This is a genomic window from Rhodococcus sp. IEGM 1381 (assembly GCF_030056795.1).
Classification (GTDB): Bacteria; Actinomycetota; Actinomycetes; order Mycobacteriales; family Mycobacteriaceae; genus Rhodococcoides.
Genome location: NZ_JASHKQ010000009.1, coordinates 114,749 through 172,419 on the forward strand (window position 1 = coordinate 114,749; position 57,671 = coordinate 172,419).

At 65.6% G+C, this 57,671-nt stretch carries 51 protein-coding genes (2 of these 51 running past the window's edge); 16 read left to right on the top strand and 35 right to left on the bottom strand.

All coding sequences use genetic code 11. From position 1 onward, the window contains the following. Positions 1-149, top strand: partial view of a malto-oligosyltrehalose synthase gene (gene treY / locus QM797_RS18875; protein WP_283277191.1) — the 3' portion only. 2,227 nt of this gene lie to the left of the window's left edge; 149 of the gene's 2,376 nt are visible here — the last part of the coding sequence; the start codon falls outside the window, past its left edge; the stop codon is at positions 147-149. A 26-nt stretch (positions 150-175) separates the two neighbouring features. Next, positions 176-1,921, top strand: coding sequence for a malto-oligosyltrehalose trehalohydrolase (treZ, locus tag QM797_RS18880; RefSeq protein WP_283277244.1), 1,746 nt, complete (start codon positions 176-178; stop codon positions 1,919-1,921). Here the strand turns inward: treZ and QM797_RS18885 are convergent. Further along, the gene (locus tag QM797_RS18885) at positions 1,894-3,441 is read right to left on the bottom strand and encodes an MFS transporter (RefSeq protein WP_283277245.1); all 1,548 of its coding nucleotides are present in this window, start codon (positions 3,439-3,441) and stop codon (positions 1,894-1,896) included. The genes treZ and QM797_RS18885 overlap by 28 nt on opposite strands. A 135-nt stretch (positions 3,442-3,576) precedes the next feature. Between QM797_RS18885 and QM797_RS18890 the strand changes: the two genes are divergently transcribed. Next, complete coding sequence (locus tag QM797_RS18890; RefSeq protein WP_283277192.1) at positions 3,577-4,101, top strand: TetR/AcrR family transcriptional regulator; 525 nt, start codon at positions 3,577-3,579, stop codon at positions 4,099-4,101. A gap of 1 nt (position 4,102) precedes the next feature. Here the strand turns inward: QM797_RS18890 and ilvA are convergent, their stop codons facing one another. Together ilvA and QM797_RS18900 are read right to left on the bottom strand one after the other, a co-directional pair. Then, positions 4,103-5,458, bottom strand: a complete 1,356-nt coding sequence (gene ilvA, locus QM797_RS18895) for a threonine ammonia-lyase IlvA (protein WP_283277193.1) — start codon at positions 5,456-5,458, stop codon at positions 4,103-4,105. Between the two features lie 70 nt (positions 5,459-5,528). Next, the gene (locus QM797_RS18900) at positions 5,529-5,963 is read right to left on the bottom strand and encodes a nitroreductase family deazaflavin-dependent oxidoreductase (protein ID WP_283277194.1); all 435 of its coding nucleotides are present in this window, start codon (positions 5,961-5,963) and stop codon (positions 5,529-5,531) included. A 165-nt stretch (positions 5,964-6,128) separates the two neighbouring features. Here QM797_RS18900 and QM797_RS18905 point away from each other — a divergent pair, with 165 nt between their 5' ends. Further along, positions 6,129-6,398: a hypothetical protein gene (locus QM797_RS18905; protein ID WP_283277195.1), complete on the top strand. Its 270-nt coding sequence runs from the start codon at positions 6,129-6,131 to the stop codon at positions 6,396-6,398. Here the strand turns inward: QM797_RS18905 and dnaE are convergent. From dnaE to lspA, 4 genes are all read right to left on the bottom strand, one after another. Further along, on the bottom strand, positions 6,369-9,905 hold the full coding sequence (gene dnaE, locus QM797_RS18910; RefSeq protein ID WP_283277196.1) for a DNA polymerase III subunit alpha: 3,537 nt from the start codon (positions 9,903-9,905) through the stop codon (positions 6,369-6,371). The genes QM797_RS18905 and dnaE overlap by 30 nt on opposite strands. A gap of 147 nt (positions 9,906-10,052) precedes the next feature. Further along, on the bottom strand, positions 10,053-10,712 hold the full coding sequence (locus tag QM797_RS18915) for a hypothetical protein (RefSeq protein ID WP_283277197.1): 660 nt from the start codon (positions 10,710-10,712) through the stop codon (positions 10,053-10,055). Then, positions 10,712-11,638 carry an RluA family pseudouridine synthase gene (locus QM797_RS18920; RefSeq protein ID WP_037177495.1) on the bottom strand — a complete coding sequence of 309 codons (927 nt, stop codon included), beginning with the start codon at positions 11,636-11,638 and terminating at the stop codon, positions 10,712-10,714. Before QM797_RS18920 ends, QM797_RS18915 begins: the two co-directional genes overlap by 1 nt. After that, positions 11,635-12,285 (bottom strand): signal peptidase II, encoded by a 651-nt coding sequence (gene lspA / locus QM797_RS18925; protein ID WP_502942364.1) that lies wholly within the window; start codon positions 12,283-12,285, stop codon positions 11,635-11,637. The genes QM797_RS18920 and lspA overlap by 4 nt, the downstream gene beginning before the upstream one ends. Before the next feature lie 70 nt (positions 12,286-12,355). Between lspA and QM797_RS18930 the strand changes: the two genes are divergently transcribed. Together QM797_RS18930 and QM797_RS18935 are read left to right on the top strand one after the other, a co-directional pair. Beyond that, positions 12,356-13,327: a hypothetical protein gene (locus QM797_RS18930; RefSeq protein WP_283277198.1), complete on the top strand. Its 972-nt coding sequence runs from the start codon at positions 12,356-12,358 to the stop codon at positions 13,325-13,327. Continuing rightward, positions 13,324-14,067 (top strand): hypothetical protein, encoded by a 744-nt coding sequence (locus QM797_RS18935; RefSeq protein WP_283277199.1) that lies wholly within the window; start codon positions 13,324-13,326, stop codon positions 14,065-14,067. The genes QM797_RS18930 and QM797_RS18935 overlap by 4 nt, the downstream gene beginning before the upstream one ends. A 96-nt stretch (positions 14,068-14,163) precedes the next feature. Here QM797_RS18935 and QM797_RS18940 read toward each other — a convergent pair whose 3' ends face one another. From QM797_RS18940 to QM797_RS19060, 25 genes are all read right to left on the bottom strand, one after another. Further along, entirely contained in the window at positions 14,164-14,652 is a 489-nt protein-coding gene (locus QM797_RS18940; protein WP_283277247.1) for a WKL family lipoprotein, read from the bottom strand. A gap of 199 nt (positions 14,653-14,851) precedes the next feature. After that, positions 14,852-16,162, bottom strand: coding sequence for a DNA polymerase IV (locus tag QM797_RS18945; protein ID WP_502942365.1), 1,311 nt, complete (start codon positions 16,160-16,162; stop codon positions 14,852-14,854). 59 nt (positions 16,163-16,221) lie between these two features. Further along, positions 16,222-16,884, bottom strand: coding sequence for a peptide deformylase (locus QM797_RS18950; protein ID WP_283277201.1), 663 nt, complete (start codon positions 16,882-16,884; stop codon positions 16,222-16,224). A gap of 26 nt (positions 16,885-16,910) precedes the next feature. Continuing rightward, positions 16,911-20,048, bottom strand: a complete 3,138-nt coding sequence (gene ileS / locus QM797_RS18955) for an isoleucine--tRNA ligase (protein WP_283277202.1) — start codon at positions 20,046-20,048, stop codon at positions 16,911-16,913. A gap of 285 nt (positions 20,049-20,333) precedes the next feature. Further along, complete coding sequence (locus QM797_RS18960) at positions 20,334-20,510, bottom strand: hypothetical protein (RefSeq protein WP_032379034.1); 177 nt, start codon at positions 20,508-20,510, stop codon at positions 20,334-20,336. 80 nt (positions 20,511-20,590) lie between these two features. Continuing rightward, the gene (wag31, locus tag QM797_RS18965) at positions 20,591-21,442 is read right to left on the bottom strand and encodes a DivIVA-like cell division protein Wag31 (protein ID WP_283277203.1); all 852 of its coding nucleotides are present in this window, start codon (positions 21,440-21,442) and stop codon (positions 20,591-20,593) included. A 159-nt stretch (positions 21,443-21,601) separates the two neighbouring features. Continuing rightward, positions 21,602-21,889, bottom strand: a complete 288-nt coding sequence (locus tag QM797_RS18970) for a YggT family protein (RefSeq protein ID WP_283277204.1) — start codon at positions 21,887-21,889, stop codon at positions 21,602-21,604. 82 nt (positions 21,890-21,971) lie between these two features. After that, a complete protein-coding gene (locus QM797_RS18975; RefSeq protein ID WP_283277205.1) occupies positions 21,972-22,619 on the bottom strand; it encodes a cell division protein SepF in 648 nt (215 codons plus the stop codon). 82 nt (positions 22,620-22,701) lie between these two features. Beyond that, positions 22,702-23,460 carry a YggS family pyridoxal phosphate-dependent enzyme gene (locus tag QM797_RS18980; RefSeq protein ID WP_283277206.1) on the bottom strand — a complete coding sequence of 253 codons (759 nt, stop codon included), beginning with the start codon at positions 23,458-23,460 and terminating at the stop codon, positions 22,702-22,704. 19 nt (positions 23,461-23,479) lie between these two features. Beyond that, positions 23,480-24,247: a peptidoglycan editing factor PgeF gene (gene pgeF, locus QM797_RS18985; protein WP_283277207.1), complete on the bottom strand. Its 768-nt coding sequence runs from the start codon at positions 24,245-24,247 to the stop codon at positions 23,480-23,482. Further along, positions 24,244-25,539, bottom strand: coding sequence for a cell division protein FtsZ (ftsZ, locus tag QM797_RS18990; RefSeq protein WP_283277208.1), 1,296 nt, complete (start codon positions 25,537-25,539; stop codon positions 24,244-24,246). Before ftsZ ends, pgeF begins: the two co-directional genes overlap by 4 nt. Positions 25,540-25,711: 172 nt before the next feature. Beyond that, positions 25,712-26,431 (bottom strand): cell division protein FtsQ/DivIB, encoded by a 720-nt coding sequence (locus QM797_RS18995; protein WP_283277209.1) that lies wholly within the window; start codon positions 26,429-26,431, stop codon positions 25,712-25,714. 71 nt (positions 26,432-26,502) lie between these two features. Next, positions 26,503-28,008 (bottom strand): UDP-N-acetylmuramate--L-alanine ligase, encoded by a 1,506-nt coding sequence (murC, locus tag QM797_RS19000; RefSeq protein WP_283277248.1) that lies wholly within the window; start codon positions 28,006-28,008, stop codon positions 26,503-26,505. 66 nt (positions 28,009-28,074) lie between these two features. Next, complete coding sequence (gene murG / locus QM797_RS19005; protein WP_283277210.1) at positions 28,075-29,217, bottom strand: undecaprenyldiphospho-muramoylpentapeptide beta-N-acetylglucosaminyltransferase; 1,143 nt, start codon at positions 29,215-29,217, stop codon at positions 28,075-28,077. Continuing rightward, positions 29,214-30,830, bottom strand: coding sequence for a putative lipid II flippase FtsW (gene ftsW, locus QM797_RS19010; protein ID WP_283277211.1), 1,617 nt, complete (start codon positions 30,828-30,830; stop codon positions 29,214-29,216). Before ftsW ends, murG begins: the two co-directional genes overlap by 4 nt. Then, a complete protein-coding gene (murD, locus tag QM797_RS19015; protein WP_283277212.1) occupies positions 30,827-32,287 on the bottom strand; it encodes a UDP-N-acetylmuramoyl-L-alanine--D-glutamate ligase in 1,461 nt (486 codons plus the stop codon). Before murD ends, ftsW begins: the two co-directional genes overlap by 4 nt. 3 nt (positions 32,288-32,290) lie before the next feature. Beyond that, positions 32,291-33,376 (bottom strand): phospho-N-acetylmuramoyl-pentapeptide-transferase, encoded by a 1,086-nt coding sequence (gene mraY, locus QM797_RS19020; protein ID WP_283277213.1) that lies wholly within the window; start codon positions 33,374-33,376, stop codon positions 32,291-32,293. Beyond that, positions 33,373-34,878, bottom strand: a complete 1,506-nt coding sequence (locus QM797_RS19025; RefSeq protein WP_283277214.1) for a UDP-N-acetylmuramoyl-tripeptide--D-alanyl-D-alanine ligase — start codon at positions 34,876-34,878, stop codon at positions 33,373-33,375. The genes mraY and QM797_RS19025 overlap by 4 nt, the downstream gene beginning before the upstream one ends. Beyond that, on the bottom strand, positions 34,875-36,476 hold the full coding sequence (locus tag QM797_RS19030; RefSeq protein ID WP_283277215.1) for a UDP-N-acetylmuramoyl-L-alanyl-D-glutamate--2,6-diaminopimelate ligase: 1,602 nt from the start codon (positions 36,474-36,476) through the stop codon (positions 34,875-34,877). The genes QM797_RS19025 and QM797_RS19030 overlap by 4 nt, the downstream gene beginning before the upstream one ends. A gap of 159 nt (positions 36,477-36,635) precedes the next feature. Continuing rightward, the gene (locus QM797_RS19035) at positions 36,636-38,492 is read right to left on the bottom strand and encodes a peptidoglycan D,D-transpeptidase FtsI family protein (RefSeq protein WP_283277216.1); all 1,857 of its coding nucleotides are present in this window, start codon (positions 38,490-38,492) and stop codon (positions 36,636-36,638) included. Beyond that, positions 38,489-39,343 (bottom strand): cell division protein FtsL, encoded by an 855-nt coding sequence (ftsL, locus tag QM797_RS19040; protein ID WP_283277217.1) that lies wholly within the window; start codon positions 39,341-39,343, stop codon positions 38,489-38,491. The genes QM797_RS19035 and ftsL overlap by 4 nt, the downstream gene beginning before the upstream one ends. Continuing rightward, positions 39,340-40,371 carry a 16S rRNA (cytosine(1402)-N(4))-methyltransferase RsmH gene (rsmH, locus tag QM797_RS19045; protein WP_283277218.1) on the bottom strand — a complete coding sequence of 344 codons (1,032 nt, stop codon included), beginning with the start codon at positions 40,369-40,371 and terminating at the stop codon, positions 39,340-39,342. Before rsmH ends, ftsL begins: the two co-directional genes overlap by 4 nt. 219 nt (positions 40,372-40,590) lie before the next feature. Further along, entirely contained in the window at positions 40,591-41,022 is a 432-nt protein-coding gene (gene mraZ, locus QM797_RS19050) for a division/cell wall cluster transcriptional repressor MraZ (RefSeq protein ID WP_027497352.1), read from the bottom strand. A gap of 518 nt (positions 41,023-41,540) precedes the next feature. Further along, on the bottom strand, positions 41,541-41,978 hold the full coding sequence (locus QM797_RS19055; RefSeq protein WP_283277219.1) for an SCO2097 family morphological protein: 438 nt from the start codon (positions 41,976-41,978) through the stop codon (positions 41,541-41,543). Between the two features lie 227 nt (positions 41,979-42,205). Beyond that, positions 42,206-42,661, bottom strand: a complete 456-nt coding sequence (locus tag QM797_RS19060; RefSeq protein WP_283277220.1) for an SAV_6107 family HEPN domain-containing protein — start codon at positions 42,659-42,661, stop codon at positions 42,206-42,208. Positions 42,662-42,858: 197 nt separating this feature from the next. On the opposite strand from QM797_RS19060, the gene QM797_RS19065 reads away from it, so the two are divergent. The 5 genes from QM797_RS19065 to QM797_RS19085 are packed head-to-tail and all read left to right on the top strand — an operon-like array spanning position 42,859 to position 47,973. Continuing rightward, positions 42,859-43,476, top strand: a complete 618-nt coding sequence (locus tag QM797_RS19065) for a GNAT family N-acetyltransferase (RefSeq protein ID WP_283277221.1) — start codon at positions 42,859-42,861, stop codon at positions 43,474-43,476. A gap of 5 nt (positions 43,477-43,481) precedes the next feature. After that, entirely contained in the window at positions 43,482-45,089 is a 1,608-nt protein-coding gene (locus QM797_RS19070; RefSeq protein WP_283277222.1) for a phytoene desaturase family protein, read from the top strand. Beyond that, positions 45,086-45,949 carry a carotenoid biosynthesis protein gene (locus QM797_RS19075; protein ID WP_283277223.1) on the top strand — a complete coding sequence of 288 codons (864 nt, stop codon included), beginning with the start codon at positions 45,086-45,088 and terminating at the stop codon, positions 45,947-45,949. The genes QM797_RS19070 and QM797_RS19075 overlap by 4 nt, the downstream gene beginning before the upstream one ends. A gap of 27 nt (positions 45,950-45,976) precedes the next feature. Continuing rightward, positions 45,977-46,732, top strand: a complete 756-nt coding sequence (locus QM797_RS19080; protein WP_283277224.1) for an LppM family (lipo)protein — start codon at positions 45,977-45,979, stop codon at positions 46,730-46,732. Beyond that, positions 46,729-47,973 carry a glycosyltransferase family 2 protein gene (locus QM797_RS19085; RefSeq protein WP_283277225.1) on the top strand — a complete coding sequence of 415 codons (1,245 nt, stop codon included), beginning with the start codon at positions 46,729-46,731 and terminating at the stop codon, positions 47,971-47,973. The genes QM797_RS19080 and QM797_RS19085 overlap by 4 nt, the downstream gene beginning before the upstream one ends. Here the strand turns inward: QM797_RS19085 and metF are convergent. Continuing rightward, entirely contained in the window at positions 47,903-48,829 is a 927-nt protein-coding gene (gene metF / locus QM797_RS19090; protein WP_283277249.1) for a methylenetetrahydrofolate reductase [NAD(P)H], read from the bottom strand. The genes QM797_RS19085 and metF overlap by 71 nt on opposite strands. Before the next feature lie 198 nt (positions 48,830-49,027). Here metF and QM797_RS19095 point away from each other — a divergent pair, with 198 nt between their 5' ends. The 4 genes from QM797_RS19095 (at position 49,028) to QM797_RS19110 (ending at position 54,514) form a co-directional block, all read left to right on the top strand. Beyond that, positions 49,028-50,137 (top strand): polyprenyl synthetase family protein, encoded by a 1,110-nt coding sequence (locus QM797_RS19095; RefSeq protein WP_283277226.1) that lies wholly within the window; start codon positions 49,028-49,030, stop codon positions 50,135-50,137. 11 nt (positions 50,138-50,148) lie between these two features. Beyond that, positions 50,149-51,732 carry a phytoene desaturase family protein gene (gene crtI / locus QM797_RS19100; RefSeq protein ID WP_283277227.1) on the top strand — a complete coding sequence of 528 codons (1,584 nt, stop codon included), beginning with the start codon at positions 50,149-50,151 and terminating at the stop codon, positions 51,730-51,732. A gap of 162 nt (positions 51,733-51,894) precedes the next feature. Further along, positions 51,895-53,538, top strand: coding sequence for an alpha-(1->6)-mannopyranosyltransferase A (locus QM797_RS19105; RefSeq protein ID WP_283277228.1), 1,644 nt, complete (start codon positions 51,895-51,897; stop codon positions 53,536-53,538). 10 nt (positions 53,539-53,548) lie between these two features. Then, entirely contained in the window at positions 53,549-54,514 is a 966-nt protein-coding gene (locus QM797_RS19110; RefSeq protein ID WP_283277229.1) for a phytoene/squalene synthase family protein, read from the top strand. Positions 54,515-54,528: 14 nt separating this feature from the next. Here QM797_RS19110 and QM797_RS19115 read toward each other — a convergent pair whose 3' ends face one another. Further along, a complete protein-coding gene (locus QM797_RS19115) occupies positions 54,529-54,900 on the bottom strand; it encodes an Rv2175c family DNA-binding protein (RefSeq protein WP_032379055.1) in 372 nt (123 codons plus the stop codon). A gap of 185 nt (positions 54,901-55,085) precedes the next feature. On the opposite strand from QM797_RS19115, the gene pknB reads away from it, so the two are divergent. Beyond that, on the top strand, positions 55,086-57,068 hold the full coding sequence (pknB, locus tag QM797_RS19120; protein ID WP_283277250.1) for a Stk1 family PASTA domain-containing Ser/Thr kinase: 1,983 nt from the start codon (positions 55,086-55,088) through the stop codon (positions 57,066-57,068). Between the two features lie 19 nt (positions 57,069-57,087). Here the strand turns inward: pknB and QM797_RS19125 are convergent, their stop codons facing one another. After that, positions 57,088-57,671, bottom strand: partial view of a class II 3-deoxy-7-phosphoheptulonate synthase gene (locus QM797_RS19125; RefSeq protein WP_283277230.1) — the 3' end only. It continues 802 nt past the right edge of the window; only the last 584 of its 1,386 coding nucleotides appear in the window; its start codon lies beyond the right edge, outside the window; it ends in the stop codon at positions 57,088-57,090.

A 57,671-nucleotide genomic window follows, 5' to 3' on the forward strand; every position in this document is an offset into this window, starting at 1 on the left:
GCGAGACATCGGTGACGCTGCCCGACGGCCGATGGCGCGATCGAATCACCGACTCCGAACACACGGGCACCGTCTCGGTGGCCGAGGTGTTCGCCTCACTCCCGGTTGCACTCCTGGTGCGCGACAACGAAGAAGCGGTGACACAGTGACATCGACAGCAGTGACATCGACGGCAGTGACCACTTCGGCAACAAGACGACGATTCCAGGTGTGGGCACCGACCCCGGAGAACGTCCGCCTGCAACTCGACGACACGGTTCATCCGATGCAGCGCTCCTCGGACGGGTGGTGGCACGCCGACGTCGACGCCGCACCGGACTCTCGATACGGCTACCTACTCGACGACGCAGACAAGGCGCTGCCCGATCCGCGATCGCCGCGGCAGCCCGACGGTGTGCACGAGCTGTCCCAGGTCTTCGACGTCGATCCCACGCTGTGGACCGATGCGGCGTGGACCGGCCGTCAACTGCCCGGTTCGTCGATCTACGAGCTGCACATCGGCACGTTCACCGACGAGGGCACGTTCGACGCGGCCGTCACCAAGCTCGATCACCTCGTCGATCTCGGCGTCTCGTTCGTCGAGATCATGCCCGTCAACGGATTCAACGGCGTGCACAACTGGGGATACGACGGCGTGCTCTGGTACACCGTGCACGAGGCGTACGGCGGCCCGGAAGGGTTGCAGCGCTTGGTCGACGCCTGCCACGGCCGCGGCATCGGCGTCGTCCTCGATGTGGTGTACAACCACCTCGGCCCGTCCGGTAACTATCTCGAACGCTTCGGCCCCTACATGACCGAAGGGGCCAACAGCTGGGGTCAGGCAATCAACTATGCCGATGCAGACTCGGGCGAGGTGCGGCGATACGCCCTGGACAACGCTCTGCGTTGGTTCTCCGAGTTCCACATCGACGCGTTGCGCCTTGATGCAGTACACGCGATAGTCGACCACACCGCGGTGCATCTGCTCGAGCAGCTCTCGATCGAAACCCGCACCCTGTCAGCGCATCTCGGTCGTCCACTGACCCTGATCGCCGAGAGCGACCTCAACGATCCTTCGCTGATCACGGCGCGGTCGGGTGGCGGCTACGGACTCGACGCGCAATGGGACGACGACATTCACCACGCGATCCATGCGGCCGTCTCCGGTGAGCGCCAGGGCTACTACGGCGACTTCGGTTCCCTCCAGGGTTTGGCGAACACACTGCGGCAGGGGTTCTTTCATGCCGGAACGTATTCGAGCTTCCGCGGTCGGATCCATGGCCGCCCGTTGGATACGCGCCGAATCCCGGCCAGTTCGCTGGTGACCTACACCACCACTCACGATCAGGTAGGCAACCGCGCGATCGGCGACCGACCAGGTTTCTACCTCTCCCCCGGCCAGCTCGCGATCAAGGCTGCTCTGGTGTTGACCTCGCCCTGCACACCGATGTTGTTCATGGGAGAGGAGTGGGGAGCGTCCACGCCGTTCCAGTTCTTCACCTCGCACCCCGAGCCCGAGCTCGGCAAGGCCACCGCCGAGGGACGCAAGGCGGAATTCGCCGAACACGGCTGGGACAAGAGCGATATCCCGGACCCACAGGATCCCGAGACCTTCACGCGGTCGAAGCTGAACTGGTCGGAACTAGGCGACGGCGACCATGCGCGAGTGTTGGCCCTCTACCGCGACCTGTTGAGGCTGCGCCGCGACCGGACCGAACTGACCGACCCCTGGCTGGACCACGTGAAGGTGGACTACGACGAGGACGCGAAATGGATCGTCGTTCGCCGCAGCCGGCTCAGCGTGGTGTGCAACCTGTCCGAATCCGCTGTGACCGTGCCGGTCGGCGGCTCACCACTGCTCGAGTGGGAGCCGACGACCTCGAACCAGACCGGCTCTGCCACAACGGTTCCCGGTCACTCCGTCGTCGTACTGGAATCCTGACGCCTGCGTAGATTGACCAGGACGAACACGGCGGTGATCGCCAGCACCACCGCGGTGGCGACGGCCGCGACATGCATGCCCGAGACGAACGCAGCATGCGCGGAGTCCAGCAGAACCGTCGCCACCGAGTCCGGCAGCTCACGGGCTACGGCATCCGCACCGCCGAGAGTCTCGCCTGCCCTGGCTCCCGGCTCGGGGGTCAGCTGCGTGACGTCGATGCCGCGACGGAAGATCGCCATGACAACGGTGCCGAGTAGTGCGACGCCCAGTGCGATACCCAGTTCGTATGCGGTTTCCGAGACTGCCGAGGCAGCTCCCGCCCGTTCGGGTTCGACAGCACTGACCACCAGCTCGGAGGTCAGTGTCAGCGCGACACCGACACCGGCCCCCACGAGGACGAACCCGGCGATGAACAGTGCCGGGCCGCTGTCGGTTGCGAGGCCGACCAGGATCCCGGCGCCCGAGGCGGCGACGAACATTGCGACACCGAGAACCGTTCCGGCACTGAAGTACCGAACCAGGACCGCAACCAACAGTGAGGTGACGATGCTGGCGGCGGTACCGGGCAGCAGCAGCAGACCCGCCTCGAGCGGGCTGTTGCCGAGCACGAGCTGCAGATACTGCGAACCGAAGAACAGCACCCCGGCGAGGGCGAACACCGACAGGAAGTTCGTCGCGACGCCCGTCGAGAACGCCCGGTTGGCAAACAGTCTCAGGTCGATCATCGGTGCCGCGAGGGTGCGCTGACGGCGGACGAAGACGAACCCGGCAATGACGCCGACCACCGCGGACAGCAGGTAGATCACGCCGAAGCCGTGTGCCGCAGTCTCTTTCACCGCAAACACCAGCGGCACGATGGCGAGCATCGACAGCGCAGAACTCGTCAAGTCGAACCGGCCCGGGTTCGGGTCCTTCGACTCGGGAATCACCAACGGTCCGAGCGCGATCAGCGCGAGCATCACGGGGATGTTGATGAGAAATACCGATCCCCACCAGAAGTGCTCGAGCAGCCAACCGCCCACGAGCGGACCGGCAGCGGCACCGCCACCGGCCATCGCGCCCCACACCCCGATCGCGGCGACGCGTTGACGCGGGTTCAGGAAGATGGTGCGAATCAAGCCCAGGGTCGCGGGCATCAGCGTCGCACCGGAAATGCCCTGCAACACCCGGGCCGCGATCAGCATCTCCGCGCTGGTCGACACGGCCGCGACGAGTGAAGCGATGCCGAAGCCCGCAGCACCGATCAGCAGTAATCGGCGACGGCCGATTCGGTCGCCGAGCGTGCCCATGGTGATGAGCAGGCCGGCCAGCACGAACGAGTAGACGTCGATGATCCACAGCAACTGGTTGCTGCTCGGTGCCAGGTCCGAACTGATGAAGGGCAACGCCAGGTCGAGGACGGTGCCGTCGACAGCGATGAGCAAGACGGCGAACGCCAGTACCACCAACCCGAGCCAGTCTCGCGGGGTCGCCCGGTGCTCGGATCCCCCGGCTACCTCGGGCACCGAACCGGTGCGCATGTCACTCACTGCTTCTCCTACGTTCTGCATCCGGTGCGCCGGCGATACCGGTCCGAAACGCCTGCGGGCACCAACCGTCCAGCCGGTACAGTGATCGAGAGTACCGCCAACCGTCCAGCCGGTAAAGTGAGTTTCATGTCATCGGACACGCGGGACCGAATTCTCGACGCACTGGAATCGATGCTGATCGAGCACGGCATGACCAAGGTGACCCTCGACAGTGTCGCCGCCGCCGCAGGCGTCTCCAAAGGTGGACTTCTGTACCACTTCAAGACCAAGGATGCCCTGGTGGCGGCTATGGTGCGGCGACTCGGATCCGAGGCCGACCGCCAGCGCGCGGACGCGGCCGCGGGTGGCACGTCGGTGGCCGAGTGGTATCTGCAGCCCCCGGATTCGATCTCGGAAAAGGAGATCGCTCTCTATCGATCGACACTCGCCGCGTTGCGCAGCGTCGACGGCAATTCCGACGAGGTTCAGGAGGCCGTCGTCGACATGATGCGACTGTGGGACGAGGGCCTGCGCACCGAAATCGACGATCCAGTGCAGGCCGAGATCATCCGGCTCGTCGGCGACGGAATCTACCTCGGTGCCGTGCTCGACCTGCCGGCAGTGGACCCCGAACTGCACAAGCGCGTCGTCGACCGCCTGCTCGGTCGCTGACTCAGGTCAAGTAGCGGTACACCGGCGAACCCGGCTCCAGCTGCTCTACCTGCAGGTGCGAGGACCGCATACGTTCGAGGAGGGAAGAAAGGCCGTCCGCTGCGCCGAGTTGAATGCCGACGAGCGCGGCACCCGTCTCCCGGTTGTTGCGCTTGACGTACTCGAACAAGGTGATGTCGTCCTCGGGCCCGAGCACCTCGTCGAGAAAGCGACGTAGTGCGCCGGGCTCCTGCGGAAAGTCCACGAGAAAGTAGTGCTTGAGGCCCAGGTGAACGAGCGATCGCTCCAGAATTTCGCCGTACCGAGAGACGTCGTTGTTGCCGCCGGACACCAAGCACACGACTGTGCTTCCCGGCGCAATGTCGAGATGCTCGAGCGCCGCAACAGCCAGCGCGCCTGCAGGCTCGGCGATGACGCCCTCGTTCTGGTAGAGCTCGAGCATTGCGGTACAGACCGCGCCCTCGTCGATCTGGGTGATCAGGAATGCACCGGGGCCGGAACTGTCGAACACGGGCGCGGTGATCAGCGGCAACGAAGCATGGGACACCACCGTGGCACCGAGCGACTGCAACGCTGCGTACGGCACGTCGCCGATGCGGCGGACGGCAGCCCCGTCGACGAACGGATCGATCTCGGAGAGTGTCACCGGACCGCCGGCGATCAGCGCGGCGGTCATGGACGCCGCGCCGGACGGTTCGACACCCACCAGTGACGTCTGCGGTGCGCGCTCACGGAGGTAGCTGGAGATGCCCGCGATGCATCCGCCTCCGCCGACGGGCATCACGACGACGTCGGGTGCCCCGCCGAGTTGATCGATCATCTCGGCTGCAATGGTGCCCTGCCCGGCCACGGTTCGCGGATCGTCGAACGGCGGCACCATCGTGGCACCGGTGCGGGCGACATCTGCGGCCGCGGCAGCTGCCGCGGCATCGAACGTATCGCCGATGACGATGAGCTCCACGAAGTCACCGCCGTGCACTCGGATTCGGTCGCGTTTCTGTTTGGGGGTGTTCGCCGGAACGTAGATGCGACCGTGCACCTGCATCGAGCGACACGCGAACGCCACTCCCTGAGCATGGTTGCCCGCGCTCGCGGTGACCACACCGACATCCCGCTCGGCGTCGGTCAGCTGGTCCATCAAGTTGTAGGCGCCACGAATTTTGTACGACCGCACGATCTGCAGGTCTTCGCGCTTGAGGTAGACCTTTGCGCCGGTCTCCGCCGACAACCGCTCGCACAACTGCAGAGGTGTTGCGGCCACCACCGACGAAATTCGCACCGCAGCGGCATCGATATCGGCAGCGGTGACGGCTACCGACGATGGGAGCTGGGAGGCGAGATCAGGGGATGAAGACACCAGCACATGCTGCCACCAGAGTGGAACGGTCAACTACTCGGGACCGTTCCACTCTCCTGACGGCTAGTGTTCAGACGCGCGCGAGGACGAACACCGGGATCTCGCGATCGGTCTTCTTCTGGTAGTCCGCGTAATCGGGGTAGGCCTCGACCGAGCGTTCCCACCACACGGCTTTCTCGTCGCCGGTCACCTCACGAGCGACGTAGTCGTGCTTCTCGGTTCCGTCCTGCAACTCGACGAGCCCCTCGGCTTTGACGTTGTGGTACCAGACGGGGTGCTTGGGCGCTCCGCCCAGCGAGGCCACGATGGCGTACTCGCCGTCGTGTTCGACTCTCATCAATGGCGACTTGCGCAGCTTGCCGCTCTTGTTCCCCTTGGTGGTCAGCAGCACGACCGGCATCCCGTTCATCGTCGTGCCTTCGGTCCCACCGGAGTTCTCGTACCGCTCGGCCTGCTCACGGGCCCAGTCGGATGAACTCGGTTCGTATTCTCCTGTCAATGGCATGACTTTCAGTGAACACCTCTCGTGCGCGTGACGCCACGAGATCGGGCACATTGCCTGGTCCGGATGGCAAGTTCGGTGGCCCGAATCTTTCGATGGGTATAGTCTGAACTTCGCCCGCCGGACAGCCGAATAATCACCACACCGGGCGCAGCAGAGGAGAACGCGATGACCGTCACGAGCACCCGGGTGAGCCATCGACCCACCGCTGCCCTGCACAGCGTCGATGTCGCAGGCATCGCGTGGCCGGTCTACAAACTCGAGGCCCTCGCGCTGGGATCATTCGTGTTCGTCGCGACGCTCGTCATCGCCGGCTCGCTGCACGCAGCGGTACTCGCCGGTGCCGCAATTGCCGTCGCGGCCTGGTGGACGCTGCGCCTCACCGAGCTACACCCGACCGCGCCTGCGTCACCCCGTCAAGCAGCCGGGTCCCAGTAGCGCCTTCAGGTCTCCCATCAACGCCGATGTCGGCGTGACGCGCAGGCTGTCGTCCAGCTTCATCGTGGTGATCTTGTCGCCGCTGACCAACCGAAGGTGCACATCCGAAGTTCCCGGGTGGCTGGACAGAACTCGTTTGAGAGCGCCGACCTTGTCCGCCGTGCACAGCCGCGTCGGCAGACTGACCGCGAGCGGCTTGTCGATCCCCACCATGGACAGATCGGGTACCGCCAGATCGTTGGCGATGAGTGAGACTCGATCGTCCCGCACCGACACCCGACCCTTGACGAGTACCACCGAGTCCTCGGTGACATCGGCACCGAACACCGAGTACGCCTGCGGGAAGAACAGCACTTCGATACCACCGGCCAGATCCTCGAGCTGAGCCGACGCCCACGTCAGACCGTTCTTGTTGATCCGCCGGTTGACCGAGGCGAGAATTCCGCCGACGGTGACCTGAGTGCCGTCCTTGATGTCACCTTCGAGAATGGTCGGGATGTTGCAGTCGGACTTCGCGGCCAGCATGTGCTCCACGCCCAGTAGCGGGTGGCCGGAGACGTACAGGCCGAGCATCTCGCGCTCGAGGGCGAGCCGGTGCTTGGATTCCCACTCCTCGTCCGGCACCCGAACGTTGAACACTGCAGAGATGGACTCGTCGGCGTCCTCGCCGCCGAACAGGTCGAATTGACCTATCGCCTCGGCCTTCTTGGTGCCCATCACCGCGTCGATCGCGTCGGCGTGAATGAGCATCAGGCCCTTGCGCGGATGGTCGAGCGAGTCGAAAGCGCCTGCCTTGATGAGGGATTCGGTGACCTTCTTGCTGCAGGCAATTGCGTCGATCTTGCCCAGGTAGTCCGAGAAATCGGTGTACTTCGACTTCTCCGATCGCGCCCTGATGATCGAGGCGACCACGTTGGTGCCCACGTTGCGCACCGCACCGAGGCCGAATCGGATGTCCTTGCCGACCGACGCGAAGTTCAGCTCGGATTCGTTGACGTCAGGCGGTAGCACGGTGATGCCGAGCTTGCGGCAGTCGGCGAGATAGATCGCGGCCTTGTCCTTGTCGTCGCCGACGCTGGTGAGCAGGCCGGCCATGTACTCGGCCGGGTAGTTCGCTTTGAGATAGGCAGTCCAGTACGACACCAGGCCGTAGCCCGCCGAGTGCGACTTGTTGAACGCGTAGCCGGCGAACGGCAGCACGGTGTCCCACAGCGCCTTGATGGCGGCCTCGGAGAATCCGTTGTCCAACATGCCCTGTCGGAACCCGGCGTACGCCTTCTCGAGCTCGGAGAGCTTCTTCTTACCCATGGCGCGACGCAGCAGGTCGGCTTGGCCGAGGGTGTACCCGGCGACCTTCTGCGCCAGCTGCATGATCTGCTCCTGGTAGACCACCAGGCCGTACGTTTGACCGAGAATCACCTTGAGTGGCTCTTCGAGCTCGGGGTGAATCGGCTTGACCTCTTGCCTACCGTTCTTGCGGTCGGCGTAATCGTTGTGGGAGTTCATGCCCATCGGACCGGGGCGGTACAGAGCGAGGACGGCGACGATGTCCTCGAAGCCGGTGGGCTGCATGCGGCGAAGCAGGTCTCGCATGGCGCTGCCGTCGAGCTGGAACACGCCGAGTGTGTCTCCTCGGGACAGCAGATCGAACGTCGCCGGATCGTCGAGTGGCAGTGCGTCGAGGTCGATCTCGATCCCGCGGTTGGCCTTGATGTTGTCGATCGCGTCACCGATGACGGTGAGGTTGCGCAGACCGAGGAAGTCCATCTTGAGCAGGCCGATGGCCTCGCACGACGGGTAATCCCAGCCGGTGATGATCGCGCCGTCCTGGGCGCGCTTCCACACCGGAATGGCGTCGGTGAGCGGCTCCGAGGACATGATGACCGCGCAGGCGTGCACGCCTGCGTTACGGATCAGGCCTTCGAGGCCCTTGGCCGTCTTGTAGATCGTCGCGACGTCGGGGTTGGAATCGATGAGCGCACGGACTTCGACCGCTTCCTTGTAGCGCTCGTGCGACGGATCGGTGATGCCCGCTACCGAGATGTCCTTGGCCATGATGGGCGGCGGCAGCGCCTTGGTGATCTGATCGGCGATGCCGAACCCCGGCTGACCGAACTGCACCCTCGCAGAGTCCTTGATGGCCGCCTTGGTCTTGATGGTGCCGAAGGTGATGACCTGAGCAACGCGATCGCTGCCCCACTTCTCGGTGGCGTAGCGGACCATTTCACCGCGGCGACGATCGTCGAAGTCGATATCGATATCGGGCATCGACACGCGCTCGGGATTGAGGAATCGCTCGAACAGCAGGCCGTGCGGCAGCGGGTCGATGTTGGTGATGCCCATGGCGTAGGCGACCAACGATCCGGCCGCAGATCCTCGGCCGGGTCCGACCCGGATCCCGACGGCCTTGGCATGGTTGATCAGGTCACCGACCACGAGGAAGTAGGCCGGGAAGCCCATTTCGAGGATGACCTTGATCTCGTACTCGGCCCGCGCGAGGTAGTCCTCGGCCGGGCCGTCCGGGAATCGACGATCGAGACCGGTCATGACCTCATGGCGCAGCCACGTGCCCTGAGTGTGGCCCTCGGGAACCGGAAAGATGGGCATCCGGTCTCGGTGCGCCCACACCTCGTCGTACGGCTGGACTCGCTCGGCGATGAGCAGCGTGCTGTCGCAGGCACCGGGTACCTGGTCGTCCCACAGTGCACGCATCTCTGCGGCCGATTTGAGGTAGTAACCGTCACCGTCGAATTTGAAGCGGGTGGGGTCACTCAGAGTTTTACCGGTCTGAATGCACAGCAGCGCCTCGTGATTCTCGGCAGCGTCCTTCGTGACGTAGTGGCAATCGTTGGTAGCGAGCGGCGGGATGGAGAGTTTCTTACCGATGTCGAGCAGACCCTCGCGGACGCGTCGCTCAATGGATAAGCCGTGATCCATCAGTTCGAGGAAGAAATTGTCCGGTCCCCAGATCTCCTGCCACTTGGCCGCAGCTTCGAGTGCCTCGCGTTCCTGACCGAGACGAAGCCGAGTCTGCACCTCCCCGGATGGGCAGCCGGTGGTGGCGATGATGCCTTCCGCGTGCGAGGCGATGATCTCCTCGTCCATGCGCGCCCATTTGCCGAGCTGACCCTCGATCGACGCGAGTGACGACAACTTGAACAGGTTGCGGACGCCGGTGGCGTTCTCGGCGACCATCGTCATGTGCGTGTACGCACCACTACCGGAGACGTCGTCGGACTTCTGGCTCCGATCGCCCCACAGCACACGCTTCTTGTTGAACCGAGACTCCGGGGCGATGTAGGCCTCGATACCGATGATCGGTTTGATACCGGCCTTCTTGGCCTCGTTGTAGAACTCGCTGGCTCCGTACATGTTTCCGTGGTCGGTCATGCCGACCGCCGTCATCTCCAACCGCGCCGCCTCGGCGAACATTGCCCCGATCTTGGCGGCACCGTCGAGCATCGAATATTCGGTGTGGTTGTGCAGATGAACGAACGAATCGGCCACGAAGGTTCTCTCCTGAAGGTCGTGCGTTTTCGAAATTACGAGCCGCGAATGCACTCACTCTAAGCGGTGGAACCGACAGAATTTTCGTAGCTGTCGGTGTGTCCTGGGAGGACGTGACGCGTGTGACGAACGAGACTGAAGTTACCCTCATTCGGCCGGAATCGGCCCGTCGTCCGGCAGCGGACCCACGATGTCCACGTACTCCGGAAGCAACGGCTCGACGGCGAACTTCCCGGACACCGCGTCGGGCGGAAGCGCCTCCACCGCCCGCACTCCGTCGCGGCCGGCCACCTCGCTCAGCTCGGCCGCGGTGCCCCGCACCACCAATGTCACCACGCACGCACATCCGCTCAGCAACCGGCGCTGCGACACCGCCTCGAGCTGCGCCTGCCGGTCCCCTACGCCGAATGATTCCTGTATCTGGCCGGCAGCGCGTGCGGTCGAGTTCAGTACCGACCGTTCACTGCCCGGAACGCCGACCGTGAGTATCGGGGTTTGCACGCGATCGAGCGGTACTCGGAAGAGCACCAGCGAGATGCGCACGCCGTTCGCGGCAGCGTAGGCCTGTTCGGTGGTGAGTTCGCGATCGAACGACACAGAGCCCCAGCGGGGTTCGGCACCTTCGGTGAGCAGGCTCGTCTCGGCACGAGCCAGGTAGTCGGTCACCTGCTCACCGCTGTCCGGGCCGAGCCGGTCGGTACCCACCCCCAGTTGCCGTTGCGGGTTCAGGTTCCCGACGACGGCCAGGCCCCCGAACACCAGAGCGGCAGCGGCGACGAGACCGATCACACCCGAGAATCCGCGCATCACGCCTTCCGTAGCACCTCGAGAGCATGCTCGAGGTCGGCCGGATACTTGCTCTCGATCTCCACCCACCGACCGTCGGACGGATGCGCGAAGCCGAGCGAACGTGCATGCAACCACTGGCGTTCGAGGCCCAACCGTTCGGCCAGGCGCGGATCGGCCCCGTAGGTCAGATCCCCGCAGCACGGGTGGCGGAGGGCCGAGAAGTGCACTCGAATCTGGTGTGTGCGACCGGTTTCCAAATGCACGTCCAGCAAACTCGCGGCCTGGAACGCCTCGACCGTGTCGTAGTGGGTCACGCTGGGCTTGCCGTCCGCGCGCACCGCGAACTTCCAGTCGTTGCTGCCGTGTCGTCCGATCGGGGCATCGATGGTTCCGCTGCTCGGATCCGGATGTCCTTGCACCAGAGCGTGATAACGCTTGTCGATGGTCCGCGCTTTGAACGCGCGCTTGAGCACGGTGTACGCCCGCTCGGACGTCGCGACCACCATCACCCCGGACGTTCCGACGTCGAGACGGTGCACGATTCCCTGACGCTCGTGTGCACCGGAGGTGGAAATTCGGAACCCAGCAGCAGCCAGACCGCCGATCACCGTCGGGCCGGTCCAGCCCACGCTGGCATGAGCAGCGACACCGACGGGCTTGTCCACGGCCACGACGTCGTCGTCGGCGTAGAGAATCTCCATGCCCTCGACCGGTTCCGCTTCGATCGTCAACTCACGGGCGGGCTCGGGCAGCGTCACTTCGAGCCACGAGCCTGCGGCCAAACGATCGGACTTGCCTACGGCACCGTGATCGACCAGAACCGAACCCTCTTCGGCCAGTGATGCGGCAACGGTACGCGAGAGCCCAAGCAATCGGGCGAGGCCGGCGTCGACCCGCATTCCGTCCAAGCCGTCGGGCACCGGCATGGAACGCGATTCCCTCACGAGTCGGCCTTCTGCGGGGCATCGGACGTGGACTTGGTCACCCGTTCGCCGTTCGGCTCGAAGCCGAACAGGCTCAGTGCAACGAGCAGAATCGCTCCACAGACGATGGACGAGTCGGCGACATTGAACACCGGCCACCAGCCCACCGACACGAAGTCGACGACGTGGCCCTGGAACGGACCGGGAGCGCGAAAGAAGCGATCGATCAAGTTGCCGAGTGCGCCGCCGAGAACCAGGCCCAATCCCAGCGCCCACCACGGTGATCGCAGCGTCCGCCCGATCTTGATCACACCGATGACGACCGCGACGGCCACCACCGTCAACAACCACGTCATGCCGGTGGCCATGGAGAACGCCGCGCCGGGGTTGCGTACCAACCGCAGTGTCACCACGTCGCCGACGATCTCGATCGGATTTCCGGGCTTCACGAAGTACACGACCAGAATCTTGGTCACGAGATCGAACAGCAGAATCACCGCCGCGATAGCGATCAGCAATCGAGTTTTCAGTGGCTTCACGGGCCTGGCGACAGCGCTGTCGGAATCGGTCCCCTTCGGGTCCGCGGTCTCGTTCGGTGCCGAGACACCGCTGGTCTCGGGTGTCGGGTCGTCGGCGCGGTCTTCACTCACCTGTCCATCATGGCGCATCGGCGGCGCCAGATACTCATCCGTGCCGCGCGAGACGGCTACCGGTCGGGCTGTCAGTAACCTGGTGGCCGTGAAGTCGATCGATCGCACCAGCACCGTCCACTCCAGCACCGTCCGTGCCGGATTCCTCGCTGCATGCTGTGCGGTGGCTCTGGTGGCGGGATGTTCGAGTACCGACACCGAACCCGCAGCCGAGCCGACAGCGTCAACGAGCGAGGTGACTATCGCGGTGCCGCCGACGACCACCACCGTCGTCGACCCCGGGACCGAGCCACGCCGCGTGCTGGCCTTCGACACGGCCGATACGGACTCGCAGAACATCGACCTCACGACCACGTCCACCGTCCAACAACAGATCGACATCGGTGCGGCGCAGGACTTCTCCAGCCCGGAATTGACGGTGCCGCTGAGCGCATCGACGGCCGATGCCGTACCGGAAGACGACGCCTCGACCGGGGCGACGCGGTCGATCGACCTGACCATCGGGGCCGCCACCTCACCCGACGAGGGCCTGACCGATGCGCTGTCCGCGTCGGAGGGTTCCACGGCACGGCTGGCGGGCACCGAGTCCGGAGCGATCACTGCGTTGCACATCACTCCGGCCGATGCCGCGCTCGATACCGCCCGGGCAGCGATCGAACGCTCGTTCAACGCCGCGGTGTACCGCTCCGTCAGCTTTCCCGACGCAGAAGTCGGTGTCGGTGCCGTGTGGACCATCGATCAGCAGGTGCTGAGCGGAATCACACTGAACCAGCGCACGACGGTCACGCTGCGAGCACTCGACGGCGACCGGGCGACCGTGGATATCGCGATCACGCAGACACCCGAATCACCGGTGTGGAACCTCCCCGACAATTCCGGCACGCTGAACATCGCGTCGTACACCTATACCGGCTCGGGATCCCTGGACATCGATCTGACGCAGCCACTTCCCGTCGGTGGGTCGATCACCGCGGGCGGCGATCAGATGTACACCGATCCCGACAGCACGACCGTGTTGCGGCAGACGGTCGGAGATTCGATCACCTGGGGTGACCGATGACACGAACCACGACTCGTGTACTGGCCGGGCTGTCGTTGGTCGGGCTCGCCGCAACCGCCGGATGTAGCTCGGACGAACCGTCGCAGGCCGCTGCGCCGGTGCCCACTGCCGTCGCCGCTCCCGATCCCCTACTCGGCGTGCCCATCACCGACAGCGGCGTTCTCACTGCATCGATGTTGGGGCTGGGCGACTTGCCAGACGGCTTCTCCTCGATTCCGGACCCGGTCCGAGACCTGGGATTGGACCCGGCCCCCGACTACGACTCGCCCGACAAGTCCAGTACCGACCCGGCCGGATGCGCCGCCGTACTTGCACCGGTCTCGGAGCAACGCGGCGGCGCGGCGTCATCCGCGGTGGCTCGCTTCTCGGGGCCGAACTTCTCGTCGATCGACGAGGACGCGGCGAGCTACTCGGGGACCGAGGCAGCAGAGGCGTTCGGATCGGTACAGCAGGCGTGGTCCGGGTGCGCCGAGTTCACCGGTACGGATGCGGACGGGGTGAGCGTCGAGTACGCGTTGGCAAGCCGCCAGCAGTCGCAGATCGGCGATGCGTCGGCCTCGATTCGTCTGACCACCAGCAGCGAGGGATTCACGTTGATCTCGGACGTCGTGGTGGCGGTGGTCGATTCGACCGTCCTGCAGATCGTCGTCTCGGATCAGAGCGGACTCGAGCCCGCGACCGTCACGGCTGTGGCCGAGGCCGCCGCCGACCGTATCCGAACGGCCACGCCGAGCACCTGAGTCGGAACGAACCCTCGAACGAAGAACTGCCGGTGACATGCCCCGAGGGGCGATGTCACCGGCAGTTCAGGTGCGGTCAGAGACGATCGGCAGGACTCAGGGTGCGGGGCACGCCGGGCTGGTCAGCTGCGCGAGCGAAACGATGCCGCAGGCGTTCTCCTTCGAGAGCTTCCACACGCCGTCCTCGGGGACGAACTGGAACGTGCCGGGGTTGGCCTGCCCGTTGAGGGTGATGGTGATGCCTGCGTTGAGAACTCCGGTACCGAGGTCGTCGATGCTGGTGATCTCGATCTGAGCGTTGTTGGCCACAGCAGCCGCGGCGACCTGGTTGATCAGATCCGGGTCCTCGGACGCGCCCTGGATCAGAGCCGCCTTCTCCTCGACCGGGACGTTGGGATCCAGTCCGCGCATGAGCTGGGTGTTGAGCTCCTCGACCGTGGGTGCCGGCGGGTACGCGCCGCCCTCGGGTGCAGCGACCGCGGAGGTGGTCGTGGCGGCCGTCGTCGTCGTATCCGTCGTGCCGCCCTCTTCGGAGCTGCAGGCGGTCATGGTGAGGGCTGCGGCGATGGCGATACCGGCAACCATTGCCCGTCGGGTGTTGCGAAGCTTCAAGTGCTTGTCCTTTTCACTCTGAGTCACGTCTCGATCGTTCTGTGACTCGTCGGTCGTTGCGGGTAGTGGTCGTCTCGGACCGGAGTCCACTATGTCAGCTCGGATCGGTCGAAACACAACCCGTAACGCCTACCTGTGAAACCTCACAGAGTTTCCTCAGCTCTGCCACAACTCACTTCAGGCTGTCCAGAACATCGGCGACGACCAGGTTCTCGTCCGATTCGGCGAAGGTACGCGCGGTCCCGGGCCCCGTGGTGCGGGTCTCGAATCGCACGGTCACCACCGCATGCCCGGCTCCCTGCACCCAGCCGTGACCGAATTCGGGATGCCGAACGTCCATGCCGGGCTGCCACCGCGGGCCGTCAGTTAGTCGAACGGCCGCGGCGGCCTCCGCCGGCGCTGCCGACTCCTCCGTCGCGTCGGCCGCACCCACGACCGGTTCGTGTTCGAGTTCGGGGAACAGCGAACCCTGCCGAACGGCCGACAGCCCGGCCAGACCGACCCCGACCAGCCGGATCGGTCCGACGTCGACGGGATCGACCGCCAGTCGCTGTGCCGTGGCCACAATGGTCTGCTTGTCCACGGTCGCGTACGGCAACGTCGCCGATCTGGTGATGATGCTCATATCGGACTTGCGCAGTTTGAGCACGACCGTCCTGGCACCCCGACCGTCCTTCAGCAGTCTGCGATGCGTCGACTCGACGATGGACTCGATGGCAGGCCGCAGCTGAGCGAGAGAGATGACATCCTGCGCGAACGTGGTCTCGGCGCTGACTTGCTTGGCCTCGGCGCGCTCGGCCACCACTCGATTGTCGATGCCGCGCGCCAGCTGATGCAGGCTCGGCCCCATCGTGGCACCGAGGATCGACGCCACCTCGGACTCGGGGGTGGCCACGAACTTGCCGATCGTATCGATTCCCAAGCGCCGCAACCGTTCTCCAGCCACCGGGCCGATCCCCCACAGCTTCCGCACCGGCAGGGCAGCCATCAGCTCGGCCTGAATTCCTGGAGCGACGACGGTGATTCCGTCGGGCTTCGCCAGACCCGACGCGATCTTGGCGATTTGTTTTCCGGATCCGGCACCGATCGAGGCCACCAAACCGGTCTCGGCCAACACCAGGGCACGCAGATCCGCGCAGAACTGCTCGACCTCGCTCACCGTTGCGCCGGCCAGTTCGATCGGCTCACCGAACGCCTCGTCGATCGAGAGTTGTTCGAGGACGGGCATCCGCCCCCGCAGTGCCTCGAACCCCCGCCGACTCAACTCCGAGTACAGCGGGAACCGCGGCGGCAGAACCACCGCACTCGCACCGACCAGTCGACGTGCCTGATGCATCGGCATCGCCGATCGGGCTCCGAATGCGCGCGCCTGATAGCTGCAGCCCGCCACCACACCTCGCCCGCCTGCTCCGCCGACGAGAACCGGCCGGCCCCGGAGCGTGGGCCGAGTCAGTTGCTCGGCGGAGGCGAAGAACGCATCCATGTCCAGGTGCAGCACCCATCGGCGACTCCGCAGGGTGTCGTCGGCGATGTTCGGCACGGTCAGCGAGAATCGACGGTGAAGCCGAGCGCCTGACCAGCGCGTTCGGGTGTCGGATCCGACCACAACTCGCCGTAGTTCTCGGTCGTGGTCAAAGATCGGGTGTGCGCGGTGTCGATGTACAGCGTGCCGCCGAGGTGGTCGGTCTCGTGGGCCACGATTCGGGCCGGCCAGCCGCGAACCACCTCGTCGATCTCGTGACCGAATTCGTCGGTGCACTCGAGCCGTACCTCGGCTGCTCGGGTCACGACGGCCTGATAGCCGGGAACGCTGAGGCACCCCTCGTAGAAACCTGCCGTCCTCGACCCCACCTGGGCGTACCGGGGATTGACCAGCACTCGGAACGGCAGCGGGGTGCGCTCTCGCGCACGAGCGACAGCCGCGCCGACGTCGAACGGATCCTCGATCACCGCAATCTGCAACGGGATGCCGATCTGCGGCGCAGCGAGCCCGACGCCCGGTGCGGCGTGCATCGTCGCCCGCATCACCTCGATCAACTCCGCGAACGTGTCGGCATCGAGTTGCCCGTCGTACGCCGTTGCCCGCGACCGTAGAACCGGGTTACCGGCGGCGACGATCGGCACGACGCCGCCGCGGGCTCCGGCGAGCAGCTCGCGGACGGCACCGTCCACGTCGGTCACGCCGATCCCCTGCCCTTCGCTCACACGCCCTTCGCTCACACGCCCTTCGCTCACGACGACTTCGTGAGCGCTGCGCGAACTCCTTCACCGAGATCGCTGCCGTCGTCTCCGACGCGTCCGTCGACGAGGGAGAGTGCGAGCACCTCGCGCGCGATCAGATCCCGGTGAGTGTCCAGCCACGCCTGTCGGTGCTCGGGCACGTCGATGACGATGTCGATGCGGTCCGAGACGTCGAGTCCGTGATTACGACGCGCGTCCTGCAGTTCCCGGATGCGATCCTTGGCCCAGCCCTCCGCCTCGAGTTCCTCGGTGACGGCGGAATCGAGCACCACCAGGCCGGCGTTACCGGGCAGTGGTGCCGTCGACTCCGGCTCCGCAGCAACGAGTTTGCGGGTGTACTCCTCGGGGAGCAGGGCTATTCCTGCTGCGCTCACGACACCGTCGGAATCTTCTGCCCAATCGCCTGCCTTGACGGCCTTGATGACCTTCTGGACGTCTTTGCCGATACGCGGGCCCGCAGCACGCGCGTTGACCACGAGCTCGAACTTTCCGTGTACGGCAACGTCTTCGGTGAGATCGACCTTCTTGACGTTGACCTCGTCGGCGATGATGTAGACGAACGGACGCAGGCGCTCCGCATCGGCGGCGGCAACCGTCACCTCGGGCAGCGGCAACCGCACTCGCAGGTTCTGCGCCTTACGTAGACCCAGCACGGTGGAGCACACGGTACGAACCTCGTCCATACTCTCGACGAGCTCCGGATCCGACGGCAGTTCGTCGGCCTCGGGCCAATCCGTCAGGTGCACCGAGCGGCCACCGGTCAGGCCCCGCCACACCACTTCGCTGATCAGCGGCAACAATGGAGCTGCGATGCGCGTGAGCACCTCGAGTACGGTGTGCAGGGTGTCGATCGCGTCGGCGTCCTCGCTCCAGAACCGCGAACGAGACCGTCGCACATACCAATTGGTCAGTGCGTCGCAGAACGTGCGCAACTCGTCGCAGGCACCGGCGATGTCGTTGCCCTCGAGCGCATCGGTGATCGCGTCGCGGGTGGCCGAGAGCTTGGCGAGAACGTAGCGATCGAGCACGTGCGGCGAATCGGTACGCCACCGGCCGGGCGTCGACGCGTAGAGCTGAAGGAAGCTCCACGCATTCCAGATCGGCAGCAGTGCCTGCCGCACTCCCTCGCGGATGCCCTGCTCGGTGACGATCAGGTTGCCGCCGCGCAGGATCGGTGACGACATCAGGAACCACCGCATGGCGTCGGAGCCGTCGCGGTCGAAAACCTCTTTGACGTCCGGGTAGTTGCCCTTCGACTTGCTCATCTTCAGACCGTCGTCGCCGAGCACGATGCCGTGTGCGGCAACAGTTTTGAACGCAGGTCGATCGAAGAGCGCGGTCGCCAGCACGTGCAGCGTGTAGAACCAGCCGCGGGTCTGCCCGTTGTACTCGACGATGAAATCGCCCGGGTTGTGCGTCTGGAACCATTCCTCGTTCTCGAACGGGAAATGCACCTGCGCATACGGCATCGAGCCCGACTCGAACCAGCAGTCCAGCACCTCGGGAACGCGACGCATCGTGGACTTACCGGTCGGGTCGTCCGGGTTGGGTCGCGTCAGGTCGTCGATGTACGGACGATGCAGATCCGTCGGACGCACACCGAAGTCACGCTCGAGTTCGTCCAGGCTGCCGTACACGTCGAGACGAGGGTAGGCGGGGTCGTCCGACGTCCAGGCCGGGATAGGGCTGCCCCAGTATCGGTTTCGGCTGATGTTCCAGTCGCGTGCACCTTCGAGCCACTTGCCGAACTGGCCGTCCTTGATGTGCTCGGGCACCCAGGTGATCTCCTGGTTGAGCTCGACCATCCGATCACGGAACTTGGTGACCGCGACGAACCACGACGGCACCGCCATGTAGATCAGCGGCTGACCGCTGCGCCAGCTGTGCGGGTACGAGTGCTCGATGGTCTCGTGCCGCAGCAGGCGGCCCGAGGCCTTGAGGTCTTTGATGATCACCGGGTTGGCATCGAACACCATCAGACCCTCGTACGGCGGCACCAGCGAGGTGAACTTTCCGCCCGCATCGAGCGGTTGCACCACCTCGATATCGTTCGCGGTGGCGACGTCCATGTCCTCTTCACCGAAAGCGGGTGCGAGGTGCACGATTCCGGTGCCCGAATCGGTGGTGACGTAGTCGGCCTGCAGCACGCGGTGTGCGTTCTCGTGGCCGAGGAAGAAGTCGTACGGCGGTGCGTAGGCGAGTCCGACCAACTCGGTGCCGGTGTGCTCCGAGAGCACCTCCGGCTCCTCCCCCAGTTCCTTCGCATAGTGCGAAAGACGCGCAGAGGCAAGCACGTAACGCTCACCATCCGTGCCTCGTACCTGCACGTAGTGCACCTCGGGGTGCACCGCGATCGCCAAGTTGGACGGAAGGGTCCACGGAGTGGTGGTCCAGATCAGTGCGTTCGCGCCGTCCAGCGGTGAGCCGGGAGCCGTCAACGGCATCGTGACGGTGACCGCGGGATCCTGACGCATCTTGTATGCGTCGTCCAGGCGGGTCTCCTGATTGGACAAGGGCGTCTGCTCGTACCAGCTGTACGGCAGAACTCGGTAGCCCTGATAGATCAGGCCCTTGTCGTGCAGCGTCTTGAACGCCCACATGACCGACTCCATGAAGTCGACGTCGAGGGTCTTGTAGTCGTTGTCGAAATCGACCCAACGAGCCTGCCGGGTGACATAGTCCCGCCACTCGTCGGTGTACTGGAGTACGGACTGCTTGCAGTAGGCGTTGAACTTCGCCAGGCCCATCTCGTCGATCTCGGACTTGTCCTTGATGCCGAGCTGCTTCTCCGCTTCCAGCTCCGCGGGCAGACCGTGGCAGTCCCAGCCGAAGCGACGCTCGACCTTCTTGCCGCGCATGGTCTGGAAACGCGGGACGAGATCCTTGACGTACCCGGTGAGCAGATGTCCGTAGTGAGGCAGGCCGTTCGCGAACGGAGGACCGTCGTAGAAGACGAATTCCTCGGCATCTGCGCGGTTGTCGATGCTCGCCCGGAACGTACCGTCCTCGGCCCACTCGTGCAGCACGATGCGTTCGAGATCGGGGAACGGAACACTCCCCGAGCGCCCCTCGGCCAGATCCACCAGTGGATACGACGTGCTCGTGGTACGTGCGCTCGAATCAGTCATCTCTGTCTCCTCCGTGCCGGACGCGTACGAGACGCGACTCCTGTTGGCACGGGGACGACATTCGACGATCTGGACGCCGAATACCGCGGTACCACCCCGCTTGCTCACACTCGACGGTTCTACCGTCGGAGCGAGCCACTCCACGTGAGCTGTGACGGGCTCACCCGTTCGGTTCTACTTGACCCCGATCCGAAACACCTGGGATTCGAGTCGACGTCGTTCTTCCGAAGGCTCCCCGGTGATGGCCGGATCGACGCCTGAAAACTATCTGTCCGAGAGGTAATGCTACCTGTCGAGTTCTGGCGGCGGTCGTCGGCCGGTGAGCGCACCGACCAGCAGCAGAATCGCTCCGAGGATGCACACCACTATGCACGCCCAAGCCCATACGACGGACCCCGTCATCAGGGCAAGAACCAAGAATCCGAAGCCGATCGCCGCTGCGCCGAGAGTCAGGACCAACACGGGATTCCTCGCTCACCACTCGCCATGACAACCAGGTTCGACGCTGCCGTCATCGGCAGCGTCGGCGACGCAATCGAGCGTCAGTTGCCCTTGGCGTACGACTGGCTGTACCCGGACGACTGGTTGTCCTGACTGAAGTTGTCCTGGCCGTTGTCGACAGGCAGAGCCGACGAGCGATTCTCGAGCTCTTCGAGCTGTGATTCGAGGTACGACTTGAGGCGCACTCGGTACTCGCGCTCGAACGTCTTGAGCTGCTCGATGCGGCCCTCGAGAACGGAACGCTGCTGGTTGATCGTCGCCATGATCTCGGTGTGCTTGCGCTCGGCGTCGGCCTGAAGTGCGTCGGCCTTCTCCTTGGCCTGACGAAGCTGGGTCTCGGAACGCGTCTGCGCATCGGAGAGCAGCGACTCGGACTTCTGCCGGGCCTCGGACATCATCGACTCGGAGCGCGTGCGGGCATCGGACACCAGACGCTCGGCGTTGGTGCGAGCATTGCCGAGCAGCTGCTCGGACTCCGACTTGGCGTCACCGGTGAGACGATCGGCCATCTCCTGAGCGAGACCGAGGATCTTCGCGGCCTGCATGTTGGAGTCGCCACTCTGCTGAGGGGCTGCGGCAACGGGTGCGACCGGCGCCGGCTGCTGAACCACTGGCGCGGGCTTGGGGGGATCCACCGGGCGAGGCGGCTCGACCTTCGGTGCCGCGACCTGAGCAGGCTGCGGGTTCTGCCGAACCGAGCTCTTGGCGTCCGCGAGCTCCTGATCGAGCTCACCGACTCGCTGGCGGAGGTCGGCGTTCTCTTCGATCAGTCGCGACAGCTCTTGCTCGACCAGGTCGAGGAAAGCGTCGACCTCGTCTTCGTTGTAACCACGCTTACCGATAGGCGGCTTGCTGAACGCTACGTTGTGCACATCAGCTGGAGTCAGCGGCATGGAAGGATCCCTTCACGCGTCTTGGGGCGGTAGAGCAAGCATTCAGTTATATGCCATTCCGCGCGAGTGCAGAACAATCAAACTGTAACTGGCGTCCATTCTGTCACACAGGACACGCAGCTTGCGCGCGTCCTGCGTTCTAACATTCCATCTTCGGCCTCAGGCCGCGAGACCGCTGGTCACATTCCACGCGATGAAGACGACGAACAGCAGGACCATGATGGACAGATCCAGCCGAACTCCACCGAGGTTAAGAGGCGGAATGATCCTGCGGAGAAACTTCACCGGCGGGTCGGTAACCGTGAAGATGGCCTCGAGCAAGATGACGACGACTCCCGTCGGGTGCCAATCTCTCGCAAAAGTCCTGATGAACTCGACGATGATTCGACCGATGAGAAGGAGCCAAAAAAGAAACAATACGATGTTGATCACCGTGAACACGATCACGGCTATACTCTGCCTGACTTCGCCAGGCTGAGCAAAGTGCGCTGGTCACAGCCTCGAACTACCGCTCCGAACTGAGAAACTCTCACTGCTGACTGTAGAAACCGGTCTCAGCGATGCGCCTGCGCTCCTGCGGCGATACATCGACATCGGCGGGCGAGAGCAGAAAGACCTTCGTCGCCACCTTGTCGAAGGAACCGCGGAGGGCAAATGCCAGACCGGCAGCGAAATCGACCAGTCGCTTGGCGTCCGCGTTGCTCATCTCCACCAGGTCCATGATCACCGGGGTGCCGTCGCGGAAGCGCTCGCCGATGGTGCGGGCCTCACTGTAGTCGCGCGGACGCAGCGTGGTGATCTTCGACAGCGGGCCACCGTCGTCGACGATCGGGCTGCGCCGAGTTTCCGCCAGCACATCCATCCGGGTGTCCATGGCCAGTGCTCCACGAGTGGCCGTTCCTCGGGTCGACGGTGCCGATGCACGTCCTCGTCCGCCGATCGGGGCCAGGGTGGCCGCCGGCCGGGGAGCCTCGTAATCGTCGTAGTCGTCGTCGAGTTGAGCGTGCCGAGATCCACCGAACGACGGCTTCACGAACTCGCGCTCGTCGATGTCGTCGTAGCTGTCACGCCCACCACGGGAGCCGCGCCGCGCGTCCGGATCGTCGAGGTAGTCGTCCTCGTAGTCGGCGAGCGGAACCATGCCGAAGTACGCCTTGAACTTGTGCAGGGTGCTCATCGTTCTGCCTTCCGTGGAGTGTGTCTACCGTCGATCCCCAGGTTCGCAAGTGTCTGTTGTGACTGATGTGATCCGTGGACTGTTATTGCGAGGTTATCGGCCGGGCCCCGAGTATTGCGGTACCGACACGCACGCACGTCGATCCGTGGCGCACAGCAGCTTCCAGGTCTCCGGTCATACCTGCAGACAGCTCCAGCGCCTCGGGATGATCGAGCAACAGACGATGATGGAGGTTCTCGAGGTCGGCGAACGCGGCCTCCGGCTCGGAGTCGAGTGGTGGTACCGCCATCAACCCGGCCAGACGCAGCCCGGCTGCGTCGGACACAGCCTCGGCAAGCTCGTGGAGTTCGTCACGTTCGACGCCTCCGCGGTGTACGTCGCCGTCGAGACTGACCTGAAGGATCACCTCGAGTTCCGACCGACGTACTCCCTCGTCCAGAGCCGTTGTGGTCGCTTTCGAGAGTGCCGCCACCAGCCTCGCACTGTCCACCGAATGGATGGAATGAGCCCAGGCCGCGACGGACTTGGCCTTGTTTCGCTGCAGGTGTCCGATCATGTGCCACCGCGGCGGATCGACGAGAAAATCTTCGGCCGTATCGGCAACCTTCGGCGATGCGTCCTGCTCTCGGGATTCGCCGAAGTCGCGGCAACCGAGCCGGTACAGGATGCGCACGTCCGACGCCGGAAAGAATTTGGTCACCGGTAGCAGAGCCACCTCGGCGGGGGTGCGTCCAGCGTCGACGCACGCACGGCGCAACCGTTCTCGGACCGTCGTCAACGCCGTCTCGATCTCGATGGCGCGGTCCGCGACCGGCCCGCCATCGTCGATGGGTTCGCTCATGACATCCCCTTCCGCCGGCTCAGCGATCGACCGCTGCGGGCTGCTCGTCTGTCGATGCACTGTCCATCCACACCACGCTGGCGATCCGGCCGGTCGAGCCTTCCCGGCGGTGGCTGAACAATGTTCTGTCCTCGATGGTGCAGCGCGGATCCTGCGCCACTGCGGACACTCCCGCCGCGAGCAGTTGGGCTCGGACACCGGCGGGAATGTCGAGTCCGGGCGTGTTGCGAACCGTCGTCGACGCGCTGCCGGGGAGGTGCTTGTCGACGTCCGCACGCATGGCTGCGGGCACCTCGTACTGTCGGCCACTCGCGGCCGGACCGAGAAATGCACCGATCCTCGCGGGCACTGCACCGAGCTCGACCATGGCATCCACGACCCGAGGCACGATGCCGATGCGGGCACCGACCCGTCCTGCGTGCACGGCGGCGATCACTCCGGCTTCCTCGTCGGAGAGCAGGATAGGTACGCAATCGGCGGTCAACACCACGAGCCCGAGGTCACGCTGCGTCGTCACCAATGCATCGGTCATCGGCACCGGCTCGGCCACGGGACCATCGACCACCGTGACGGTGCGTCCGTGGACCTGTTCCATGAAGACGAGCCGCTCGACTCCCATTCCCAATCGCTCGCCGAGACGACGGCGGTTGGCCTCGACGGCAGACGGGTCGTCGCCGACGTGACCGCCGAGATTGAAGGTGTCGAACGGGGGTGCCGAGACACCGCCCGCTCTCGTTGTCGAGACGCGTCGAACGCGGAACGGACCAGCGGATGCGGTACCGCTCACCGACGCATGAAGGACGGTACGTCGACTTCGTCTTCGCCCTCGTCCTCGGCGATCGGTACCCGACGACCGGAGCCGACGCCCTCGCGCCCCTGCCCACCTGTGTCACGACCCTGGCCTGCTGTGTCACGGCCGTAGCTGGCTGCGGATTCGCGGCTGGACGATTCACGGTTGGACGAACTCGACGAGTTCAGCGGCGGCAGGCTGCTGCCACTCGGTGCACCGACCGGGTCGCGGAATACGGCACCCTCGGAGCTCTCGTTCGTGCGCGAGGACACCTCCCCGGAGCGGGCCGATCCGATCGGACCGCGCGTGGACGTGGCCGCTTCGACCGGGCGGCGCGTCGGGGTGCCGCCGTCGAAGCCGGCGGCGATGACGGTCACCCGAACCTCGTCCCCGAGCGAGTCGTCGATGACCGTTCCGAAGATGATGTTGGCGTCGATGTGGGCTGCTTCCTGCACCAGCGACGCAGCCTCGTTGATCTCGAACAGACCGAGGTCCGAGCCACCGGCGATGGACAGGAGCACTCCGCGTGCGCCCTCCATCGACGCTTCGAGCAGCGGCGAGTTGATCGCCGATTCGGCGGCCTTGATCGCGCGACCTTCGCCGCGGGAGGAGCCGATGCCCATCAGCGCACTTCCTGCGCCGGACATCACGCCCTTGACGTCGGCGAAGTCGACGTTGATCAGGCCCGGAGTGGTGATGAGGTCGGTGATGCCCTGGACACCGTTGAGCAGAACCTCGTCGGCGCTGCGGAACGCATCCATGAGACTCACCGCTGCATCGCCGAGCTGGAGCAAGCGGTCGTTGGGGATGACGATGAGCGTGTCGCAGGACTCACGAAGCTGCTGGATGCCGGTATCGGCCTGCCCCCCGCGACGCTTGCCCTCGAAGGAGAACGGCCGAGTGACGACGCCGACGGTCAGCGCACCGAGCTTGCGAGCGATGTTGGCGACCACGGGAGCACCGCCGGTACCGGTGCCGCCGCCCTCTCCTGCGGTGACGAAGACCATGTCGGCACCCTTGAGTACCTCTTCGATCTCGTCCTTGTGATCGTCTGCTGCGCGGCGACCCACCTCGGGATCGGCACCTGCGCCGAGCCCTCGGGTCAGTTCGCGGCCCACGTCGAGCTTGACGTCTGCGTCACTCATCAGCAAGGCCTGAGCGTCGGTGTTGACCGCGATGAACTCGACTCCCTTGAGTCCCTGTTCGATCATGCGGTTGACCGCGTTCACGCCGCCGCCGCCGATGCCGACGACCTTGATTACGGCGAGGTAGTTGTGCGGGGGCGTCATGGGCTCTCGCCTTCCGTGGATTGTTGCGTGAAATGTGGAAAACCCTCAACCTAAACCACAGGCTTAGAGTTATGTCAAGTACTGAACTGCTCGGAACGCTATTCATCCTCGACGGCTATCGCCATTAGGCGCGCCGAGGCCGCGCGGGAAATATGCGTCACTCGCGCCGAAACTACTTCGTGGTGGGTAGATCCGGACTCGACACGTCGAAAATCTGTCCGGGCTGCGAGAGCAACGCAATCGCCACCGCGGCCTTGCGTTCGGAGTTCTCCTTGCTACCCCACACCACGGTTCGTCCGTCGAGCAACAGAATCGAGATGTCGGACAAGGTGCTCGCTCGCAACTCTCCCACCTGATCTCGCAACAGCGGCGGCAGCGTATCGAGCACCGCCAGAGCATCATTCGTCACCGCATCACCGAACACCGGATTCTCGGTCACCAGCCGCACAACCCCCGGCGGCGGAGGTGCGATCGCGAAATCCACCCCGGTGGAATCGAGCAGATGGGTGCCGTCCGGTGAATCGAAGAACGCCACCGGCGTTCGCTCCTCGACAGTCACCTGCACGGTCGACGGATACTTGCGCTGCACACGAACCGTCGCCAACGCCGGAATCGTCGCCACCCGCTGCGCCGCCGCAGCCGTGTCCACCCGAACCAGCGGCAGACCGGCGGGAACGTCGAGCAGGTCGAGGATCTCCTGCTCGGACACCGAGGACTCCCCCGCGACCGTGACACTCCGAACCGACAGCAGCGGTGTGAAGTACACCAGCGCAGCCGATCCCACCACCACGACAACGACGGCAAGCGCAATCAGCACGGCCTTGCGACGCGACCGCCTCACCCGAGCGCGCTCGTGTTCCCTGGCCAGGGCGCGCGCCTGCTTGTCGCTCATCGGCGATGGCGAATCATCTTCTGCTGCAGCTGTTTCCGACCTCGAAGAACGGACTCGATCGGAGCGGCGGGTCACGGCACCGGCCGATCCTTCGGTACGCCGCGGCCGGTCGCAGCACCGAAATCGGTTTTCGAGCGAAGTGCGTCCAGAATCGGTCCGCCGAGCATCGTCACGTCACCGGCGCCCATGGTGATGACCACGTCGCCGGGCCTGCTCAGATGAGCGACCTGCTTGGCCACCAACGACAGGTCCGGTTGATAGTTCACCGGTTTGATCACCGAGGCGGCAACCAGTGCTCCCGTCACACCGGGCAACGGCTCCTCGCGTGCACCGTAGACATCGAGCACCACGATCTCGTCCGCCAACGACAACGCAGCACCGAACTCCTCGGCGAACGTGGCGGTCCGCGAATACAGGTGCGGTTGGAACACCACCACGACCCGCCCCCGCTCGTTACCTGCGCGGTCCTGGCCGGCGACGAGAGCCTGCGCTGCCGTCAACACCGCACGCACCTCGGTGGGATGGTGTGCGTAATCGTCGAACACTCGGACGCCGTGCTCTCGACCGGTGAACTGAAAACGTCGATGAACACCGCCGAAGCCGGCGAGCCCGGCCAACAGTTCCTCCGTACCGGCACCCACCTGACGCGCCGCGACGAACGCCGCAAGCGCATTGAGTGCGGTGTGCCGTCCAGGAACACCGAGCCGAACCGTGCGCGCCGCATCCTCACCGGCGATCTGAAGCTGCGCGACGCCGCTGATGTCCTCGGGCTCCCACGCCAACAGACGAACAGCCATCTCGACCGGTCCGGCGTCGACGTCGGACGACCCGTAGCCGAGCACGGTCACGCCGGGCAGGTTCTTCTCGACCACCCGGCGAGCCAGCGCTGCCGAACCCGGATCGTCCATGCATGCCACGAGCACGCCGCCGGGGCGCAGCACATCGGCGAAGTCGTCGAACACCTGCACGTAGGCCTCGGTGGTGCCGAAGTGGTCCAGGTGATCGGCCTCGATATTGGTCACGATGATCACGTCGGCCGTGTACTGCAGCAGCGAACCGTCGCTCTCGTCCGCCTCGGCCACGAACACGTCGCCGCTTCCGTGGTGCGCATTGGTCCCGGCCTCGTTGAGCTCTCCCCCGACTGCGAACGACGGATCGAACCCGCAATGCTGGAGCGCGACCACCAGCATCGAGGTGGTCGACGTCTTCCCGTGGGTGCCCGAGACCAGCAGTGTGCGGTAGCCCTGCATGAGTGAGGACAGCACGGCCGGCCGCAGAACGACCGGAATTCCGCGTTCGCGAGCCTCGACCAGCTCTGGATTGGTCTTGGGAATCGCGGCATGAGTCGTCACCACGACAGTCGGGCCGCCGTCGATCATGTCCAGCGCACTGGCGTCGTGACCGATGCGAACCTGCGCACCACGTGCTCGTAGCGCGAGCACACCACGTGATTCCTTGGCGTCCGATCCCGATACCTGCCCGCCGCGAGCCAGCAGGATGCGCGCGATACCGGACATTCCGGCACCGCCGATACCCACCATGTGTACTCGTTCGAGCTCTGCCGGCAATTCCGACATCGCCGCACCGTCAATTGTCACGCGGACGTCTCCCTCGTTCTCTTCGCATGCGCGACACCGCCCGGATCAGCGTCTCGCCGCGTGCGCAGTATCGAGCACGATCTGCGCTACGGCCGCTGCTGCTCCCTTGTGCCCGGCACCGGCCGCGGCCCGGGACATGGCAGCAATCTTCTCCGTGTCGTTCAGCAGCGCGACCACCGAATCGGTCACGTACTGCTCGGTCAGTGTCGCATCGGACACCAGGATGCCACCTCCGGCGTCGACGACGGGGCGGGCGTTGAGCTCCTGCTCGCCGTTGCCGTGCGGCAGGGGTACGTACACCGCGGGTAGACCGGTTGCGGACACCTCGGCGACCGTCATGGCACCGGACCGGCAGATGGCCATGTCCGCGGCCGCGTACGCCAGATCCATCCGGTCGATGTACGGCAACGCGACGTACGGAGCGTTCGGGTTGCGCTGTTCGACGTCGAGCGAGTTCTTCGGTCCGTGCGCGTGCAGAACCGAAATACCCGCCTCGGCGAGCGCAGCCGAGGCTCCGGAGACTGCGTCGTTGAGCGATCGGGCCCCCTGAGAACCTCCGAACACCAGCAGCACCGGGCCGTGCTCGGGCAGACCGAAGTGTTCCCGGGCTTGCGCGCGGACGGCGGCCCTGTCGAGTCCGGTGATGGTGGGGCGCACAGGGATTCCGATCACGTCCGCGTCGGCTGCGCCGCGGGCGGCGATCCCCGAGCCGGCGACGGCGGCAAGCACGCGCTCGGCGGACCGTGCGCCGACCTTGTTGGCGATGCCCGCTCGTGCGTTGGCCTCGTGGATGACCACGGGAATTCGGCCACCGCGGCCGAACAGCCGACCGCGAGCAGCGAGATAGGCGGGCAACGCGACGTAACCACCGAATCCGACGAGCACGTCGGCCTCGACGGCTGCGAATATCTCCCTGGTTCGACGTACCGATCGCACGACGCGGACCGGCAGTTTCAACAGGTCGACGGTGGGCTTACGCGGCAGCGGCACGGGTGGGATGAGTTCGAGGGCGTAACCACGGGCCGGAACGAGAGTCGTCTCCAGGCCGCGGCTGCTGCCGAGAGCGGTGACGGTGACGGTGGGGTCGAGGACGCGGAGGGCGTCGGCCACGGCGAGCGCCGGCTCGATGTGCCCGGCCGTTCCGCCTCCGGCGACCACGACTGAGATCGGTCGAGAGGTCTGCTTCACCGTCGATATCCTCGCTCACCAGAGCGAACGGGTGGGCGACCGGGTTGTGGTTCCGGACGCGAACGGTACGAAGTCTGAGGTTCGGGACGAGGCCGGGGGGACGTCCGGGATCCCGCGGGGTACCCGGCCGACGGCTCACGACGCTGCGGTTCGGAGCGGCGAGCCCGGCCGCGGAGCGAATCGCCCCGGCGATCGGTCGATGTGGGCGACATCGTGTCGGCCCGCGAACTCGATACTCGGGTACGTCCTGGCTCGGGTGCCCGCGCTCCTCGCCCGTCCTTACCCCTGCGGGCCTCGAGACGCTTGCGATCCTGAGCGGCCAGGGTGGGGCGAGTGGACTTCGAGCGAGCCATCGCGGCGCGCTGGGGCGAGAACACCGCGGGCAACGGAAGCTTGAGGGCACGAGCGATTCGACCCTCCTGCCCGGCGTGCAGGGCCGCGATCGCTTCCGGCTCGTGGCGGGCAGCGCTGGCGATGATGCCGAACATCAACAGGGTGATCGCCGTCGACGTGCCGCCGTAGGACACCAGTGGCAGCTGCAGACCGGTCACCGGCAGCAGGCCCACGACATAGCTGATGTTGATCATGGCCTGACCGAACACCCAGCAGGTGGCACCGGCCGTCAACAGGCGCAGGAAGGGATCGACCGAGCGCATGGCGATGCGCAGGCCCGTGTAGACGAACAGGCCGAACAAGCCGATGACCGCAAGGCAGCCGATCGTGCCGAGTTCCTCACCGATGATGGCGAAGATGAAGTCGTTGTGCGCGTTGGGAAGATAGCTCCACTTCGCCCGGCTCTGCCCCAACCCGCGGCCGAACAAACCGCCGTCGGCCAGCGAGTATTTCGCCTGGGTCGACTGGTAGGACAGTCCCGAGGTGTCCTCTCCCGGGTTGAGCCAGGCCTTCACGCGGTTGGAGCGGTAGCCGGCGGTGAACGCGAGCACCGTCGCCAGCGCCAGACCCGTCATCAGCACCGCACCGAACAACCGGGCGTTGAGGCCGGCGAACCACAGCAGGGCCACCAGGATGATGCCGAGGGCGATTGCCGTACTCAGGTTCGGCTGCAGCACCACCAGCAGACACATCAGCAGACCAGCAGGCAGCAGCGGCACCAGCAACGACTTGATGTTGCCGTGCTCACTGCGACGCGAGGCCAGCAGGTGCGCACCCCACAACACCAGCGCGACCTTGGCCAGCTCGGACGGCTGGAACGAGACGACGCCGAAGTCGAACCAACGCCGCGCACCCTGACGCTCGGCACCGATTCCGGGAATCAGCACGAGCATCAGCATCGTGATCGAGACCAGGAACAACGGAAACGACAGTTTCCTGAGGTACCGAACCGGGAGTCGGAGAGCGACGTAGAACGCGACGACTCCCAGCGCCACGCCGATCAACTGCTGCGTGAACAGCGCGTATCCGGACTCGTCGGCCGCGAAGGACTCGGCGGACGACGCCGACAGAACCATCACCAGGCCCAGCACCGTCAGCAAAACGGCAATCGTGACGATGAGGTGGAACGACGCCAACGGACGGCCGAACCACAGGCCGATTCGAGTGCGGGGCGGCGAGGTGCGGCGAGGTGGGCGCGGCGGCTGAGCAGCAGTGGTCACGGCCGCGACGATCCGATGTCGGCGACGCCCAGCTGCAGTACGGAATCGGCGAAGCTTCGGCCGCGATGGCCGTAGTCGACGAACATGTCCAGCGATGCCGCCGCGGGAGCCAGCAGGACGGTATCCCCCGGCGCAGCGCGTCCGGCCGCATGGGCAACCACCACCCGCATCACCGCATCAGCATCTTCAGCACCATGAGTCACACCAGCATCGTCTCCCGAAGGGAGCCTGACGACCGGAACATCGGGCGCGTGTCGCGCCAAAGCCTCTGCGATCTGTATCCCATCGCGGCCGAGCACCACCGCAGCAACGAGTCGATCGGCGATCTCCACGACCAGACCGTCGATCACGGCACCCTTGAGCAACCCACCCGCGATCCACACGACGCGCTCGTGCGCCAGGATCGACGAACGAGCGGCATGCGGGTTCGTCGCCTTCGAATCGTCGATGAACGTCACTCCGCCGAGCTCGCGCACCACCGCCGCCCGATGCGGTCCTACCCGATAGCTCTGCAGACCGGTACGAACCGCGACTGCCTGCACCCCTATCGAGCGAGCCAGCGCGGCGGCCGCCAGCGCATCGAGAATGCCGGAGGGTCCACTCGGCTCGACCTCCTCGGCCGCGAGGAGTTCGACATTCTCGCCGAAGGCGTTGTCCACGAGTACGCCCGACCGCACTCCCAGCTCACCCGGCGCGGGTTCGCCCAGCCGGAAACCGACGACCTCGGCCGCGGGCGATCCCGCGGCCAGACTCGCCGCTCGCGCATCGTCGAGGCCGACGACAGCGACGTCACCGGACAGCGCTCGAGCCTTGGCGTGGACGTATCCGTCCATGCCGCCGTGCCAATCGAGGTGATCCTCGGCGATGTTGAGCACCACCCCGGCAGCCGGATGCACCGACGGCGCCCAGAACAACTGGAACGACGACAGTTCCACGGCGAGAACACTCGGATGTGGGGTACGGCGTAACGCGTCGACGATGGGGAGTCCGATGTTTCCGCAGGCCACCGACTCGATGGCGGCCGCCTCCAGAATCGACGCCAGCATCGAAGTGGTGGTCGTCTTCCCGTTGGTTCCGGTCACCACCAGCCAGCGAGTTCTCGGTCCGTACAGCTCAGCCCGGTCCACGTGCCAGGACAACTCGACATCGCCCCACACCGGAATGCGCCGTTCCGCGGCCGCTGCCAACACCGGAGAATCGGGACGGAAGCCGGGACTGGTGACGACGAGCGAAAACGCTGCCAGCGCCGCGGGATCGCCGAGCAGGTCGTCCTGCAGCACCACCGCGGCACCGATGCGCGCCGCCCCGTCGAGCGCATCGCGATCGGAGTCGGTGACGGTGACGACTGCCCCGAGATCCAGCAATGGGCGCACCACGGCAAGGCCGGACACGCGGGCGCCGGTCACCAGCACCGATTTACCGCGTAACCACGTCAGGTCGTTCGAAGATTCGTTCATGCCCTATCCGCCGACAGCAGCAAGGTACTCGCTGTAGAACAGGGCGAGTCCGACAGCCGACGCGATGGCGGCCAGCAACCAGAACCGGATGATCACCGTGGTCTCCGCCCATCCAGCCAGCTCGAAGTGATGATGGAACGGGGCCATGCGGAACACGCGTCGGCGACTGGAGCGGAACACCGCTACCTGGATGACGACCGACGCGGCCTCGGCGACGAACAACGCGCCGATGACCACCATGATCAGCTCGGTCTTGGTCACCACCGACAGTCCTGCGATCAGGCCGCCGAGGGCGAGAGATCCGGTATCACCCATGAAGATCTTGGCCGGCGCAGCGTTCCACCACAGGAAACCGATGCATGCGCCGGCAGCGGAGGCGCAGACCAGAGCCAGGTCGAGGGGGTCTCGAACGTCGTAGCATCCGGGGGCAGGCCCGGCGGGGCCGGCGCAGGCTTGCCGATACTGCCAGAACGTGATGACGGTGTAGGCACCGAGCACCAACGTCATCGACCCGGCGGCAAGGCCGTCGAGGCCGTCGGTGAGATTGACCGAATTGGACCACGCGATCACCAGTAGGCAGACGAAGAACACGAACACGAGAGCGGACATCGACCAGGTGGCAATGTCTCGAACGTAGGAAAGCTGAGTACTGCCGGGAGTGAGCCCGCTGTCGCTGCGGAACTGCAGTACCAGAATCGCGAACAGCACGGCCGCCGTTATCTGACCGACGTACTTACCGGTGGCGTTCAGACCCAGGTTGCGCTGTTTGCGGATCTTGATGAAGTCGTCGAGGAAGCCGACGAGACCGAGCACCGTCGTCAATCCGAGGACGAGAAGAGCCGAGGCCGACGGACCGTCGGCGTCGTACCCGATCCCGATCAGGTGAGAGCCCCAGTAACCGGCCCAGATTCCGATGAGAATTGCCACGCCGCCCATCGTGGGCGTACCGCGCTTGGACTGGTGACTCGCCGGACCTTCCACTCGAATCTCTTGACCGAAGCCCTGTTTCGAGAAGGTCTTGATCAGTATCGGGGTCAACAGAATCGCGACGGCGAGCGCAATGCCGCCGGCGAACAGAATCTGCCTCACTGCTCGTCCTCCGCGAGGGCGCGCGACTCGGCCAGAACGGCGTCGGCGACTGTCCACATTGCCCCGGACTGCGACGCCTTCACCAGAACGATGTCACCGGGACGCACCTCTTCGAGGAGCACCGCGATCGCCGACTCGCGGTCGGGTACGAGCATCGACTCCTCGCCCCACGAACCTTCCATGACCGCCCCTTGATGCAGCGCCCGAGTGGGACGTCCCGAGTCGACGATGATCAACCGATCGACGTCCAGTCGAACGGCCAGCCTGCCGATCGCGTCGTGTTCGACCACCGAGTCGGCGCCCAGTTCGCCCATCTCCCCGAGCACCGCCCAGCTGCGGCGCTTGGGCCCGTCGTCACGGCGCGACATCGAGACCAGGGCCTTGAGTGCGGCACGCATCGAATCGGGATTGGCATTGTAGGAATCGTTGACGACGGTGACCCCGTCGGCGCGAGTACGCACGTCCATCCGTCTGATGGACGTCGGAACAGCAGTCGACAACGCGTCGGCCACCTGCGCCAACGTTGCTCCGCATTCGAGCGCGACGGCCGCTGCCGCGAGCGCGTTGCCGACCTGATGCTCACCGTGCACGGCCAGGGTGATCGCTGCTGTCCCCGCCGCGCATTCGAGGGTGAAGGACGCGCGGGCGTCGGTATCGACCTGCACGTCGACCGCCCTGACGTCCGCATCGGCGCTGCGTCCCACCGTAACGACAGATGCCGTTGTGCGCGTTGCCATCTCGGCAACCAGACGATCGTCGATGTTGAGAATCGCGACTCCCCCGTCGGCGGCACTCGGCAGCGCTTCGACGAGTTCGCCCTTGGCCAACGCGATGGCCGCACGTGACCCGAATTCGCCCAGGTGCGCCGTGCCCACGTTGAGCACCACCCCGATCCGCGGCGGCGCGAGCTCGGCGAGTTCGGCGATGTGCCCGATTCCCCTTGCCGACAGTTCGAGACAGAGGAAGTCGGTATCGGCGTCTGCCCGCAAAGCCGTCCACGGGTGGCCGAGTTCGTTGTTGAACGACCCGGGCGGGGCCACCACCGAGCCCAGGGGCTCGAGAACCGCAGAGATCAGATCCTTGGTGGAGGTCTTTCCCGACGATCCCGTCACGCCGACGACGGTCAGGCCGTGCTCGGCGGTCAACTCGAGCACCGAGGCCCGGGCCAGAGCTCCAAGTGCGGTCAACACTGCCGAACCGGAACCGTCAGGGTCGTTCTCGAGCGCCATTGCACGACTGTCGTGCGGGACCGGACGGACGACCACGGCCGGTACGCCCACCGGACGCGCGGCCAGCACCAGCGCCGCACCTGCGGCAACCGCGTCGGCGGCATGGTCGTGACCGTCCACCTTGGCTCCGGGAAGGGCCAGGAAGATACTGCCGGGGGTCACCTTGCGGGAATCGAACTCCACCGGCCCTGGCACCACGACCGTCCGATCCGACACGTCGTGCAGTGTGCCTCCGACGATCTCGGCGATGCGGCCCATCGTCAGCGGGATCACAGTACGCCCGCGCCCGTGCCGACCAACCGCGCGTCGATTGCCGAGGCGACTACCACTCTGTCGTCGAACGGGTGTTTCACCCCTGCGACCTCCTGGCCGGTCTCGTGCCCTTTTCCTGCGATCAACACAACGTCCCCTTCGCGCGCCCACACCACGGCCTGTTCGATCGCCGCCGCGCGGCCTGCCACATTTCTGACTTCACCACGAACATCGTCGGGCACCGACAGCGCTCCGTCTTCCACGGCCTGCCGAATGGCGGCCGGGTCCTCGCTGCGCGGGTTGTCGTCGGTCACCACGAGGAGATCGGCGCCGCGCGCCCCGGCCGCACCCATCAGCGGGCGCTTGACGGTGTCGCGGTCTCCGCCTGCTCCGAGTACGACCGCAATCCGTCCACGGGAGGATTCACGCAGCGTCGCCAGCACGGCCTCGACGGCCGCGGGCTTGTGTGCGTAGTCCACCACGGCCAGGAAGTTCTGACCCCGATCGATGCGCTGTACGCGTCCCGGCACGTCGACCGCCGCGAGCCCCGCCGCAGCCTTCGGCACGTCCACACCGGCCGCCGCGCAGGTCGCCAACGCGAGCACGGCATTCGCCACGTTGTAGCGACCCGGGAGTCGAACCGAGACCGGCAGTGAGAGACCGTTCGGATCGGCGACGACGAACGACTGCGTACCGTCGTCGTGCTTGGCCCAGTCCGACACCGTCCACTGGGAATCGTCACCGGTCGATACGGTCACCACCGTCGAACCGGCAGCGCGAGCGATGTCTGCCATCCGCACACCCCACGCATCGTCGACACAGACGACCGCGGTATCGGCGCGGACGGCAGAGTCGGCCGCGAACAGCCGGCTCTTGGCCAAGAAGTAATCCTCGAGCGAGTCGTGAAAATCGAGATGGTCCTGGGAAAGATTGGTGAACGCTCCGACCGCGAAGCGGGTTCCATCGACTCGGCCCAGAGACAACGCGTGCGAGGACACTTCCATCACCACGGTGTCGACGCCCTCTTCCACCATCACGGCGAACAGCGCGTGCAACTGCGGTGCCTCGGGCGTGGTGAGTGCGCTCGGTACGTACCGACCTGCGACGCGTGTCTCGATGGTGCCGATCAACCCACACCGACGACCGGTGGCCGTCAGGCCTGCCTCGACCAGATACGACGTCGTCGTCTTTCCCGATGTACCGGTGATTCCGACGACGGTCATCTTCGACGAGGGATTGCCGTAGATCAGCGCCGACACCGCACCCAACACCTGCCGCGGACGATCGTGCACGAGTACCGGAACCTGTCGGTCGACGCCGGCGAGGGCGCGCACCACGATGTCGAGTCCGGCGGGGTCGGTGAGAACTGCCACGGCACCGCGGCCGACCGCGTCCGCGGCGAATTCGGCTCCGTGGCGAGACGAACCGGGCAACGCCGCGAAGAGATCGCCGGACAGCACGGACTGCGCTCGGAGATCGATGCCGGTCACGCGCACGCCTGCGGGGTCTCCGGCACCGATCGTGGCTCCAGCCGCGGACGCCACCTCGGACACCTCGGTGTGCGGTGGATGCGCCGGACGTGAACCCGGAGCCGGTTGTGAATCCGCTGAGACAGTCACTCCTGCTCCCTTCCTCTCTACTGCAGGGCGCGCGCCTGCCCCGGCTCGATCACGCCGCGGCGGCGGCCGAAATAACGCGCCCGAACCGATGTGTCAGATTACCGGCGACCGGGATCGCGATGTTGCCGCCCCGACTCGAAGGACCGGAGGGTTCGGAACTCAGTCTGCCTGCAGAACCAGCTTGGGTCCGGGGTCTGCCGACATGGGCACGCTGTCCCGCTGCAGCATCCAGCTGGCGATGTTGTGGAAAAGAGGGGCTGCCGACTGACCGCCGGAGCCGTCGGCGCTGCGTGTCGGGGCGTCGAGCATGATGCCGATCACGTAGCGAGGATCGTCGGCGGGCGCGATACCCGCGAACGTGATCCAGTAGTTCGAGTTGGAATAGCACTTGCATTCCGGATCGACCTGCTGAGCCGTACCGGTCTTGCCACTGATCTGGTAGCCCTCGACGCCGGCTGCCACTCCCGTCCCGCGCTGGTTACCCGTGTCGTCCTGGGTGACGGAACGGAACATGTTGCGAACCGTCTTCGCGGTATCGGGGCTGACCACATACACCCCGTCCGGCTGCTGGGTCTCGGTCCGCTGACCGTTGGCGTCCACCGTCGCCTCGACGATGCGCGGGGGGATGCGGACGCCGTCGTTGGCGATCGCCTGGTACATCCCGGTCATCTGCAGCAGCGTCATCGACAGGCCCTGACCGATCGGAAGGTTGGCGAACGTGCCGCCGGACCATTGATCCCGACTGGGCACGCTTCCCGCGCTCTCGTTCGGCAGACCGACGTCACTGCGCTGGCCGAGGCCGAACCTGCTGAGCATGTCGGCGTATCGGTCCTCGCCGACGCGTTGCGCCAGCATCAGCGTGCCGACATTGGAGGACTTACCGAACACGCCGGTCGAGGTGTACGGCGCGACACCGTGTTCCCACGCGTCCTTGACCGACACACCGGACATGAAGATGCTGCCCGGGACCTGAAGTACCTCGTCCGGCGTGGTGAGTCCGTATTCGATGGCCGCAGCCGCGGTGATGATCTTGTTGACCGAGCCCGGCTCGAACGGAGTGGTGACGGGCAGATTGCCCATCTCCTTGGTGCGCTCGTTGTTACCGACACCGATACCGGCGTTGAAGGTGTTGTCGTTCGACATCGCCAGCACTTCACCGGTCCGCGAATCCTGCACATAGGCAGACGCGTTCTTGGCTCCGGACAGGTCCTTCGCCAACTGCACCTGCTGCTGCACGTAGTACTGAAGGTCTGCATCGATTGTCAGTTCGACGCTGGAACCGTTGACCGCAGGCTGCTTGTCACGCCAGCTGCCGGGAATGACGGCACCGTCGGACCCACGGTCGTAGGTCTGCGAACCGTCGGTCCCGGCCAACGTCGCGTCGAGCGAATCCTCCAGGCCGAGCAGACCGTGTCCATCCCAACCGGTGGCACCGACGATGTTGGCGGCCAGAGATCCGCCCGGATACTCCCGAATGTCCTGGCGCTCCAGCCCGACCTGCTTGAAATCCGCACTGATCTTCGACGCCACGGTGGCGTCGACACCCCGCGCCAGATAGGTGAATTCGTCGTTGCTCTTCAGTTTCGCGAGCAGATCCTTCTCGCTGATCACGTCGCCGAGATCGTTGTGGATCCGCGCGGCGATGTCCTCGAGGTATTGCTCGGTCTCCGGCGCAGTGGGATCTTTCGCCCTGGCTTCGTCGAGTTCCTTACGGACCCGAACCGGCTGGAACGTCAGCGCTTTCGCCTCCATCGTGAAGGCGATCGGATTTCCGTTGCGATCGAGAATCGACCCGCGCATCGCGGGATCGACGAGGGTGGTGGTGCGCTGCGACGCCGACTCGGCCGACAGTCTCGGACCGTCGAAACCCTGAATCCACAACAATTGCACTGCCGCGACGGCCAGCGCCACGTACATCAGAATTTTGCCGGTTCCGTGACGGAACCGAAAAGTGGAGGAGTCGAGACGCTTTCGGCTCGGTGGCCGTCGACTCGGAGCAGGCGTAGGCCTGGTCACTGCCCGTCACCCGCGGCTTCTTCGGTGGCCGGAGCCGCAGGGGTAGCGGACGACGTGGTAGCTGCCGAGGGGGCTTCGGCCGACGGTGTCTCGAGCGAGGGGATGCTCATGGGAATGAATTGTTCAGCAAGCGCGGTGTTTCCAGCGCCATTGCTTGCACTCGGCGTGGCGGCACGAGTGTCGACCGTGCCCGACGTCCGGTTGGGCTGCGATGCGCTGCGCGGCGTCTGTTGCTGCGACTGTGTTCCCGCAGTGGGGACGGTGCCCTCGCCTGCAGCGGTGGGAGCTACCGGATCGAGCGGAGCAACCGGCGCACCGTCGGCCGGAGCCGGGGTACCCACGACCTGTACGCCGCCGTCGGGTGCGACGATCAAGCGCGCAGGATTCTTGGCCGGGACCATTCCCAGCCCGGCGGCCCTGCGGGCCAACTCGGGGGCGGATTCCGCCAACTCGACGTCCTTCTGCAGGGACGCCCGTTGCTGAGCAAGCTCGGTGTTGACGGCCTTGGCGGCGCTGAGGTCATAGGAGTCGCCGGCAGACCGTGTGGTCAGCAACAACGTCAAGCCGAGCCCGAGGGCGAGCAAGCCGATGATCAAGGCGACGAATGGAATTCGCGCAGCGATAGCACCTCCGTCGATGGACCGACGAGAGCCGGAACCACGAGCGGAGTCCGACGTGTGGATCGAGACGCGCTGCTGCCTGCGCTCGTACGCACGAAGAGCGGCACCGGATCGTCCACCGCCCTTACCCGTACGTTCAGGGCGCGAGAGTGGAGCCTGCGGAACGACCCTGTGCCGCGGTGCGGGAACCCGATTGCGTTGTGTTCCAACGGTTGTGCCTGGAACCGTCATTCCGCTCTCCTTGCAATCCGTTCGGCGGCGCGCAATCTCACCGGAGCCGAACGTGGGTTGACGTCGATTTCTTCATCCGAGGCACGCTCGGCACCTCTGGTCAGGAGCCGAAACTCCGGACCCATTCCGGGAAGCTCGACCGGTAGCCCCTCGGGGCTACGGGATTTGATCCGAGGGGCCAACTCCTGCTTGACGACTCGGTCCTCGAGCGACTGATACGACATGAAGACCACCCGGCCACCGACAGCCAAGGCGTCGAGCCCGGCAGGCACCGCAGACTTCAACGAGTCGAGCTCGCCGTTGACCTCGATACGCAGCGCTTGAAAGGTGCGCTTCGCCGGGTGCCCACCGGTGCGCCGCGTCGCGGCCGGGATTGCGGCGTAGAGCAGTTCGACCAACGGACCACTCGTGGTGAACGGCGTGTGCGCACGTCGTCGCAGAACAGCGGAGGCGATCTTGCCGGCGAATCGCTCTTCGCCGTAGGTGCTGAGGACCCGCGCAATGTCGCCGTGCGAGTAGGTGTTCAACACGTCGGCGGCGGTGATGCCCACCGTCGGATTCATCCGCATGTCCAGCGGCGCGTCGACGGAATAGGCGAACCCGCGATCGGACTCGTCCAGCTGCATCGACGACACTCCGAGATCGAACAGGATGGCATGGACGGATTCGAGTGCCGGCAGACCGGCTTCGTCGAGTGCCTCGGCAATGCCGTCGTAAGTCGTGTGTACCAACGTTATTCGATCGGCGAATGGGGCCAACCGGGATCCGGCGAGTCGGAGTGCGTCGGGATCGCGATCGAGCCCGATGAGGTGCAGGTGTGGATAGGTTCGGAGGAAATGTTCGGCGTGACCGCCCAGTCCCAGGGTCGCGTCGATCATGACGCGGGTGCCGTCTGCGGAATCGATTGCGGGGCCGAGTAATTCGTCGGCGCGGCCCAGTCGAACCGGTACGTGCAGCGGACCCGCGGATCGACGATCGGGTCGGTCGTCGGACGATGCGCTCTCGTCCCGCCCGTCGCCCTCCGTCATGGTTCCTCCCGGTCGTGCGTGCGTACGTCTCGCCCGGGTCCGGGCCGTGCGGGTTGCCCACGGACGCCGGTGCGAATGCTTCGAGGTCCCTGTCCGATAGGGAACCTGGCGTTGGGGAAGAACGTCAGGGTCCTGATCTGCGAAACCTGGCGTTGGGGAAGAACGTCAGGGTTCTGATCGGGCAGAGGCCTCGCTGCACTCGCAGGCGACCTGAGCGGGTTACAAGATTCCTCCGAGGGATTCGTCGAATGCGTCGGAGAAGTCCTGCTCGTTTTCAGCGGAGTAACGGGCCCATGCTTCGTCGTTCCAGATTTCGATGAAGTCCATCGAACCGATCACCACGCAGTTTCGTTCGAGTCCCGCGTAGCGACGGTGCTCTGGGCTGATGGTGATACGTCCCTGTCCGTCCGGCCGTTGCTCATCGGTTCCCGAAAAGAACTGACGAACGTAAGCGCGGGCTTTCGGGTTGGCACGAGACGCCGCCGTCAGCTTCCGAGACCGCTCTGCGAAGTCTGCCGCGGTGTAGACCGCGAGGCTGAAATCCTGCCCCTTGCTCACCATGACACCTCCTGCAAGCGCGTCCCGAAACTTGGCCGGCAACGTCAGTCGACCCTTGTCGTCGAGCTTCGGCGTGTAGGTACCGAGAAACACTCGCCACCTCCAGCCTCGACTCTCCGCTGCGGACCACTTTACCCCACTCTCCCCCACTTCGAACCATTCACCGAGCGAAAACTTTGAGCGACAACACATTTTCGCAGCTCAGAGACAGCAAGACTGCTCGAATTGACGATCAGCACCCGACCATCGAAAGTCGCCCCGATCAGACGAAGAGCACCCAAAGTCATGCTATTCGGCGGCATGACCAGGCTTTTCACACCACCGGCGGCGAAGCGGCACCGCCTTGAACGGCTCAATGGTGTTCAGGTGGGGAGAAGTGGGGACTTTTGCTGATCGTGGGGTGAAGTGGGGACGCGGCCCAACATCCGCCCGGCTACGACCGTTCGCATCGGGTGGCCGACGGCGGTGTGACAGAGGCGGCCGCAGCACGTGGTCCGATCACGGCAGAAACGACAGCAGCACCCCACCCGAAGGTGAGGTGCTGCTGTGCGTGACGCGTGAAGTTGTGGGAGCGAACCGGTATCGGGCGGGCTATTCGGAACCCGGTCGACTCAGTCCTGCTCGAACCTCTTTCGGAACCGATCTTCCATGCGAGAGGTGAAGCTGCCGCCTTTGCGGCCACCCTTCGGTTTCTGCCCGGCACCACGACCGGGGGTTTCGGCAGCACTGTTGGTTGTGCCACCTTCGTCCGGCGTCGCTGCGGCTCCCTTCTTGGAGCCGCCGAACAGAAACAGTGCCCCGGCACCGAACATGAACAAAAAGCCGATGAGACTGACGACGAGAAAAGCCAAGCTGTTCGTCGACAAAGCAACACCGGCGACGAGCAACACGAGTCCCACGACGAACAGCGCGGCAGCCTGAAAGCGCCTCCTGCTCGACGCCGCGCGAACGCGGCCGCCTCTCACATGAGACGCGAACTTGGGATCCTCGGCGTAGAGAGCGCTCTCGATCTGATCGAGCATGCGCTGCTCGTGCTCGGAGAGTGGCACGGTACCTCCCCCTGCACTGATATTGAAGGTCGTTTCGGTTGAGAAACGACGGGAAGCTGACCTTGGCGGCTACCTACTGACGATGATACGAGCTGAATCCGCTGCTTACCACCTACTCGCACGATGTGTTCCTGAGAAACGCCGAAGTTTTCGAGACGGGCGTCCCGGAAACTGCGGCCGAACACCGCGTGACGTGGCAGTTCACGCCCGTCGACCAGTTAGATGATCTATGCCGACAACGGTGTGGCCATCGGATCGACGGAGGCGAACCGCGACTGACCGCCGAGTCGATCGTCGACCGAGTTCAGAAAACGACTCACATGCCGGTAGAAATCGTCGGCATCGAGATCGGCGACCGTTCTCGACGCACCCGCTTCGACCGCGGCGCGGGTGGCCGAGAACGACGCGAAGTAGTCCGACCAGACGGCGAGTTCGGGTGCTGCCTTCACCATCAACACCCACGCGTTGCGCGAGCGCGGGCGCGCACCGATCGAGTTCGGCAACGACGCCAGTACTGCTGCCGCTCCTTTGAGCGCCGCGGCGTAGCTCCCGAGAAACCGATCACCCGCGTCGCTCTCCCCGATCGACTCGGACAACAGAGCATCGGCCCGACCGAGCAGAACCCGGGCCTGACGCGGCACCGGCGACCGCACGCCGGCATCGAATGCCTTCGTGATCGTCATACTCGAACACCTCCAGTTCGAATCTCCGGTGCGTACCTGACGCGCCCGGAACCGTGACGAAGCCTTACAGTCGAACTCCGGAGTATTCGACCCCCTGATTCGAGTCGAAGCCACCGGCGCACTCGGCCCCGATCATCGAACACCCGTTCGACGTTTTTCAATATAGCTGTGCCTACCGACAAGTTTCCGAAGAAAGGTTGAGGACAGTCGTCACCGATGCGCGGACAACGCCGTACCTGGTCGATCTGACGCCCCCAGAATTTCGCCTGCGCCTGCTCGAAGCACTGTCGATCTACGTCGAAGCCATGGGTTACCCACGCGGAACCGAGCAGAGCCGGGCGCCGATGTGGAGGGAACATCTGCACCGTCCTGGCTGGCGGGCGGTCGGAGCGCTGCTCCCGAGCTCCGACCCGAACCAGCCGGATTCACTGGTCGCAGTTGCCTACGGCTACCACGGTGCGCCCCATCAGTGGTGGCATCAACAGGTTCGCGACGGATTGCGCCGCTCGGGGCACCCTCCGCACAGTGTCGAGAACGCGTTGGGGGACTACTTCGAGCTGACCGAGCTCCACGTCCTACCGAGCGCTCAGGGATATGGCCTCGGCGGGCGATTGTGCCGTCGGTTGCTCGACGGTGTGAGCGCGGACAACGTGATGTTGTCCACACCCGAGGTGGCGCGAGAGGACAACCGGGCCTGGCGGCTCTATCGGCGGCTGGGCTTTGCGGACGTGCTGCGGGACTTCAGGTTCGCGGGCGATCGACGGCCCTTCGCCGTCCTGGGTCGCCGGTTGCCGCTGGACGGGCCAGTAGCCTGAAAGATGTGATCGATGCTGTGGTGGTGGGCTCCGGCCATAACGCCCTGACCTCCGCCTGCTACCTGACCGATGCCGGGTGGTCTGTCGAGGTTCTCGAACGCGACACCGTGGCCGGTGGCGCAGTATCCACCGTGGAGCGCTTTCCCGGACACCGCGTGGACCGCGGTTCGTCGGCGCACATCATGATTCGCCACACCGGCATCATCGAGGAGCTCGACCTCGCACAGTTCGGCCTGCGCTACATCGACTGCGATCCCTGGGCGTTCGCACCGGGGGCCGTCGACACCGATGAGCGCGCCATCGTCTTCCATCGCAGTCTCGATCGCACCTGCGACTCCATCGCCGCCGCGTGCGGGGCCGCGGACGCCCGCGCTTATCGCACGTTCGTCTCGGTCTGGGGTCCCCGTAGTGAACGAACCATGCGCGCGTTCAGCGGGCCGCCGACCGGTGCGAAGCTGCTCCGCTCCTTCTGGGGCCTCGGGGCTCCGGACGGGGGCAGCATGCTCTCCCGCGAATTCCTCGCCACCGGTGATTCGTTGTTGGACGAGATGTTCTCGAGCGAACGCCTCAAGGCCGCGCTGGCGTGGTTCGGTGCGCAGTCGGGGCCGCCGATGTCCGAGCCGGGTACCGCACCGATGGTCGGTTTCGCCGCTCTCATGCACACCCTTCCGCCAGGACGCGCCGTCGGCGGAAGTGGTGCGCTGACCGAGGCGATGATCGCCCGGCTACAGCGGGACGGGGCCGAGCTCACCCTCGGCGACGCCGTGACCACTCTCGTACGCCGTCCGTACGGCTGGACCACCAGGACCGCGTCGGGCCGGGAGATCGACAGCCGAGTCGTCGTTGCCGGATGTCATATCTTGACCACACTCGACCTGCTCGCCGACGGTGGGCACGACGCGGCGCAGATCGCACGGTGGCGCAGCACGATTCGAGTGGGACCGGGACTCGGTACTGCGGTCCGGCTGGCCACCGACGCCCTTCCGGTATATCCCAGTGCCGACCGAATCGAGGACGGCACCCACGGCCTTGCGCTGCTGGTCCGCGACCGCAGCCAGCTGCGCCTGGCGCACGGCCATGCACTCGCCGGTGATCTGCCTCCGACTCCGGCCGTGCTGGGAATGTCGTTCAGTGCCATCGACCCCACCATCTCGCCGCCGGGACAGCATCAGATCTCGCTGTGGTCGCAGTGGCATCCGCACACTCTCGCCGACGGCAGACGATGGCGTTCGGACGTCCCGGGTCAACGCTCGTTGGCCGAGTTCGAGGCGGACCGGATCGTAGCCGAGATGGATCGATACGCACCCGGGTTCGCCGGTGCAGTGCTGGACAGACACGTCCAGTCTCCGCCCGACATCGAGCGAGAGCTCGGGCTGATCGGAGGCAACATCATGCACCTGGACATGTCTCTGGACCAGATGATGATGTGGCGGCCACACCCGCAACTGGCCGGTCATCGAGTCCCGGGGGCGGACGGCCTGTATCTCACCGGCGCATCCACCCATCCCGGCGGCGGGGTCACCGCGGCCAGTGGTCGGTCTGCCGCACGAATCGCGATCGCCGACGCCCGCGCCGGACGCCGTCGGGAGTTCTTCCGAAGGAGGCGAGCATGAGGGTTGCACCGATCGTCGTGGCGGTCGCCGCTGTCGGCTGCCAGATCGTCTACCCACTGGTGTCGGGGTCGACTCGAGACGCGGTAACGGTGGCCGTGGTCGCGCTGCTCGCACTCGCGTCGATCCTGCATGCCGTACTGCACCGAGGAGCGGTGTGGGCCACCGTTCTGGTTCTCGTGACGGCAGGCACCGGGTTCGCATCCGAACTGGTGGGCACCGCCACCGGCATCCCTTTCGGCGAATACTTCTACGCACAGAATCGCTTGGGCCCCAGCCTGTTCGAGGTGCCCGTGGTGGTCCCGCTGGCCTGGACGGCCGGTTTCTACCCGATCTGGTGCGCGGTGAGCTACGTCGTTCGCCGTCTCGACACGACACAGGTCCGCGCCGCCGGCCTCCGGATCGCTGCGGTAGCGGTGGGCATGGTCGGCTGGGACCTCTATCTCGATCCGCAGATGGTCACCGACGGCCAATGGACGTGGACGGCCGGTGCCGTCGGCCTGCCGGGGGTGCCGTCCATCCCCCTGACCAACTACCTCGGCTGGCTGGTGGTGGCCACGTTGATGGCGGCGGTCATGGAGTCGCTCGACCGTGCCATCGGATCCCCTCGCCCGTCCGACACCCGGCTGCACACGTCCGACGATGCGGTACCGATCGGGCTGTTCCTGTGGACGTGGCTCGGGTCGGCACTCGCGCACGCCGTATTCCTCGACGGTCCGGAACTCCGATTCTCGGCGGTGTACGGGTTCCTCGCGATGGGCGCGGTCGGCATACCGCTGGTGTGGATCGGCGGCCGCGGCCGCGCGCGTCGCCCACGATCGCGCGCAGCAGTCTCCGGTCTCGGTACCGACACGCCTCGCTGACAACCCCTGCCGACTGACATCGGCTCGATGCCCTGGCACGATATCGCTGTGCAGTCGACATCGCGAACATCTCACCGAACCCACCGCCGCAGAGTTCTCTCGGTGGTCGCACTGGCTCTGCTGGTCGCGCCGATGCTGGCCGGGTGCCTACGGGTCCAGGTCACGATGGGGGTCTCGGCGAACGATCGGGTGGCGGGCCAGATCGTGGCGGCCAGTGTGCCGACCTCCGACTCCGATACCGGCCCGGAGCTGGTGGTTCCGTCCTCGATCGAGGACAAGGTGCGGGTCGAGCCGTACAACCAGGACGGATACGTCGGCTCACAGGCCATTTTCGACGATCTCTCGTTCGGCGATGTGCAGACGCTCGGCTCCATCTTCCAGAACGCCGCCGGATCGTTCCAGCTGGAGCTTCAGCGATCGGGTGACACCGTCACCTTGGCGGGCGACGCCGACCTGTCCTCGGTTCCGGCTCAGGGTTCGGACGTGCAGTTCACCATTGCATTTCCGGCCCGCATCGGAACGACGAACGGCACCCGCGAGAGCGACAACTCCATCTCCTGGAAGTTGCCTGCAGGCGAAGTGACGTCGGTGCGCGCCGAGGTCAACTATCCCGATCCCAATACCAGGAGCTTCGCCGGCTGGGCAGGCATCGTCGGTGGAGTGACCGTCGGCGTCGCGGCCATCATCGGAGCCATGGCCTGGGTCTCGCGCAACCCACCGCTGCGCAATCGGCAGCCGCGCGGACCCGAGGCGGACAGTCCGACCGACAGAACGTCGGTGTGACCGACCGACTCCTCGCACGAACGACAGCGACCGCTGCCGTCCTGGCAACGGCCTCGGCTGCAGTGTCGCTGTTCAATCTGCGATTCACGCCCGGCTTGCGTACTCCGGATCGTGACATCGCCGAACGCATCGTCGTCTGCATTCCCGCCCGCAACGAGGTAGCGACACTGCCCTTGTTGATCGGCGATCTCACCCGTCAACGATCGTGCACCGACCTGCAGGTCATCGTCCTCGACGACGACTCCAGCGATGGAACGGCGTCGGCTGCCCGCACGGCCGCCGCCGGTGACCCGAGGATTCGCGTCGTGACCTCGGATGCCGCTCCCCCTGCCGGCTGGACCGGCAAGGCCGCCGCGTGCGCCGAGCTGGCAAGACTGGCCGACGAAGGCGACGCACAGGCGTCGCTGATCATGTTCGTCGACGCCGACGTACGACTCGCGCCCGGTGCAGTGGCGGCCGCTGCCGGGGCGCTGCGACGCCGCGATGCGGCGCTGCTGTGCCCGTGGCCCGAACAGCTGGTCGGCAGTGTCGCCGAGCGACTCGTTCAACCGCTGCTCGCGTGGTCCTGGATGTCCACTCTTCCCGTGCCGCTGGCCAACTCGACGCTGCTGCCCTCGATGGCGGTGGCCTGTGGTCAGTTCATGGCATTCGACGCCGCCGCTTATCGCGCCATCGGGGGCCACGGCCGCGTCGCGGCCAGCGCAACCGAAGATCTCGATCTGGCACGCATCCTCCGCCGCCGAGGCATGTCGACGGCGGTGGTGTCGGGAACAGGCTTCGTCAGCTGCCGGATGTACGACTCGGCTACCGACCTTCGATCCGGGTACAGCCGGTGGCTGTGGAACGAGTTCGGCGGCCCGGTCGGTTCGGTCACCGCAACATTGGCGTCGGCCGCGATCTACCTGGTGCCGCCGATAGCGGCACTCACGGCCTCAGGATCCGTGCGTCGGCTCGGCTGGTCCGGATACCTCGCGGGCACCGTGTCTCGAATGGCCTGCCGCCGAGGTGAATCGGGACCGCGGTTCGGCGTCGACGATGTGCTCGCCGCGGTACTGCATCCGGTGTCGATTCTCGCCTTCACCGGACTCGTCGCGGAATCCCACGTCCGCAGGCAACGCGGATCGTTGACGTGGAAGTCGCGTCCCTCGCCCTCGCCCAGCGCTGACGCGACTACACCCGCGCGGGGGCGAGCCCCAGGTTGCACAACACCTCACGGGTGGCGCGGGCAAAGTTCAACGTGATGAAGTGCAATCCGGGTGCACCTTCGGAGATCAACCGCTCGCCGATGTTCGTGGCGAGTTCGATGCCCACCTCTCGGACGGCGGCGCGGTCCTCTTCGGGCCCGGATCCGGCTGCGCGAGTGAACTTCTCGTCCAGAGAGGACGGCAGCGTGGTGCCCGAGAGCTCGAGCATCCGGCGAACCGACCGGAGTGATGTGATGGGCATGATCTCGGGGATGATCGGTTTGGCACCCTGCTCGGCGTCGTACGCAGACACGCGATCGCGCAGCCGCAGATAGTCGTCCACATCGAAGAACATCTGGGTGATCGAGTACTCGGCCCCGGCACGGAGCTTGCCGACCAGGCACTTGGTGTCCTGTTCGAGGTCGTCGGCGCGGTGGTGTCCTTCGGGGAACGACGCCACTCCGACGTGGAAGTCGCCGAGATCGCGCACCAACCGAACGAGTTCCTCCGCGTACTCGACTCCGTCGGGATGCTTCGCCCAGTCACCGAGTGGATCGCCTGGAGGGTCTCCGCGCAGCACGAGGATGTTGGTGATGCCGCGGTCGGCGTAGGACCCCACCATCGACCGCAACTCGTCGACACTGTGTGAAACAGCAGTGAGATGCGCCACGGGCAGCAGCGTGGTCTCCTCCGCAATCTGTCCGGTGACGCGCACCGTCCGATCACGCGTCGAGCCTCCGGCACCGTATGTCATCGACACGAAGGCGGGCGCGAGCTGCTCGAACTCACGAACTGCACGCCACAACCTGGCCTCGGCTGCAGCATCGCGCGGCGGCGAGAACTCGACAGAGAACGGGATTCTGGCTTCCGGTTCACTGCGCAGTCGGTCGACGATGGACGGCGTCTTCGTCACGAACCCTCGGCTCGCCCGCCCCCGGACGGATTCTTCGCTCACCCGAAGATCATAGGTTGCGCGTCGGCACAGCCCGTCAGGCCTCCCGGGCGTCGGTGTTCGCTGCACGTCGGCGCGTGGCTGTGGACGGCTACTAGTCTGGGAACCACATTCCGACGCACCCACCGCACACCTTGGAGGATCGTCCTGTCCGGAGACTTGTCCTCGCCCGTCGTCGACACCCCCACCGCTGCACTCGGACCGGAGGCGCTTCGCGCTGCCGTGGACGCGAAGCTCGCCGAGTTCTTCGCCACGCGCCGCGAGGTCGTCGACACCGTCGGCGGTGGCTACCCCGCAGCCGTGGCAGATCTCGAAGCGTTCGTGCTGCGCGGCGGCAAGCGCATGCGCCCCGCGTTCGCCTGGACGGCGTGGCTCGGTGCGGGTGGCGAACCCACCGGTTCGCGGTCCGACGCAGTGCTTCGCGCCTGCTCGGCGCTCGAACTGATTCAGGCCTGCGCCCTGATCCACGACGACATCATCGATTCGTCCAGCACCCGCCGCGGCTTTCCGACCGTGCACGTCGGCTTTGCCCGACGGCATCGGGACGCGGGCTGGTCCGGCTCCTCCGACCATTTCGGCGAGTCGGCCGCCATCCTCGTCGGTGATCTCGCCCTGTGCTGGGCCGACGATCTGCTCCGCGAGTCGGGCATCGACGACGACGCCGCGCGCCGGGCCCAGCCGGTGTGGTCGGCCATGCGCACCGAGGTTCTGGGTGGCCAACTCCTCGATATCGAGGCCGAAGCAGGCACCGACGAAGGGGTGGCGGCTGCGATGCGGGTCAATCGCTTCAAGACCGCCGCATACACGGTGGAACGACCACTGCACCTCGGCGCAGTTCTGGCGGATGCAGACGAAGACCTGATCGCTGCGTATCGCAGCTTCGGGGCCGACATCGGGATCGCGTTCCAATTGCGCGACGACCTGCTCGGAGTGTTCGGCGATCCCGAGGTAACCGGCAAACCGTCGGGCGACGACATCACCGAGGGCAAGCGCACCGTGCTCATCGCGTCGGCGCTGAGGCAAGCCGACGAGAACCGGCCCGATCTTGCAGCCACGATCCGGGCCAGCCTCGGAACCGAACTCGATGCCGATGCAGTGGCCGATATGCGTTCGATTCTGGTCGAACTAGGAGCAGTCGACGCCGTCGAACGGCAGATCGACGAGCTCGGCGCTCGGGCGGTCGCGGCCCTCGACAGCAGTTCGATCGAGCCGATCGCTGCCGCGCATCTGCGCGCCATGGCAACCGCCGCAATCAAGCGGCAGTACTGAAAGTGAGCGTCATGTCTTCGATTCGCACGGTCACCGGACCCACCGACCGGGTCGTGGTGGTAGGAGCTGGATTGGCTGGATTGGCTGCCGGTCTGCATCTGCTCGGAGCAGGCAAGAAGGTCACCATCGTCGAACGAGACGAGACCGTGGGCGGCCGAGTCGGGGTATATCCGGTGTCCGACACCGACGGCTCGCATCTGTACGACATCGACAACGGCGCAAGCGTGTTGACCATGCCCAACCTGGTGCTCGAGGCCCTGGCGGCAGTGGGTGCCGATTTCGAGTCGACGACACCGCAGATCCGGCTCACGGCCCTGTCGCCGTCGTATCACACGCGGTACGCCGACGGTACGTCGATCGATGTCTACTCGGACCCGGAGGCGATGGCGGCCGAGGTGGAACGGACCTGCGGGCCCGCCGAGGCGCAGGGATACCGCAACCTGCGTCGGTGGCTGGCCGACATCTTCGATGCCGAATTCGACCGGTACATCGACTCGAACTTCGATTCCCCACTCGATCTCGTGGGCTCGAAGGCTGCTATTCGCGACACCGCCACGCTGACCAAGCTGGGCGGCTTCGGTCGGCTCGGACCGCGTGTCGATCGGTTCCTGAAGGACACCCGGCTGCGACGCGTGTTCACCTTTCAAGCGCTCTACGCAGGCATGGCACCGCAGAAGGCTCTCGCGGTCTACGGCGCTATCGCACACATGGACACGTCCCTCGGCGTCTTCTTCCCCGAGGGCGGCATGGCGGCCATCGCCAGGGCCATGGCCGACGCGTTCGTCACCGCGGGCGGAACACTCGACCTCGGCACCGAGATCGTCGACATCACCGTCGACCGCGGCCGTGCCGATTCCGTGCTGACCGCGACCGGCCATCGAATCGCCTGCGACGCACTCGTTCTCACCGCCGACCTGCCCGTGGTCGATCGACTCCTGGACCGGGCGTCGGTGTCGAAGAAGGGCAGGCGCAACGGCTACGGCGTCGTTTCACCGTCGGCGGTCGTCGCGCACGGAACCGTCCCCGTCGAACAGACCGCGAACTGGCCCGCGCGCGCGCATCACACCATCGACTTCGGCGACGAATGGGCCGAGACGTTCCGAAGGATCACCGCCAAGGCGGGCAAGGGATCGTTGATGGCCGATCCCTCGTTGCTCATCACCCGGCCTTCGGTGAGCGATCCGAACCTCGAAGTGGTGCGCGACGGTGTCCGCAGTGAGCCGGTGTCGATATTGGCACCGTGTCCCAATCTGGACAGCGCTCCACTGGCGTGGGCGGAATTGGCGCAGCCCTACCTCCGCGAAATACTGACGACGATGGAGGGTCGCGGGTACACGGGACTTCTGGACGGGTTCGTAGTCGACCACATAGACACACCCGAGACCTGGGCGCAGAAGGGCATGATCGAAGGGTCGCCGTTCTCGTCCGCTCACGTGTTCCGGCAGACCGGGCCGTTCCGACGCAAGAACATGGTCGCCGGACTCGACAACGTGGTTCTCGCCGGCTCCGGCACGACGCCGGGCGTGGGCGTTCCGACGGTTCTGGTGTCGGGGAAGCTCGCCGCCGAGCGGGTGACAGGACGCTCCGGGCGGTAGCTTCGCTCGATTCACTGCATCGACCAACTAAGCTGAACGCGATCGTTTGCCGGTCGCGTTCATTGCTGCGACCATGATCGTTCGGCGACCGGCGAAAACGCATCGGCTTCAGATGTAGATCGCGAACAAAACACATTCGTTGCAGAGGAGGAGTAGGCGGCAATGTCTTCGATTTCGTCGCACTCCACCTCCGAGGATCGATCGTCGAACGACGCCTCGGCGTCGTCGACCTCACCACGACCGTCGAGAATGACAGCCACGGGTAACTTTCTCCGCAGCCCGGAGGGCAAAGCGGCAATCCTCGGTGTCGTCGGGGCCGTCTGCATCACGTTCGGCGGGTTCGGCGCGGGTAGCGTGCGCCGACGCGATCCGCTCCTCGAGGAGATGCACCTGTCGTGGCTGCGATTCGGCCACGGATTCGTACTGTCGACCATCATCGTCTGGGTCGGCGTACTTCTGATGATCACCGCCTGGGTCCGGCTCGGGCGCGCGACCCTGCACGGACGCACCACGGTCGGCGAACTGAGGTGGATCGTTCCGGCATGGACTGCACCGCTGTTGCTGTCGGTACCGATGTTCAGTCGCGACGCCTACTCCTACCTGGCTCAGGGTGCCCTGCTCCGTGACGGTTTCGATCCGTACGGCGTTGGTCCCGTTGCCAATCCAGGGGTTCTGCTCGACAACGTCAGCAATGTCTGGACCACGACGACAGCCCCCTACGGTCCCCTGTTCCTGCTACTCGGGCGCGGTATCACCACGTTGACGGGCGACAACGTCATCGCCGGGACCATGCTCCTGCGCCTGACCATGCTGCCCGGTTTGGCTCTGATGATGTGGGCGGTTCCGCGGCTGGCCAAGCACCTCGGCGGTCGAGCGACCACTGCTGTGTGGCTCGCGGTACTCAACCCCCTGGTGCTGATCCACCTGATCGGCGGGGTGCACAACGAGTTGCTCATGGTGGGCCTGATGACGGCCGGCATCGTGTTGGCCCTCGAACATCGCCACGTGGCCGGCATCGCGCTGGTGGCGATAGCGGTGGCGATCAAGGCAACCGCCGGCCTGGCACTGCCCTTCCTGGTCTGGATCTGGATGTTGCACGTACGGGACAAGGCCCGCGCCGAAGGCCGAACGCCGCCCACACCGGTGCTGGTGTTCGCGAAGACCGCAGGTATCGGAGCCTCGGTCTTCGTTGCGGTGTTCGCGGTGTCCTCCGTGGTCGCCGGCGTGGGAATCGGGTGGCTGACAGCGCTCTCGGGATCGGCGAAAATCATCAACTGGCTCTCGCTGCCCACGATTCTCGCGCACCTGGTGACCGTCGGTACCTCATGGTTCCTCGATCTTCGACTGGACCCGGTTCTCTACGTCATGCGGCTGCTGTGCTCGATCGCCCTGGTGGTGATCCTCGCTGCAGCCTGGTGGTGGGGCCGCAAGTCCGAGCGAAACGCCGTCAAGGGCATCCTGATCGCCCTCGTCGCCACGGTCGTTCTCTCCCCCGCTGCCCTGCCCTGGTACTACTCGTGGCCGCTGGCGATCGCCGCCGGCTTCGCCCTGTCTCGAACGACGCTCATGGTCCTGACCGGTCTGTCGACATGGCTCATGCTCGTCTTCCAACCCGACGGTGCCATCGGCCTGTACAACATCGTGCACGTGGCGCTGGCCGTCATCGCGGCCGTGGTTGCCGCCCTCGCGTTGACGCGCGTCGACCCACTGCGTTTGCGATCGGACCGATCCAGGGAACACCGTGCCGTGCCGAACGCTCCCAAGAACACTGCATCCGAACCGACCGGAGACGAGTCCACGTCATGAGGTTTTCGCGATGAAAGAACTGGACGACATCGATCCGGCGCTGCACGAGGCGTATCGAATCTGTCGCGAGCTCAACGCCCAGCACGGTAAGACCTACTTCCTCGCCACCCGCCTGCTGCCCACCGACAAGCGCGCAGCAGTGCACGCGCTGTACGGATTCGCCCGCATGGTAGACGACATCGTCGACCTCGAAGGCACCGATATCGCCGTCGGATCGGACGAGCTCAACGCTCGCCGCATCGTCGAACTCGACGTGATCGAATCCCGAGTGCGCGACGCCTTGGCCGGAAAGCCGTTGCCACACAGCGTCACCGACCAGGTATTGAGCGCACTGTGCGACACCGTGGTGCGGTACGACATTCCGCACGACTACTTCTTCGCGTTCATGCACTCGATGCGCATGGACATTCCGGGCAGCGATGTGTTCGTCTCGCGTTACCGGACGATGGAACAACTGCGCGAATACATGTACGGCTCCGCCGCGGTCATCGGCCTGCAGATGTTGCCGATCCTGGGAACCGTCGTCGAACGGTCCGAGGCCGAGCCTCCTGCCGCGGCCCTGGGCGAGGCGTTCCAGCTGACGAACTTCATCCGGGACATGGGCGAGGACCTCGATCGCGATCGAATCTATCTCCCCACCGACGAGCTGGCTGCCTTCGGAGTCGACGAAGAACTGCTGCGCTGGTGTCGCACGACGGGCCGTGTCGATGCCCGGGTCACCCGTGCTCTCGCGCACCTGATCGCCGTCACCCGCTCGATCTATCGCACGTCCGATGCCGGTATCGACATGCTCGACCCGCGCGTGCGTCCGTCGATGCGTACGGCGTCGATCCTCTACGGCCGGATTCTGGACGAGGTCGAGTCGCAGGGCTATCGTGTGCTTTCCCAGCGGGCAACGGTGCCGCAGTGGACTCGGGCCCGAATCGCACTTCCACAGTTCGCCGTCACCGGCTTCAAGCGCGCGACCGTCCGCTAGAAGGCCATGGTCCGCTAGAAGGCCATGGCCTGTGCGCGCCTGATCACTTCGCGCATCAGATCGCCGTGCAGTGCGGCCACGGGCGCGCCGGGCAAGCTCTCGTCCTCGGTGAACAGCCACCGCAGGATTTCTTCGTCCTCGTAGCCGCCGTCGTGCAGCACGGCCAACAAGCCGGGCAGACCTTTGACGATGGTGCCCGTCCTCGCGTCGAGGAACTGCTCGGGAACACCGGGCACACGCGAACGCTTCAGAGCCAGCAGCTGGCGATCTCGAACGAGCTGCTCGACACGGGTCTTGGGAACGTCGAGGATCTTCGCGACGTCGGCGAACTGCAGCAGAGACACCGACGGATCGAGCACGTCGTCGGCATAGGGAATGGCACTCACGCAGGTAACGTTAACGGGTCCGGCGTCCAGACTTCAAAAACGGCAGACCGGCAGGGAGAGCAAGACGATCGCCGATGGCCGGTCGACGCACCGATACGATCGGCGTCGTAGGTCCGGCACCGAAGCGGACAGCACAGTAACCAGAGCAGTGGACGACGAGAGGAGGTTCGGTGATACCGGGTTCGATGCTCGATCGTCGATACCGTATCGACGGACCGATCGCACGGGGCGGTATGTCGACGGTCTATCGCGGCCTCGACACCAGGCTCGATCGCCCGGTCGCGGTGAAGATCATGGATCCGAAGTTCGCCGAGGATCCGCAGTTCGTCCAGCGATTCGAGTTCGAGGCACGGGCCGTGGCCAGGCTCAGCCATCCGGGCCTCGTCGCTGTCTACGACCACGGGCGGGACGGCGAGCACGCCTTCCTGGTCATGGAACTCGTCGAGGGCGGGACTCTGCGTGAGCTCCTGCGTGAGCGTGGCCCGATGCCACCGCACGCGGCGGTCGCCGTCGTGCGGCCGGTTCTCGAGGCGCTCGCGGTCGCCCACCGAGCAGGGTTGGTGCACCGCGACATCAAACCCGAGAACATTCTGATCAGTGACGACGGCGACGTGAAGATCGCCGATTTCGGACTCGTGCGCGCCATCGCAGCCTCCACGGTCACGTCCAGCAGTGTGATTCTGGGCACCGCCGCGTACCTGTCTCCCGAGCAGGTCACCACCGGCTCGGCGTCCGCGAGCAGCGACGTCTACGGCGTCGGGATCGTGCTTTTCGAGCTGCTGACCGGACGCACCCCGTTCACCGGCGACACCTCGCTGTCCATCGCCTATCAGCGCATCGACAACGACGTACCGCTCCCCTCCACCTTCATTGCGGGCGTTCCGCCGCAGTTCGACGACGTGGTCCAGCACGCGACCGTCCGCGCCCCGGAACACCGGTACCGCAACGCCGACGACATGGCGCGCGCGCTGCGCGGGGCCGCGTCGGCACTGGCGCTGCCGGACTATCGAGTACCCGCGCCGAAGCGATCGGCCGAGCATCTGAGCTCCGCCGCCGCAGGAGCACCGACGACGGTGGCCGGTGATCGTGCTCCGTCCGCTCGCACCCAGGTGGTCCAGGATTCTCCGCCCCCGCCCCCGCAACACGGGGTGCAGCACACCAGGGTGGTGACGTCACCGACCTCACGAGGTGTCGAATACAGCCCGGAGGACGACTATGCGCCGCCCGCCGATCCACCTGCGACGGGCCGAGGGCAGTACCGTTTCCCGGACTTCGAGGCAGATCGACAGCGCTCGCGTCGAGTGATCGTCATCTGGCTCCTTGTCGTCGCCCTCCTCGCCGTGCTCGTCGGCTTCGGCGGCTGGTGGATGGGGTCAGGTCGTTACACCGCCGTCCCGATGGTCGACGGGCTCGACACCACCGGTGCCACCAGCGCCGTCGAGGCCGCCGGGCTGCAAGCTGCGGTGCGCGGAACCTACTCGGACTCCGTGGACACCGACCTTCTCATCGGCACCGACCCCACCGGCGGATCGCGAATCGCCAAGGGCGACACAGTGTTTCTGCTGGTGTCACTGGGTAGCCCGAGTGTCCCCTCGATCGACGCGAGCGCGTCCGTCGCCGATATGGAACAGCAACTGCGAGACCGGACCTTCACTCCCGTCGACGGCGGCGAGGCCTTCAGCACCACCGCTCCCATCGGCGGGGTCGCAGCACTGGACCCACCGCCCGGCACTGTCCTGACCACCGGAAGCTCGGTGACGGTACTGCGCAGCAAAGGCGCGCCGCCGGTCGAGGTGCCCGACGTACGCGGCCAGAGCGTCGACCAGGCCCGCACGACGCTCGAATCTGTGGGAATCACCGTCGGCGAGGTTCGGGAGAGGTTCGACGACGAGACCGACGGCGGCAAGACGATCGGAACGACGCCGGAAGCCGGGCAGACGGTCAGATCGGGAAGCACCGCCGTGCTCGAAGTGTCCAACGCCGTCACCGTGCCGTCGCTGCTCGGGCGTTCGGTCGGTTCGGCGCGCACGACGCTCGCAGCCCTGGGCTTGACCATCGACGTCCGTCAGGTAGTCGATACGGACGGCTCGCTGGTGATCACCCAGAGCCCCGGAGCCGGTTCCAATTTGGAACCGGGCTCCGAGGTGATGGTCGTCTCGCTCCCCTGAGCCGGATGTTGCGGCCTGATCAGTCGCGAAGCATCTCGGCTACGAGGAAGGCCAGTTCGATGCTCTGTTGCGTGTTCAGCCGAGGGTCGCAGGCCGTCTCGTAGCGGCCGGCGAGGTCCAGATCGGAGATGTCCTGGGCACCGCCGAGGCACTCGGTGACGTCGTCGCCGGTCAGCTCGACGTGGATTCCACCCGGATGCGTACCGAGGCCGTTGTGTACCTCGAAGAAGCCCTGTACCTCGTCGACGATGCGATCGAAGTGCCGCGTCTTGTATCCGGTCGACGCCTCGTGGGTGTTGCCGTGCATGGGGTCGCACTGCCAGATGACCTGGTGTCCGGTGGCCTGCACCTTTTCGATGATGGCCGGCAGGATGTCGCGCACCTTGCCGTTGCCCATACGTGAGATCAGCGTCAGGCGGCCCGGCTTGTTGGTCGGGTCGAGGCGCTCGACATACTCGACGGCCATCTCGGGCGTGGTCGAGGGCCCGATCTTGAGACCGATCGGGTTCGAGATCAGTTCGGCCAGCGCAATGTGCGCCCCGTCGAGCTGGCGGGTGCGGTCGCCGATCCACAGGAAGTGCGCGGACAGGTCGTACAGCTTGG

Excerpts from the sequence above, each read along its gene's own strand:
- QM797_RS18905 (WP_283277195.1), top strand. The coding sequence starts at position 6,129 with ATGACCGTCACGAGCACCCGGGTGAGCCATCGACCCACCGCTGCCCTG.
- QM797_RS19075 (WP_283277223.1), top strand. The coding sequence starts at position 45,086 with ATGAGGGTTGCACCGATCGTCGTGGCGGTCGCCGCTGTCGGCTGCCAG.
- murD (WP_283277212.1), bottom strand. The coding sequence starts at position 32,287 with ATGAACGAATCTTCGAACGACCTGACGTGGTTACGCGGTAAATCGGTG.
- QM797_RS19060 (WP_283277220.1), bottom strand. The coding sequence starts at position 42,661 with ATGACGATCACGAAGGCATTCGATGCCGGCGTGCGGTCGCCGGTGCCG.
- wag31 (WP_283277203.1), bottom strand. The coding sequence starts at position 21,442 with ATGCCGCTGACTCCAGCTGATGTGCACAACGTAGCGTTCAGCAAGCCG.
- QM797_RS18995 (WP_283277209.1), bottom strand. The coding sequence starts at position 26,431 with ATGAGCGACAAGCAGGCGCGCGCCCTGGCCAGGGAACACGAGCGCGCT.
- QM797_RS19105 (WP_283277228.1), top strand. The coding sequence starts at position 51,895 with ATGTCTTCGATTTCGTCGCACTCCACCTCCGAGGATCGATCGTCGAAC.
- QM797_RS19080 (WP_283277224.1), top strand. The coding sequence starts at position 45,977 with ATGCCCTGGCACGATATCGCTGTGCAGTCGACATCGCGAACATCTCAC.
- murC (WP_283277248.1), bottom strand. The coding sequence starts at position 28,008 with ATGTCGGAATTGCCGGCAGAGCTCGAACGAGTACACATGGTGGGTATC.
- QM797_RS18945 (WP_502942365.1), bottom strand. The coding sequence starts at position 16,162 with ATGGATGCGTTCTTCGCCTCCGCCGAGCAACTGACTCGGCCCACGCTC.
- QM797_RS18975 (WP_283277205.1), bottom strand. The coding sequence starts at position 22,619 with ATGAGCACCCTGCACAAGTTCAAGGCGTACTTCGGCATGGTTCCGCTC.
- ileS (WP_283277202.1), bottom strand. The coding sequence starts at position 20,048 with ATGACTGATTCGAGCGCACGTACCACGAGCACGTCGTATCCACTGGTG.
- QM797_RS18890 (WP_283277192.1), top strand. The coding sequence starts at position 3,577 with ATGTCATCGGACACGCGGGACCGAATTCTCGACGCACTGGAATCGATG.
- QM797_RS18940 (WP_283277247.1), bottom strand. The coding sequence starts at position 14,652 with ATGGTTGCCGGTATCGCCATCGCCGCAGCCCTCACCATGACCGCCTGC.
- QM797_RS18935 (WP_283277199.1), top strand. The coding sequence starts at position 13,324 with ATGACACGAACCACGACTCGTGTACTGGCCGGGCTGTCGTTGGTCGGG.
- QM797_RS18900 (WP_283277194.1), bottom strand. The coding sequence starts at position 5,963 with ATGCCATTGACAGGAGAATACGAACCGAGTTCATCCGACTGGGCCCGT.
- crtI (WP_283277227.1), top strand. The coding sequence starts at position 50,149 with ATGTCTTCGATTCGCACGGTCACCGGACCCACCGACCGGGTCGTGGTG.
- QM797_RS19110 (WP_283277229.1), top strand. The coding sequence starts at position 53,549 with ATGAAAGAACTGGACGACATCGATCCGGCGCTGCACGAGGCGTATCGA.
- QM797_RS18980 (WP_283277206.1), bottom strand. The coding sequence starts at position 23,460 with ATGAGCGAACCCATCGACGATGGCGGGCCGGTCGCGGACCGCGCCATC.
- ftsZ (WP_283277208.1), bottom strand. The coding sequence starts at position 25,539 with ATGACGCCCCCGCACAACTACCTCGCCGTAATCAAGGTCGTCGGCATC.
- pknB (WP_283277250.1), top strand. The coding sequence starts at position 55,086 with ATGCTCGATCGTCGATACCGTATCGACGGACCGATCGCACGGGGCGGT.
- QM797_RS18885 (WP_283277245.1), bottom strand. The coding sequence starts at position 3,441 with ATGCGCACCGGTTCGGTGCCCGAGGTAGCCGGGGGATCCGAGCACCGG.
- ftsL (WP_283277217.1), bottom strand. The coding sequence starts at position 39,343 with ATGACGGTTCCAGGCACAACCGTTGGAACACAACGCAATCGGGTTCCC.
- rsmH (WP_283277218.1), bottom strand. The coding sequence starts at position 40,371 with ATGACGGAGGGCGACGGGCGGGACGAGAGCGCATCGTCCGACGACCGA.
- QM797_RS18915 (WP_283277197.1), bottom strand. The coding sequence starts at position 10,712 with ATGCGCGGATTCTCGGGTGTGATCGGTCTCGTCGCCGCTGCCGCTCTG.
- lspA (WP_502942364.1), bottom strand. The coding sequence starts at position 12,285 with ATGCGCCATGATGGACAGGTGAGTGAAGACCGCGCCGACGACCCGACA.